Annotated in this window: 49 protein-coding genes, 1 tRNA gene and 1 pseudogene (1 of these 51 running past the window's edge); 22 read left to right on the top strand and 29 right to left on the bottom strand. The window is 68.2% G+C overall.

Going from position 1 to position 56504, the window contains the following annotated elements; all coding sequences use genetic code 11:
* Positions 1–2989, top strand: partial view of a cellulose biosynthesis protein BcsC gene (locus AVS7_RS13000; protein ID WP_020228837.1) — the 3' portion only. It extends 1331 nt beyond the left edge of the window; 2989 of the gene's 4320 nt are visible here — the last part of the coding sequence; its start codon lies beyond the left edge, outside the window; it ends in the stop codon at positions 2987–2989.
* A 324-nt stretch (positions 2990–3313) separates the two neighbouring features.
* On the opposite strand, the gene AVS7_RS12995 is transcribed toward AVS7_RS13000, so the two are convergent.
* The 7 genes from AVS7_RS12995 to AVS7_RS25180 form a co-directional block, all read right to left on the bottom strand.
* Entirely contained in the window at positions 3314–4996 is a 1683-nt protein-coding gene (locus tag AVS7_RS12995; protein WP_020228836.1) for a hypothetical protein, read from the bottom strand.
* Positions 4997–5143: 147 nt separating this feature from the next.
* Positions 5144–5683 (bottom strand): single-stranded DNA-binding protein, encoded by a 540-nt coding sequence (gene ssb, locus AVS7_RS12990; RefSeq protein WP_020228835.1) that lies wholly within the window; start codon positions 5681–5683, stop codon positions 5144–5146.
* Positions 5684–5760: 77 nt separating this feature from the next.
* Positions 5761–6939, bottom strand: a complete 1179-nt coding sequence (locus tag AVS7_RS12985; RefSeq protein WP_020228834.1) for an MFS transporter — start codon at positions 6937–6939, stop codon at positions 5761–5763.
* 139 nt (positions 6940–7078) lie between these two features.
* Complete coding sequence (locus AVS7_RS12980; protein WP_020228833.1) at positions 7079–8170, bottom strand: fibronectin type III domain-containing protein; 1092 nt, start codon at positions 8168–8170, stop codon at positions 7079–7081.
* A gap of 21 nt (positions 8171–8191) precedes the next feature.
* A complete protein-coding gene (locus tag AVS7_RS12975; protein WP_024001523.1) occupies positions 8192–10315 on the bottom strand; it encodes an IPT/TIG domain-containing protein in 2124 nt (707 codons plus the stop codon).
* A gap of 116 nt (positions 10316–10431) precedes the next feature.
* Positions 10432–12021 (bottom strand): EAL domain-containing protein, encoded by a 1590-nt coding sequence (locus AVS7_RS12970; protein WP_024001522.1) that lies wholly within the window; start codon positions 12019–12021, stop codon positions 10432–10434.
* Entirely contained in the window at positions 12018–12527 is a 510-nt protein-coding gene (locus AVS7_RS25180) for a signaling protein (protein WP_024001521.1), read from the bottom strand. Before AVS7_RS25180 ends, AVS7_RS12970 begins: the two co-directional genes overlap by 4 nt.
* 197 nt (positions 12528–12724) lie before the next feature.
* Between AVS7_RS25180 and uvrA the strand changes: the two genes are divergently transcribed.
* Positions 12725–15766 carry an excinuclease ABC subunit UvrA gene (gene uvrA / locus AVS7_RS12965; RefSeq protein WP_020228831.1) on the top strand — a complete coding sequence of 1014 codons (3042 nt, stop codon included), beginning with the start codon at positions 12725–12727 and terminating at the stop codon, positions 15764–15766.
* A 32-nt stretch (positions 15767–15798) separates the two neighbouring features.
* Here uvrA and AVS7_RS12960 read toward each other — a convergent pair whose 3' ends face one another.
* Positions 15799–17733 carry a sensor histidine kinase gene (locus AVS7_RS12960; RefSeq protein ID WP_020228830.1) on the bottom strand — a complete coding sequence of 645 codons (1935 nt, stop codon included), beginning with the start codon at positions 17731–17733 and terminating at the stop codon, positions 15799–15801.
* Positions 17734–17767: 34 nt separating this feature from the next.
* Here AVS7_RS12960 and AVS7_RS12955 point away from each other — a divergent pair, with 34 nt between their 5' ends.
* Together AVS7_RS12955 and AVS7_RS23345 are read left to right on the top strand one after the other, a co-directional pair.
* Entirely contained in the window at positions 17768–18484 is a 717-nt protein-coding gene (locus tag AVS7_RS12955; RefSeq protein WP_024001520.1) for a response regulator transcription factor, read from the top strand.
* A 79-nt stretch (positions 18485–18563) separates the two neighbouring features.
* Complete coding sequence (locus tag AVS7_RS23345) at positions 18564–21404, top strand: IPTL-CTERM sorting domain-containing protein (protein WP_020228828.1); 2841 nt, start codon at positions 18564–18566, stop codon at positions 21402–21404.
* A 78-nt stretch (positions 21405–21482) separates the two neighbouring features.
* Here AVS7_RS23345 and AVS7_RS12945 read toward each other — a convergent pair whose 3' ends face one another.
* The 5 genes from AVS7_RS12945 to pyrF form a co-directional block, all read right to left on the bottom strand.
* Complete coding sequence (locus tag AVS7_RS12945) at positions 21483–23435, bottom strand: methyl-accepting chemotaxis protein (protein ID WP_020228827.1); 1953 nt, start codon at positions 23433–23435, stop codon at positions 21483–21485.
* A 197-nt stretch (positions 23436–23632) separates the two neighbouring features.
* Positions 23633–24607, bottom strand: coding sequence for a succinylglutamate desuccinylase/aspartoacylase family protein (locus tag AVS7_RS12940; protein WP_024001519.1), 975 nt, complete (start codon positions 24605–24607; stop codon positions 23633–23635).
* Positions 24604–25596, bottom strand: coding sequence for a tripartite tricarboxylate transporter substrate binding protein (locus AVS7_RS12935; RefSeq protein WP_034690893.1), 993 nt, complete (start codon positions 25594–25596; stop codon positions 24604–24606). The genes AVS7_RS12940 and AVS7_RS12935 overlap by 4 nt, the downstream gene beginning before the upstream one ends.
* Positions 25597–25720: 124 nt before the next feature.
* Positions 25721–26614 (bottom strand): LysR family transcriptional regulator, encoded by an 894-nt coding sequence (locus AVS7_RS12930; RefSeq protein WP_020228824.1) that lies wholly within the window; start codon positions 26612–26614, stop codon positions 25721–25723.
* A 15-nt stretch (positions 26615–26629) separates the two neighbouring features.
* Entirely contained in the window at positions 26630–27454 is an 825-nt protein-coding gene (pyrF, locus tag AVS7_RS12925; protein WP_020228823.1) for an orotidine-5'-phosphate decarboxylase, read from the bottom strand.
* A 62-nt stretch (positions 27455–27516) separates the two neighbouring features.
* Here pyrF and AVS7_RS12920 point away from each other — a divergent pair, with 62 nt between their 5' ends.
* Positions 27517–28419, top strand: coding sequence for a DMT family transporter (locus AVS7_RS12920; RefSeq protein ID WP_020228822.1), 903 nt, complete (start codon positions 27517–27519; stop codon positions 28417–28419).
* Positions 28420–28501: 82 nt separating this feature from the next.
* Here the strand turns inward: AVS7_RS12920 and AVS7_RS12915 are convergent, their stop codons facing one another.
* The 8 genes from AVS7_RS12915 to def all read right to left on the bottom strand — a co-directional run bounded on the left by AVS7_RS12915 (position 28502) and on the right by def (position 34168).
* Positions 28502–29056: a FlgO family outer membrane protein gene (locus tag AVS7_RS12915; RefSeq protein WP_024001517.1), complete on the bottom strand. Its 555-nt coding sequence runs from the start codon at positions 29054–29056 to the stop codon at positions 28502–28504.
* On the bottom strand, positions 29053–29739 hold the full coding sequence (locus AVS7_RS12910) for a hypothetical protein (RefSeq protein ID WP_020228820.1): 687 nt from the start codon (positions 29737–29739) through the stop codon (positions 29053–29055). The genes AVS7_RS12915 and AVS7_RS12910 overlap by 4 nt, the downstream gene beginning before the upstream one ends.
* Positions 29740–29884: 145 nt before the next feature.
* Complete coding sequence (locus AVS7_RS12905) at positions 29885–31078, bottom strand: phosphoglycerate kinase (protein ID WP_020228819.1); 1194 nt, start codon at positions 31076–31078, stop codon at positions 29885–29887.
* 58 nt (positions 31079–31136) lie between these two features.
* Positions 31137–31472, bottom strand: coding sequence for an AzlD domain-containing protein (locus tag AVS7_RS12900; protein WP_020228818.1), 336 nt, complete (start codon positions 31470–31472; stop codon positions 31137–31139).
* On the bottom strand, positions 31469–32218 hold the full coding sequence (locus AVS7_RS12895) for an AzlC family ABC transporter permease (RefSeq protein ID WP_020228817.1): 750 nt from the start codon (positions 32216–32218) through the stop codon (positions 31469–31471). The genes AVS7_RS12900 and AVS7_RS12895 overlap by 4 nt, the downstream gene beginning before the upstream one ends.
* A complete protein-coding gene (fmt, locus tag AVS7_RS12890) occupies positions 32215–33177 on the bottom strand; it encodes a methionyl-tRNA formyltransferase (RefSeq protein WP_020228816.1) in 963 nt (320 codons plus the stop codon). Before fmt ends, AVS7_RS12895 begins: the two co-directional genes overlap by 4 nt.
* Complete coding sequence (locus tag AVS7_RS12885) at positions 33174–33659, bottom strand: hypothetical protein (RefSeq protein ID WP_020228815.1); 486 nt, start codon at positions 33657–33659, stop codon at positions 33174–33176. Before AVS7_RS12885 ends, fmt begins: the two co-directional genes overlap by 4 nt.
* On the bottom strand, positions 33656–34168 hold the full coding sequence (def, locus tag AVS7_RS12880) for a peptide deformylase (protein ID WP_020228814.1): 513 nt from the start codon (positions 34166–34168) through the stop codon (positions 33656–33658). Before def ends, AVS7_RS12885 begins: the two co-directional genes overlap by 4 nt.
* Positions 34169–34370: 202 nt before the next feature.
* Between def and AVS7_RS12875 the strand changes: the two genes are divergently transcribed.
* Together AVS7_RS12875 and dprA are read left to right on the top strand one after the other, a co-directional pair.
* Positions 34371–35570: a LysM peptidoglycan-binding domain-containing protein gene (locus AVS7_RS12875; RefSeq protein WP_020228813.1), complete on the top strand. Its 1200-nt coding sequence runs from the start codon at positions 34371–34373 to the stop codon at positions 35568–35570.
* 19 nt (positions 35571–35589) lie between these two features.
* Positions 35590–36750, top strand: a complete 1161-nt coding sequence (gene dprA, locus AVS7_RS12870; RefSeq protein WP_020228812.1) for a DNA-processing protein DprA — start codon at positions 35590–35592, stop codon at positions 36748–36750.
* A 95-nt stretch (positions 36751–36845) separates the two neighbouring features.
* On the opposite strand, the gene argC is transcribed toward dprA, so the two are convergent.
* Complete coding sequence (argC, locus tag AVS7_RS12865; RefSeq protein ID WP_020228811.1) at positions 36846–37757, bottom strand: N-acetyl-gamma-glutamyl-phosphate reductase; 912 nt, start codon at positions 37755–37757, stop codon at positions 36846–36848.
* A 151-nt stretch (positions 37758–37908) separates the two neighbouring features.
* Here argC and sucC point away from each other — a divergent pair, with 151 nt between their 5' ends.
* The 11 genes and pseudogenes from sucC (at position 37909) to AVS7_RS12825 (ending at position 47807) form a co-directional block, all read left to right on the top strand.
* A complete protein-coding gene (gene sucC / locus AVS7_RS12860; RefSeq protein ID WP_020228810.1) occupies positions 37909–39069 on the top strand; it encodes an ADP-forming succinate--CoA ligase subunit beta in 1161 nt (386 codons plus the stop codon).
* A 17-nt stretch (positions 39070–39086) separates the two neighbouring features.
* Positions 39087–39980, top strand: a complete 894-nt coding sequence (sucD, locus tag AVS7_RS12855; RefSeq protein WP_020228809.1) for a succinate--CoA ligase subunit alpha — start codon at positions 39087–39089, stop codon at positions 39978–39980.
* A gap of 152 nt (positions 39981–40132) precedes the next feature.
* A complete protein-coding gene (locus AVS7_RS12850; RefSeq protein ID WP_020228808.1) occupies positions 40133–40816 on the top strand; it encodes a TerC family protein in 684 nt (227 codons plus the stop codon).
* Between the two features lie 376 nt (positions 40817–41192).
* Positions 41193–42452 carry a serine/threonine-protein kinase gene (locus tag AVS7_RS12845; RefSeq protein WP_020228807.1) on the top strand — a complete coding sequence of 420 codons (1260 nt, stop codon included), beginning with the start codon at positions 41193–41195 and terminating at the stop codon, positions 42450–42452.
* On the top strand, positions 42449–43255 hold the full coding sequence (locus AVS7_RS12840) for a Stp1/IreP family PP2C-type Ser/Thr phosphatase (RefSeq protein WP_024001514.1): 807 nt from the start codon (positions 42449–42451) through the stop codon (positions 43253–43255). Before AVS7_RS12845 ends, AVS7_RS12840 begins: the two co-directional genes overlap by 4 nt.
* A 52-nt stretch (positions 43256–43307) precedes the next feature.
* Positions 43308–43946: an FHA domain-containing protein gene (locus AVS7_RS12835; protein WP_020228805.1), complete on the top strand. Its 639-nt coding sequence runs from the start codon at positions 43308–43310 to the stop codon at positions 43944–43946.
* Positions 43947–44256: 310 nt separating this feature from the next.
* Positions 44257–44835, top strand: a complete 579-nt coding sequence (locus tag AVS7_RS23835) for a prepilin-type N-terminal cleavage/methylation domain-containing protein (protein WP_034690890.1) — start codon at positions 44257–44259, stop codon at positions 44833–44835.
* An 81-nt stretch (positions 44836–44916) separates the two neighbouring features.
* On the top strand, positions 44917–45687 hold the full coding sequence (tfpZ, locus tag AVS7_RS23830; RefSeq protein WP_024001512.1) for a TfpX/TfpZ family type IV pilin accessory protein: 771 nt from the start codon (positions 44917–44919) through the stop codon (positions 45685–45687).
* Positions 45688–45797: 110 nt separating this feature from the next.
* Positions 45798–47126: a sulfatase-like hydrolase/transferase gene (locus AVS7_RS24440; protein ID WP_144425102.1), complete on the top strand. Its 1329-nt coding sequence runs from the start codon at positions 45798–45800 to the stop codon at positions 47124–47126.
* A 75-nt stretch (positions 47127–47201) separates the two neighbouring features.
* Positions 47202–47342: pseudogene (locus tag AVS7_RS25170) on the top strand (IS5/IS1182 family transposase); the annotation flags it as partial.
* Positions 47343–47730: 388 nt separating this feature from the next.
* Positions 47731–47807: transfer RNA gene (locus tag AVS7_RS12825), tRNA-Arg, on the top strand.
* A 16-nt stretch (positions 47808–47823) separates the two neighbouring features.
* Here AVS7_RS12825 and moaC read toward each other — a convergent pair.
* Positions 47824–48309: a cyclic pyranopterin monophosphate synthase MoaC gene (moaC, locus tag AVS7_RS12820; RefSeq protein ID WP_024001508.1), complete on the bottom strand. Its 486-nt coding sequence runs from the start codon at positions 48307–48309 to the stop codon at positions 47824–47826.
* Between the two features lie 119 nt (positions 48310–48428).
* Here moaC and AVS7_RS12815 point away from each other — a divergent pair, with 119 nt between their 5' ends.
* On the top strand, positions 48429–49931 hold the full coding sequence (locus AVS7_RS12815) for a M48 family metalloprotease (RefSeq protein ID WP_034690883.1): 1503 nt from the start codon (positions 48429–48431) through the stop codon (positions 49929–49931).
* Here the strand turns inward: AVS7_RS12815 and AVS7_RS12810 are convergent.
* From AVS7_RS12810 to AVS7_RS12800, 3 genes are read right to left on the bottom strand one after another with little or no spacing between them, the layout of a single operon-like run.
* A complete protein-coding gene (locus tag AVS7_RS12810; protein WP_034690888.1) occupies positions 49899–50255 on the bottom strand; it encodes a phage holin family protein in 357 nt (118 codons plus the stop codon). The two genes, AVS7_RS12815 and AVS7_RS12810, sit on opposite strands and share 33 nt — an antisense overlap.
* Positions 50256–50292: 37 nt before the next feature.
* Entirely contained in the window at positions 50293–50778 is a 486-nt protein-coding gene (locus AVS7_RS12805; RefSeq protein ID WP_034690886.1) for a hypothetical protein, read from the bottom strand.
* A 29-nt stretch (positions 50779–50807) separates the two neighbouring features.
* Positions 50808–51572 (bottom strand): TerC family protein, encoded by a 765-nt coding sequence (locus AVS7_RS12800; protein WP_020228800.1) that lies wholly within the window; start codon positions 51570–51572, stop codon positions 50808–50810.
* 417 nt (positions 51573–51989) lie between these two features.
* Here AVS7_RS12800 and AVS7_RS12795 point away from each other — a divergent pair, with 417 nt between their 5' ends.
* Positions 51990–52403, top strand: coding sequence for a DUF3717 domain-containing protein (locus AVS7_RS12795; protein WP_020228799.1), 414 nt, complete (start codon positions 51990–51992; stop codon positions 52401–52403).
* A gap of 45 nt (positions 52404–52448) precedes the next feature.
* On the top strand, positions 52449–52754 hold the full coding sequence (locus tag AVS7_RS12790; protein ID WP_034690882.1) for a putative signal transducing protein: 306 nt from the start codon (positions 52449–52451) through the stop codon (positions 52752–52754).
* 12 nt (positions 52755–52766) lie between these two features.
* On the opposite strand, the gene AVS7_RS12785 is transcribed toward AVS7_RS12790, so the two are convergent.
* On the bottom strand, positions 52767–53327 hold the full coding sequence (locus AVS7_RS12785) for a YaeQ family protein (RefSeq protein WP_020228797.1): 561 nt from the start codon (positions 53325–53327) through the stop codon (positions 52767–52769).
* 101 nt (positions 53328–53428) lie between these two features.
* Positions 53429–54808 (bottom strand): adenylosuccinate lyase, encoded by a 1380-nt coding sequence (gene purB / locus AVS7_RS12780; protein WP_020228796.1) that lies wholly within the window; start codon positions 54806–54808, stop codon positions 53429–53431.
* 95 nt (positions 54809–54903) lie between these two features.
* Between purB and AVS7_RS12775 the strand changes: the two genes are divergently transcribed.
* Positions 54904–55521: a glutathione S-transferase N-terminal domain-containing protein gene (locus AVS7_RS12775; RefSeq protein ID WP_024001506.1), complete on the top strand. Its 618-nt coding sequence runs from the start codon at positions 54904–54906 to the stop codon at positions 55519–55521.
* Between the two features lie 279 nt (positions 55522–55800).
* On the opposite strand, the gene AVS7_RS12770 is transcribed toward AVS7_RS12775, so the two are convergent.
* Positions 55801–56367 (bottom strand): glutathione peroxidase, encoded by a 567-nt coding sequence (locus tag AVS7_RS12770; RefSeq protein ID WP_024001505.1) that lies wholly within the window; start codon positions 56365–56367, stop codon positions 55801–55803.
* Positions 56368–56504: the final 137 nt, after the last annotated feature.

Raw genomic sequence — 56504 nt, 5'->3', positions numbered from 1 at the left:
CGAGGCGCTGCAGCTGGTCGAGCAGCTCACGCCCAGCCAGCAGGAAAAGGTGGGCGCCCTGGGCCGACTGCGCGCCGCGCAGGCTTTGGGCCTGGCGCGCGCCGCCGCCGAGCGCGGCGACGACAATGCCGCGCGCGTCGCCCTGGAAGACGCGCTGCTCAACGACCCCGGCAACCCCTGGGTGCGGCTGGACCTGGCGCGCCTGTATCTGAAGATGGGCGCTATCAACGAGGCGCGCGGCGTGATGGACGGGCTGCTGGTGTCCAACCCGCACATGCCCGAGGCGCTGTACGCGAGCGCGCTGCTCGCCTCCGAGGCGCGCGACTGGACCGGCGCGCTGGCCACGCTGGAGCGCATTCCCGAAAAGAACCGCACGCGCGACATCGCCGCGCTGCAAAAGCGCGTCTGGGTGCACGTGCAGGCCGACGCCGCCGCAGCGCTGGGCCGCGAAGGCCGTGTGCAGCAGGCCCAGTCCGTGCTGGCACAGGCAGAGCCCTTCGTGGGCCAGGATCCGGAGCTGCTTGGCACCGTGGCCCTGGCCTATGCCGACGCGGGCGACCCCAACCGCGCGCTGGCCATGGTGCGAGAGATGCTCGCGCGCACGCCCCGCCCCGACACCGGGCTGCGCCTGCAGTACGCCGCGGCGCTGCTCAAGACGCACCAGGACGTGGAACTGGCCGGCATCCTGCGCCAGCTGCAGGACACGCCCATGTCCGCGCAGGAGCGGCGCGGCTACGAGGACATTCGCGTGGGCTACATCCTGCGCCAAGCCGACGCGCTGCGCGAGGCCGGCGACCTCGCCGCCGCCTACGACACCCTGGCCCCGCTGCTGGCCGAGCGCCCGAACGATCCCGACGTGGTCGGCGTGCTGGCCCGCATGTACGCCGACAACGGCGACCACGCCCAGGCCATGCAGCTCTACCACCGCCTGCTGGAGAAGGACCCGCGCAACCTCAAGCTGCTGCTGCCGGCCGCCTCGGCGGCCACGGCCACCAAGGATTTCGCCTATGCGGAATCGGCCATCCAGGTCGCGCTGCAGCTGGCTCCCAATGATCCCGAGGTGCTGACGTCCGCCGGCCGCCTGTACCGCGCCAAGGGCCAGTCCACCAAGGCTGGGCAGTATTTCGCGGCCGCCATCGAGGCCGAGAACCGCCAGCGCGCGGTGCTGCTCGGAGCGGCGGGCCAGGGCGCTTCGGCCTGGAACGCCGCGGCGCCGGGCGGCAACCCCTTCCGCCGCACCGCCCTGTCCAACTGGGGCGGCGGGCGCACGCCCTTCCCCACGGCCGTGCCCGTGGCCGCCGCGCCCCTGGCCTACACCGCCGCGCAGCCCATGCCTGCCGCGGTCGCCGGGCCGCAGCCCTACATTCCCCAGCCCGCGGGGGCGGCGCGCTTCCCCATGGCCGCGCCCGCTGCCGTGCCCCTGGCCACGCCCACCAGCTACTACGGCGCGGTTGCTCCTGCGGCACCGTCCGCAGCTGCCGCAGCGCCGCAGCCGGCCACCGGCCGCGCAGCGTCCAAGGCGGCCCCGCAGGCACGCGCCGCGCTGCCGGCCGCCCGGACCGCCGCCGCAGCGGCGCCTGCATCCGCTGCACCCGCTGCCGCGCCCGCGGGCTACGTGGCCTCCGCTGCCGCACCGGCGCCTCTCTACGTGCCCCAGCCCGCTACGGGCTACGTGACGCCCCAGGCCGCCTATGCCGCATCCGCGCAGGCGGCGCCTGCACCTTCGCTGTGGGCCGCGGCGCCCATGCCGGCCCCGGCCGGGGTGCCGCAGCCCGCGCGCCCGCGCTCGGCGCTCGACGAGCTGTCCGAGCTGCAGGAGGGCCGCACGCCCATGCTGTCCGTGGGCGTGGTCGGCCGTGCGCGCCAGGGCGAGTCCGGCATGAGCCGCCTGACCGACATGCAGGCGCCGGTGGAGCTGAAGTTCGGCGCCGGCGACGGCATGATGACCCTGCGCGCCACGCCCACGGGCGTCAGCTCCGGCACGCCCGACACCACCTACGGCACCCTCAGCCGCTTCGGCGGCGGCCCGGCCACGGCGCTGGACATGCCGCTGCGCTCGCCGGGCTCGCAGAACGACAACGGCGTGGGCCTGGGCATCGGCTACGAGACGGCCAACCTGGCCGTGGACGTGGGCACGCTGCCGCTGGGCTTCCGCCAGAACGACATCATGGGCGGCGTGCGCTACCGCATGGGCCTGAGCGACCAGACCACCCTCACGGGCGAGCTCTCGCGCCGCCCGGTGACGGACAGCGCGCTCTCCTTCGCCGGCGCGCGCGACGCGCGCACGGGCGAGCGCTGGGGCACGGTGTCCGCCAATGGCGGCCGGCTGGACCTGACCTGGGACGACGGCAGCTTCGGCACCTACGCCATCGGCGCGCTGCACAGCCTGCAGGGCCACAACGTCCAGTCCAACTACCGCGCCGAACTGGGCGGCGGCATGTACTGGCGCGTTCATCGCACCGCCGATTCGGCCTTCACCGCGGGCCTGAATTTCACGGGCATGACCTACGACAAGAACCTGCGCTACTTCACCTACGGCCACGGCGGCTACTTCAGCCCGCAGCAGTTCCTGGCCATGAGCGTGCCCTTCGACTGGGCGCAGCGCAGCGGCCGCCTGAGCTACCAGATCAAGGGCGCCCTGGGCGTGCAGTACTTCAAGGAGGACGCGGCGCCGTACTTCCCCACCAGCCGCACGCGCCAGAGCGCCGCCGCACAGGCCGCGAGCGATGCCGAGGCATTCGGCGAGGTGGGCGCCAACACCACCGCCATCTATCCGGGCCAGAGCAAGACCGGCCTGGGCTACAACCTGGGCATGGCCATGGAGTACCAGCTCCATCCGCAGCTGTTCATCGGCAGCCACCTGTCGCTGGACAACGCGCGCAACTACCGCCAGTTCACGGGCGGGCTGTACGTGCGCTATGCGCTGCAGCCCTATACGGGCCGCCAGGCGCTGCCGGTGAATCCGCTGAAGTCGCCGTATTCGTTCTGATCGGCAGGCGGCTTTCCAAAGAACAATCCCTCGCCACGCGAGGGATTTTTTTCGCCCGTGGGCAGGGGGCGGGCGCTGCGAGTGGATTCAATGGGCATGTAGGCGGACGAGCTTCATGGCCCGTCTGATCGAGGGGCTGGCTGATCGACAGAATGTGCCAGCCGGCGCTTCACTGGCGAAACGCTGCTACCGCCCTTCGGGCCCTGGCGGGGGGGGGGACGCTACCCCAGAAAGAGAAATCCCTCGCATAGCGGCGAGGGATCTGTCATGTGTCGTGGACGCGTGGCGCTACCGGCAACGTAGCGCCACGGGCCTATGCGGTACTCAAGGTGCCGGAAGTTTCGTGCCCACGAACACCGTGTGCGCGCGCTGGCCGGACTGGAACAGGCCCGCCGTCAGGATGCGCAGGCCGACCACTTCGCCGTTGGCATCGAAGATGGCAGCTGCCGAACCCGATTGCGACGGCCCGGTCGACAGCTCGCAGCCGATGGAGTTGGCCGGCTTCGCGTCATCCAGGAAGCCAAGGGCTTCCACCCGGTACAGGTTCTGCTTGCCCCCGTCCAGGTTGCCCAGCAGCTTGCCCACGATCTGGCACTCGTTGCTGGTGACGCCTGTGATGGAGCCGTCCACGGCGATGTCGATGTCCACCTGGTGGCCGCCGAAGCTGCTGCCGGCCATGCGGTAGCTGCCGACGATCATGTTGATGTCGGCTTGCCCGGCACGGCGGGTGGGCAGCGTGTAGATGGAGTCGGGCTGCATCGTGAACCGTGTCGGATAGCCGCCTGGCTGCGTGGGGTAGCTGTAGGTGCCCGTCAGGCGATTCGCGATGCCGTTCGCCGCGGCGCTCTCCACCGTGGCATCGACCAGCACGCCGCTGACGTAGCCGCCCAGGTAGCCGCCCGTACCGTCGAGCAGGCGGTCGAAGAACACGCCGTCGTTGGCCGTCACGAACCGGTTGGTCGTCTGGTCGTTGTTGTAGCGGATCAGGCGCCCGTAGAGCACGTTGTGGTTGAAGCTGCTGTTCGTGTAGAAGAACATGCCGCCGTCGGGCAATACCGTGCCGTGGATGTCCAGGTCGCCCGTCACGCCTGCGGGCAGCGTCAGCGTGCCGGCCCAGTTGCCCGCGGCCGACAGCGGCGTGGGGGAGGGCGTGGTCGGCTGGCGCGGATCGGCCAGGCCATTGAGCACGAAGGTGTTGTCCGTGCCGATGGAGTTGCGTGTGAACACCCAGATGCCGTTGGGCACGTTGTTGGCGTCGAAGCGCAGCACCGCTACGCCCGACTGCTGCGAACTGCGGTAGCCGCACGAAGTCTCGTCGCCCGTCAGGTTCATCGTCACCGAATACAGCGCCGAGTCCTGCGAGCGCGGCGTGGCCGTGCCCTGCACGTTGCAGCCGCCCACCCGGCCGGACAGCACGCCGCGCTCCGTCACCGTGAAGACCCATTGGCCACCGAATAGGCCCGATCCCCGGTAGGTGCCAGCGATCAGGTTGGCTCGGGCCGGATAGTCGTTGAGCTTGCTGTAGTTCAGCTTGAACGAGGTGGGCGTGCCGGTGGCCGCTGCCGTGCCCGCCGGGCTGGTGTAGTTGCCGCTGATGAGCACCGTCTTGCCCGTGGCTGCGTTGGGCGAGGCCGTGCCGCGCAGCGTGATGCCCGGGGCGAACTTGCCGTCCTGCACGGAGAAGTAGGTCACTCCCGTGGCCTGCACCGCCGTCACGTTGGTGCGCAGCAGGCCATAGAGCCCGTCGTAGCCCGCAGCGCCCGCAGCGCCGCGCGCGAGGTAGAACTCTCCGCCCTTGCCGTCTTCGCCGCCGTCGATGAAGCCCACCATCGTGCGCTGGCTCACGCCCGTGCCCACCGTGCCTTCCCAGAACCCGGCGGGGTACTGCTGCGTGCCCACCGGCGGGCCGACGTCGTCGCCGCCGGAACCTCCGCCGCAGCCCGCGACCAGCGCGGCCAGGCACAGGGAAAGCAGGGAGCGGGGACGGGCGAGGGAGGGAAAGCGCATGGGGTCGGCCTTGCAAGGGGAAGGGCGGCACCCACGCCGCCCGGTTCGGACAGGCGCGCCTTCGCATGCATCGCGGCGGCGCGCCGATCCGATTATGTTATTTCAATAGCTGGTGCAATCGATTGAAATAAACGATGACGCACCGCCTCAGAACGGAATGTCGTCGTCCATGTCGTCGAAACCCGACGCCGCGCGCGGCGGCTGGGCCATCGGGGCCGGCGCGGGGCGGGCTGCCGGGGGGGCTGCGGGGCGCGGCGCGGGCGCGGCGCGGCGCGGGGCCTCGTAGCCGCCGTCTCCACCGCCGCCGTAGCCGCTGTCGTCATAACTTCCGCCCGCACCGCCGCCCGCACCTCCGCGGCTGCCCAGCATCTGCATGGTGTCGGCGCGGATTTCGGTGGTGTAGCGCTCCTGGCCGCTCTGGTCGGTCCACTTGCGGGTGCGCAGGCTGCCTTCCACATAGACCTGCGAGCCCTTGCGCAAGTACTGGCCCACGATCTCGGCCAGGCGGCCGTTGAAGACCACGCTGTGCCACTCGGTGGCTTCCTTGTTCTCGCCGGTATTCTTGTCGCGCCAGCGGTCGGTGGTGGCGATCCGCACGTTGGCCACCTGGTCGCCGCTCGGGAAGGTGCGCATTTCGGGATCGCGGCCCAGGTTGCCGACGATGATGACTTTGTTGACGGATGCCATGCTGCTAGTGCCTTCGCTTCGGGAAATGGGGTTGGCGCCTACTGTAGCGCGCCAAACGGCCGATTGTGCACGCTCCTTCAGTGGCCGCCGCGCCCCACGGGCCGCAGCGGCCAGGTCAGCAGCAGCCACAGCGCCGCCAGCACGGATGTGGCGGCGAACAGCCCCGGCGCGCCCCCCCATTTGGCCAGCAGCCCGCCCAGGGCCCCGCCCGCGAACAGGCCCAGCGACTGCAGCGTGTTGTAGGCCCCCAGCGCCGCGCCGCGCAGCGGCGCCGGCGCCATGCGCGAGACCAGGCTGGGCTGCGTGGCCTCCAGCGCGTTGAAGCCGCAGAAGAACAGGAACAGCAGCGTGCCCAGCACCGCCAGCGTGGGCGTGGCGCCGCTGGCGGCCAGCAGGCCCAGGCCCGCCTGCACGGCCAGCACGAGGCCGATGGCGATGAGCAGCGCCGCGCGCAGGCGTCCGCGCCGTTCCATGGCGAAGAGGCCGCCCATGGCGGCGAACGACAGCACCACGGCCGGCAGGTAGGCCTGCCAGTGCGCGTCCTTGGGCAGCCCCGCCTGCACCAGCATGGCGGGCACGGCCACCCACATGGCCATCTGCACCGTGTGCAGCGCGAACACGCCCGCATTCAGGCGCAGCAGATCGGCATGGCGCCACACGTCGGCCAGGCGGCCGCGCGGCGCGTCGGCGTGGCGCGCGGGCTCGGGCGGCACCACCCACAGCACCACGGCGATCCCGGCCAGCGCCAGCGCGCAGGTCAGCCCGAACAGGCCGGCCAGGCCCATGTGCGCGGCCAGCGGCGGCGCGGCCACGAGGGCGATGGCGAACATCAGCCCGATGCTCGCGCCCACCAGCGCCATGGCCTTGGTGCGCACCACGTCGCGCGTCTGGTCGGCCAGCAGCGCGGTGACGGCGGCAGACACCGCGCCCGCGCCCTGCACCGCGCGCCCGATCACCAGGCCGGTCACCGAGTCGGCCAGCGCCGCCAGCAGGCTGCCCGCCGCAAATACCACGAGCCCGGCCACGATCACGCGCTTGCGCCCCAGCCGGTCGGACGCCAGGCCCAGCGGCAGCTGCAGCACCGCCTGCGTGAGGCCGTAGATGCCCATGGCCAGCCCGACCAGGGCCGGGTCGTCGCCGCCCGGGTACTTGCGCGCCTCCAGCGCGAACACGGGCAGCACGAGGAACAGGCCCAGCATGCGCAGCGCGAAGATCAGCGCCAGGCTGATGCTGGAGCGGCGCTCCAGCGGGGTCATGGAAGTGGAAGCGGCGGGGGAGGGCACGGGGAGGCAGGGGCGGTGGGGCGTATGGGCGAAAGCGGGGATTTTCGCCCATGGCGCAGGCTATCGAGCCAAATAGGCCTCCAGCGCTTGCCTAGTAAGCGCTGGCAGCTATTTATTTGATAGTTGCGGCCCGCCGCCAGCCCAGCGCTCCCAGCAGGGCCGACAGCAGCGCCAGCGCCCAGGCGCCCAGCGTGGGGATGGCGTGCGCGCCGCCGGGCGCGGCCAGCGGCACCACGGGCAGCAGCGGGTCGGCGATGGTGCCGGGGGTGTTGTCCGCGTCGCCCCGGCCGTTGTCGGTGATCTGGTAGGTCACGGTCTGGCGGTTGTTGGTCAGGGTCAGGCCCAGCGATGTGGCGGGGTCCTGCGGGTCGAACCAGCCGCCCGCGCCGTCGGGCTTGCGAAAGCGCACGTCCGCAGGCAGCGGCTCGGGGTACTGCAGCACGATCTGCACCGCGCCGCTGCAATGCTCTGCCGTGAAGCTGAACTGGCCGTTGGGCGCGTCGAAGCCTGGCGGTTTGGCGCCGGCCGCGCCAAAGCCGCCGCTGGCCTGCAGCGTGCAGGCCGTCCCGCCGCCCGACAGCGTGGCCGTGGCCGCGCCCGCCATGCCGGGTACGGCGCCCGCGGGCGCGCTGATCTGCAGCAGGCGCGGCACCACGGCGCCGGACGCGCCGGAGTCCGGCCCCGTGCCGACCGTGTTCGTGGCCTTGACCGTGAAGGTGTAGCTGGTGCCGTTGGCAAGCCCCGTGAAGGCGATGGGGCACACCGTGCCCGTGGGCGAACCTGTGGGCACGTCGCAATACCCGGTGGCGCCGCCCGGCGCGGCCGTGGCGGTGTAGCGGGTGATGGGGCTGCCCCCGTCGCTGGCGGGCGCGGTGAAGGTCACCGTGGCCTGCCCGTTGCCCGCCGTGGCTTGCGCCCCCGTGGGCGCGCCCGGCGCGGTGAGAACGGCCACCGTGTGCACGCTGCCGCCGGCGTAGCCCGCCGCCGGGTTGCCCACGGCGTCCACGATGCCGGTGCCGCTGCCCTTGAGGTCGAGCCGCAGCGAGCCGTTGCCGCTGATGTTGCCGACGGTGACGGTGTAGCTTGCGCCGCTGCCCGTCACCTGGGGGACCGTGCCCGCCGCCGTGCCCGAGGTCGTCGTCAGCGAGAAATCGGTCCTGTCCACGCCCGTCACCGTCTCGCTGAAGGTGACGAGGAAGGCCACGCTCGCATCTGCGGGGCCGGGCTAGCCCCCCGGCGCGATGACGGTCACCGTGGGCGCAACGGTGTCCACCGTGGCATTGCTCGTGTCCGCCGTGGTGGTGGTGCCGCCCGCGCCCGTGGCCGTGACCGAGACGTTGCGGTTGGCTCCATCGATGCCGTCGGGCAGCGGGTGGCTGGCCGTCCACAGGCCGCTGGTGTTGCTGGCAGCCACCGCCGCGCCGCCGCCGAACGCGCTGAAGTCCACCGTCACGCCGGTGATGCCGCTGTTGTTGTCGCCGCTGGCGGAGTTGTTCCAGGTGGCGCTCACCGTGTCGCCCCGCTTGTAGGCGTCGCCGGTGCCCGTGCCGCCCGAGAGGGTGATGCGCGCGTCGGTCACGGTGGGGGGCGTTCCTACCAGTACGCCGGTAGTGCTGCCAAGGCTGTTCAGCGTGGTGTCGGCGCTGGCCGCGCCGCTGCTCAGCGTGCCGCCATTCAGGCCGAGGCCCATGACGGCGATGCCGTCCATGTCCGCGTCGCCAGCCTGCACGGTGTAGGCAAAGGAGAGCGCCGCAGTGCCCGTGCCGCCGGCATACGTTGCATAACGGATGTTGCTGCCAATGGTCAGCTGAATGCGGGGCGTGCCGCTCACGATGATGGGGGCGTCGTAATTCACCGTGAAGACCAGCACCTGGCCCGCGCCATAGGTGCCGCCGGCGGGCACCGCCACCGATTGCACCGTGGGCGCCTGGGCGATCAGCGTGACATTGCGGTCGATTTGGCACGCGTTCGCATCCATGACGCTGACGGTGTGGGTGCCTGCGGCCAGGCCCGTGGCCGTGAATGTGGTTTGGTTGGACGGTGTCCAGTAGTAGGTATACCCCGGTGTGCCGCCGCTGGGGGAGACGCTGGCGCGGCCGGTGGCGTTGGAGCCCACGGGGTGGGCAACCACGCTCGCGGAGCCCGTCAGGGCAGAGGCGGGCTGCGAGATCGCGATGTTCGCCACGGTGAACGTGCTGCCGGCCCTGTCGGTCACCGTGACGGAGTAGGTGCCTGCGGGCAGGCCGGTTGCTGTTGCTGAGAGTGCTTGGCCAGGCGACCACAAGTAGGTGTAGGGAGGCACGCCCCCGTATGCAAGAGCCGTGGCCGTGCCATTGCTCCCGCCGGTGCAGGAGACTTGCGTGCTGAAAATATTCGCAAAAAGGCCTGACGCCGCCTTCGTCACCGTCACCGTGGCGTTGGCATCGGCCAGCGTGGGGGTGACGGTGATGCTGGCCACCATGTCGTTCACCGCCGCCGTGTAGCTTGTGTTGCCCGTTGTGAAGGCCGGGCTCAACGTGCCCGCCGACAGCGCCAGGCCCGACAGGCTGGCATTGCTGGACGGCACCGCGTAGGTATAGCCGTTGGTCAGCGTGGCGTAGCCGCCGGGGGTGGTGACCCTGACGTTCACCGGGCCCGCGGTGTGCGCCGGGGTGGTGGCGGTGAGCGAGGTGGCGCTGAGGACGGTGATGCCCGTGGCGCTGCTGCCGCCGAACGTCACCGCCGTTGCGCCGGCGGTGAAGTGGGTGCCGGTGAGGGTGACGACGGTGCCGCCCGCCGTGGAGCCGCTGTTCGGCGTTGCGCCGGTGACGGTGGGCGTGGGTGTCGTCATGGAGGTGAACGTGAAAACGATGGTGCCTTGGGCCACGGGCTGGGTATTGGAAGGGACGGTGAACGTCAGCGTCTTGCCGTTGAAGGCGGCCGCGTAGCTGCCCGCGTCGCCCGCGGTGCCGCCGGCGGGTGTGATGCCGGTGAACTGGTAGAGGGTTCCGCCGCTTAAAACGACAGAGAACTGCCGGTCGTTGTTCAGCCCACCCCACACGCGATAGGCGGGATCCGCTTGGTAAACGTCGATCGTGAATGTCCCGGCCGCCGGATCGACGTCGAAACGGAAGGCGCCTGTGTCGAACTCAACGCCGCTGCCGACCGCCAAGGAGGGGTCGGCGTTCCATCGGTAGGGAGTGCCGCTGCTTTCACCCCAGAAATCAACCGTGGTGCCCGCCGTGCTGGCCTGCGCGTTGAGGCTGAACAGGCTGGCAAGGCAGCCCAGGAACAGCGCGGCGGCCCAGCGCTTCAGCAGCGGAAGCCAGGGTGTATCCCGATGCATGCGGAAGGGCGTGGTGGGCGGCATGGCGGTGCTTTCGTTTTCAAAAACCATAGCTGCCAGCGCTTGATGGGTAAGCGCTGGCAGCCGAAAAGCCTTCAACGGCCTGTATCCAGGCTATCGGGAGTGTGAATTTTTGTGAATCACTGAAATTGGTGAATTTCACGCCCCCGCGCGAAGGCCGCCACCTCCCGCGCCGGCAGCGCCCGGCTGAAGTGCCACCCTTGCACGATCAGCCCCGCGGGCGACTGCAGCGCACGGCACTGGGCCTCGGTCTCGACGCCCTCGACCACGGTGGGCAGGCGCAGCGCCTCGCATAGGCGCAGCAGGCCGTCCATCACCTGCGCGCCCTTCGGGTCGTCGCGGGCGACGACGAAGCTGCGGTCGATCTTGATCACGTCCACGTCGAACTGGTGCAGGTAGGCGAGCGACGAGTAGCCGGTGCCGAAGTCGTCGATGGCCACCTTGGAGCCGATGGCGTGGATGCGCGCGATGGCCTGGCGGATGGCGGGCACGTCGCCGGCCAGGGCCTCCTCGGTGATCTCGATGCCCACCTGCCCGCCGGCGCGGGCGAGGATCTTCACCAGCCGCTCGCAGTGGCCGGGCGAGGTGAGGGTGGCGCCGGTCACGTTGATGCTGATGGGCAGCGCGAAGCCCTGCTCGCTCCACTGCCGGTGCTGCTGCACGGCGCTGCCGGCCACCCACAGGTCCACCTCGCGCATCAGCCCGGCCTCGGCCAGCCACGGCAGGAGGGTGCCGGGCGGCTGCGAGGCTCCGCTGCGGTCGCGTGCGCGCAGCAGCGCCTCGCAGCCGGTGCAGCGGCCGCTGGGCAGCGCCACCTGGGGCTGGTATTCGAGGTGGAAGTCGTATTCGCTGATGCGCCGGATGTGCGCCAGCACGGTCTCGCGCCGCGCCTGCTCGCGGTGGGCCTGCTCCACCGGGTCGGGGGTGGCCAGGGCCGCTTCCTCGGGCAGGCGGGTGAAGGTGGTGTCGAACGCGCGCAGGTGGATGGCGTTTTCCTCGCGCCCGGCCTGGTCGAGGGCGCGGATGTAGGGCGCGTACACCAGCGTGCCCAGGCCCACCAGCAGCACCTGCAGCAGCACGGCGGCCGCGTCGCCGCCGGTGCTCACGTAGGCGTTGAGCAGCACGGGCATGGTGAAGGGCAGCTGGACCGTGGCGGCGGCCACCCAGCCCGCCTGCACGGCGGCCAGCGACAGCGCCAGGTTGAGCACCGGCACGGCCACGAAGGGCACGAGCAGCCGCGGGTTGAGGATGACGGGCAGGCCGAACAGCAGAATCTCGTTCACGTTGAGCAGCGACACCGGCAGGCTGGCCAGCGCCACCAGGCGCAGCCCGCGACCCCGGCAGAACAGCAGCGCCGCCAGCGACAGCGACAGCGTGCCGCCCGCGCCGCCGACGAAGACGAACGCGCCCATCAGCCCGCTGGTCAGCGCATGGCGCGGCGCCAGGCCCGCGGCCGCGTCGGCGGCGTTCAGCACCACGGCCTGGTCGAGCACCTGGAAGAACGGCTGCATCGCGTAGTAGCCGTGGATGCCGAAGAACCACAGCACCGAGTTGAGCGCGGCCAGCAGCACGCCGCTGCGGTAGGGCGACCCGGGCGCGGCCAGGGCCAGCGGCAGCTCGGCCTGCGTGAGCGCGGGCACCTGCGCCAGCGCAGCCAGCACGGCTGCCAGCAGCGCGGCGGTGACGATGCCGGGGACGACCAGGTTCATCGCGTCGCGCACGCTCTCGCCCCCAGCCCGCCACGGGCGATGCGCGTCCAGCGCCGGGCATGCAGCCGCGCCATCAGCGGCACGTTGATCAGCGGCGACGCAATGGCGATGAACAGCACCAGCGTGGCCGCCGCGCGCGGATGCCCGCGCAGCACGAAGGCGGCGATCTCCACGTACACCAGGCACAGGAACGCCACGGGCAGGCGCGGCAGCCGGTGGCGGATGGCCAGCATGTAGCCGATCGACGCGGCCACCAGCAGCGGCAGCGCGGCGCTGATCTCGGTGTGCAGCCCCGCCAGCCACTGCACCACCGGCGCGGGCAGCCCGGCCATCTGCGCCAGGGCCGAGGCGAGCAGGAAGGCCGCCGACACCAGCAGGCAGGGCACCAGCCACAGCAGCCCCTCGCGCAGCGCCCGCATGGTGCCCGCGCCCGCCAGGGCGGCCAGCCGCTGGGTGAGCAGCAGGCGCACGGCGGGCAGGCCGGGGTGCGGGGTTTCGTGGCGCATCGAGGAGGGTGGTTTTGCTATTGAAAAAATAGCTGCTTGCGCTTGGCAGTATTGGCCTGAAGGCCAAAAAAGCTTGTATTTGTAAGCATCGTATCGGAATCGCCTCGGGATGGGAATGGGGTGATGTGCACGAGGCACGGCGCGCGGCGGGGGGCTCACCTATCATGGTGGGTTCCGCTTTTTTTTGCGCCCCGCCGATGCCCGACACCGCTTCTTCCTCTGCCGACGGCCCCTACCTCGCCCGCGCCCTGCGCGAGCAGCGCATCAGCATCCGTGGCGCGCGCACGCACAACCTCAAGAACATCGACCTGGACCTGCCGCGCAACCAGCTCGTTGTCATTACGGGGCTGTCGGGCTCGGGCAAGTCCAGCCTCGCGTTCGACACGCTCTACGCCGAGGGGCAGCGGCGCTACGTGGAGAGCCTGTCGGCCTACGCGCGCCAGTTCCTGGGGCGGCTGGACAAGCCCGATGTGGATCTGATCGAGGGCCTGTCGCCAGCCATCAGCATCGAGCAGAAGGCCACCAGCCACAACCCGCGCTCCACCGTGGGCACGGTGACGGAGATTCACGACTACCTGCGCCTGCTGTTCGCGCGCGCGGGTACGCCGCACTGCCCCGACCACGGCCTGCCGCTGGCGTCGCAGACGGTGAGCCAGATGGTGGACGCCGTGCTCGCCCTGCCCGAGGACACGCGCCTGATGCTGCTGGCCCCCGTGGCGCGTACGAGAAAGGGCGAGTTCACCGAGGTGTTCCAGCAGATGCAGGCGCTGGGCTACGTGCGCTTTCGCGTCGATGGGCAGACCTACGAGGTGGAGAACCTGCCCCAGCTCAAGAAAACCGAGAAGCACGACGTGGACGTGGTGATCGACCGCCTGAAGGTGCGCCCCGACGCCCAGCAGCGCCTGGCCGAGAGCATCGAGGCCGTGCTGCGCGTGGGCGGCGCGGAAGGCAACGGCCGCGTGCTGGCGCTGGAGATGGACACGGGCCGCGAGCACCTCTACAGCAGCAAGTTCGCCTGCCCCATCTGCAGCTTCTCGCTGCCCGAGCTGGAGCCGCGCCTGTTCTCGTTCAACTCGCCCACGGGCGCGTGCCCGGCGTGCGACGGCATCGGCCAGCAGGAGGTGTTCGACGCGGCGCGCGTGGTGGCCTTCCCATCCCTCAGCCTCGCCAGCGGCGCGATCAAGGGCTGGGACCGGCGCAACGGCTACTACTTCGCCATGCTGGAGAGCCTGGCGCGGCACTATGGCTTCGACGTGGAAACGCCCTTCGAGCAACTGCCCGATCGCGTGCAGCGCACCGTGCTGCACGGCTCGGGCGACGAGGACATCGCCTTCAGCTACCTGCTCGACAGCGGCGCAAACAAGGGCAAGCCCATCGTCAAGAGCCACCCGTTCGAAGGCATCCTGCCCAACATGGCGCGGTGCTACCGCGAGACGGATTCGGTGGTGGTGCGCGAGGATCTCGCACGCTACCGCAGCACCCAGCCCTGCCCAGACTGCCACGGCGCGCGCCTGCGCCGTGAGGCACGGCACGTGCTGGTGGGCGAAGGCGATGCCGCGCAGTCCATCCAGGCGGTGAGTCACCAGACGCTGGCCGATGCCCTCGGCTGGTTCCGCGCGCTGCGCCTGACCGGCGCCAAGGCCGAGATCGCCGACAAGATCGTGCGCGAGATCGCCGCGCGCCTGACCTTCCTGAACGACGTGGGCCTGAACTACCTGAGCCTGGATCGCAGCGCCGAGACCCTGAGCGGCGGCGAGGCGCAGCGCATCCGCCTCGCGTCGCAGATCGGATCGGGCCTCACGGGCGTGATGTACGTGCTCGACGAGCCCAGCATCGGCCTGCACCAGCGCGACAACGACCGGCTCATCGCCACGCTGCAGCACCTGCGCGACATCGGCAACAGCGTGATCGTGGTGGAGCACGACGAGGACATGATCCGCGCCGCCGACCACGTGGTGGACATGGGCCCCGGCGCGGGCGTGCACGGCGGGCGCGTGATGGCGCAGGGCAGCTACGCCGACCTGTGCGCCGCGCCCGATTCGCTCACTGGCCAGTACCTGCGCGGCGCGCGCAGCATCCCCGTGCCCGCGCGGCGCACGCCGTGGCTGCCCGTGGTCGACGCCGGCGAGCCCGAGAAGAAATCCAAATCGCGCTTCCCCGAAACCGCCGCCAGCCAGCGCCGCAAGGAACGCATGGCCGAGCACCGCGCGCGCCAGGGCGACGTGCAGGCGCTGCGCGTGATCGGCGCGACGGGCCACAACCTCAAGGGCGTGAGCGTGGAATTCCCCGTGGGCCTGTTCACCTGCGTGACGGGCGTTTCCGGCTCGGGCAAGAGCACGCTGGTCAACGACACGCTGCACAAGGCCGTGGCGCGCCAGCTCCACCGCGCGCACGACGAGCCGGCCGAGCACGAGGCCATCGAGGGCATCGACTACTTCGACAAGGTCATCAACGTCGACCAGAGCCCCATCGGCCGCACGCCGCGCAGCAACCCGGCCACGTACACGGGCCTGTTCACGCCCATCCGCGAGCTGATGGCCGAGACCAACACCGCCAAGGAGCGCGGCTACGGCCCGGGGCGCTTCAGCTTCAACGTGGCGGGCGGCCGCTGCGAGGCCTGCCAGGGCGACGGCGTGGTGAAGGTGGAGATGCACTTCCTGCCCGACGTGTACGTGCCCTGCGACGTGTGCCACGGCCAGCGCTACAACCGCGAGACGCTGGAGGTGCAGTGGAAGGGCAGGAACATCGCGCAAATCCTCGACCTGACGGTGGAAGACGCGCACGCCTTCTTCAAGGACGTGCCGACCATCGCGCGCAAGCTGCAGACCCTGCTGGACGTGGGCCTGTCGTACATCCGCCTGGGCCAGAGCGCCACCACGCTCTCGGGCGGCGAGGCGCAGCGCGTGAAGCTGGCGCAGGAGCTGTCCAAGCGCGACACGGGCCGCACGCTCTACATCCTGGATGAGCCCACGACCGGCCTGCACTTCGCCGACATCGACCTGCTGCTCAAGGTGCTGCTGCAGTTGCGCGACGCGGGCAACACCATCGTGGTGATCGAGCACAACCTCGATGTGATCAAGACGGCCGACTGGGTCATCGACATGGGCCCCGAGGGCGGCGCGTGCGGCGGCACGGTGGTGGCGCAGGGCACGCCCGAGGAGGTGGCCGCCCACCCGGCCAGCCACACGGGGCGCTACCTGCGGCGCTACGTTGAAGCCAAATCGGCCTCTAGCGCTTGATGGTAAAGCGCAGGAAGCTATAAAAATATGAGCTATTTCGCCGCGCCAGGCAGGGTGGGCAGGCGCAGTCCGAAGCAGACAGGCCCGGCGCCGCCCGCGCCGCGCAATTCCACGCTGCCCCCCAGCTGGTGCATGGTGCGCCGCACCAGGTACAGGCCCAGGCCCGCGCCGGGGCTGCCCTGGGTGTTGGCGCCCCGGTAGTACTTCTGGAACAGGCGCTCGCGGTCGCCGAGCGGGATCTCGGGGCCGGGGTTGGCCACGGTGATGCAGGTCTGCGCGCCCTCGCGCCAGGCGTGTACCTGGATGCTGGCGTGCGCGGCGGTGTGGCGGTCGGCGTTGGCCAGCAGGTTGCGCAGGGCGATGCGCAGCAGCTCGGCATCGGTGCGCAGGTGGCGGGCGCCGGGGGCAATGTGGCACTGCAGGCGCGGGGCGGGCCAGTCGCGTCCCAGGTCGTGGCGCAGGCCCTCCAGCAGCGCCTGCAGGTCGCAGGCGTGCAGATGCACGGCCACGCGGGGTTGCTGCAGGCGGTCTTCGCTCAGGTAGTCGTCCACCAGCGCCAGCAGGCGCTGCCCGGCCTGGCGGATGTTGCCGCAGCGCTCCTGGTGGATGTCTGGCGGGCCGTTCTGGCTGCGGCCCAGCAGCTGGGCGGTGGTGGTGATGATGGCTAGCGGGGTGCGGAACTCGTGCGACACCATGGCCACGAATTCGCGCTGCTCGGCCAGGGCGCGCCGCTCGGTTTCCAGCTCGGCGGCCAGCGCGGCCTGGCGCAGCTCGCGGGCGCGGCGCTGGCGCTCGTGCCGCCACAGCAGGATGGTGCCTACCATCAGCATGTGCAGCGTGATGCCCAGCGTGGAGGCGTATTGCGTCCAGGCGTTGACGGGCGCCAGCCCCATGTTGCGCAGGTAGGCGACGGCCAGGCCGCCATAGAACACGCCGAAGGCCAGCACGAACAGCCGGGCGGGGCGGTGCCCGCGCAGCAGCAGCACCAGGGCCAGCAGGGTGACGCCGCCGATGCCCAGCAGGCTCAGCACCTGCGAGGCCACCATGCTCGGCACGTACAGACCCAGCAGCGCCAGGGCCGCGAGCACGGCCCCGGCGGCCCTGGACAGCCCGATGAGGGCCCGCGTGGCCCGGGGGGCCAGCGGCCGCAGCTCCAGCAGGTCGGTGACGATGTGCATGCCCACGCCCAGGCACACGGCCACGCCGGCGGCCAGCAGCGGGTCGCTCCAGGCGGCGCCCAGGCCGGTGAGCTGCTGCGTCAGGCCCGAGGCCAGCATCTCGCTGAACATGCTGGAGCCGATGTAGAGCAGGAAGCGCCCGCTGGCGGGCGCGCGCGTGGCGGCCCAGAAGGCGCAGTGCAGCAGGATCAGCAGCAGGTAGAAGCCGTAGTGCAGGCCGAACAGCAGCGCCTCGCGGCGCGAGTAGTTGTCGAACGCCAGGCGCTGCCACACCCGCCATTGCGTGGTGATGGAGTTCTTACTCTGCAGCCGCACCAGCACGTCGTAGGTGCCGGGCAGCGTGGGAGAAAAGGCCACCACCGGGCTGCGGTAGTCCACGGGCCATTGCGCGCGGGGCACGTCTTCGCCGCTGCGGCCCAGGCTGCGCCAGCCGGCGGCGCCGGGGCCGCGCACGTAGAAGCGCACATCGTCCAGCACCGCGTTGTCCAGGTGCAGCATCCAGCCGTCGGGCAGCGCCTGGGGGATGTGCAATTGCACCCGCAGCCAGATGGCGGCGCGGGTGTAGCCCGCGCCCAGGCTGCCGGGCAGGTGCTGCCAGCCGGGGGCGGCGGCGGCGTCCGCGGCCTGCCACTGGCCGCCAGCGTCGGCCAGCCACTGCACATGGCCCGCCGTGTCCCGCATGGGGGTGTCCGCATCCAGTGGCAGGGGCTGGGCCAGCCCCGGCGCGGGGCACAACACGTACAGCGCGGCGATCAGCCACCCGCATGCCAGGGCCCAGGCGCTGCCCAATAATCGAAAGCTTTGTGTTGCTGAGTTGCCTGCCATGCTGGAAGTGATTTTGCTGGAGGATGAGCCCGTGCTGCTCAAGGAGCTGGGCCGGTTCCTGGACAGCCTGGGCTATGCGCCGCTGTGCCTGTCGAGCGTGGCGGCGTTCACGCAGATGTTCGACGCCCGGCGCCACCGGCTGGCGGTGATCGACATCGGCCTGCCCGACGGCAGCGGCCTGGCGCTGATCCGCCGCCTGCGCCAGACGGGCGAGGCCCTGGGCATCGTGGTGTACAGCGCGCGCAGCACGGCCTACGACCGCATCGCCGGGCTGGAGGCCGGGGCCGACCATTACCTGGGCAAGGGTTGCGACCTGGACGAACTGGCCGCCACCCTGGCCGCGCTGGAGCGCCGCCTGGCTCTGCAGCCCCTGCCCGCGCTGGACGCCGCCCCCGCGCAGCCCGCGCCGTGGCAGCTGGAGCTGGGGCCGGCCATGCTGCACGTGGCCGGTGCGCCGCTGGCCGCGCGCGTGGCCCTGTCGCCGCAGGATTCGGCGGTGCTGCACTGCCTGATGCTGCGCAGCGGCGCCACGGTGAGCCGCCGCGACATCGTGCAGGCGCTGGGCGCCGACTACGATGACTACGACCAGCGCCGCCTGGACTCGCAAATGCACCGCCTGCGCCAGCGTGTGGAAGACGCCACCGGCTGCCTGCTGCCCGTGCGCACCGTGCGCGGCAGCGGGTTCGTGTTCTACGAGCCCGCTCAGGTTCGCTGAGGTTCGCTCAGACTTGCTCAGCCCTGGGCGGTGGCTCCGTTCCTAGACTTTCCCCGACATTCATCAGGAGTTCGGGAAAGTGAAAAAAACCATCGAAACCACGGCGCCCATGCGCTGCCGCCCCGGCGTGCTCGCGCCCCTGGGGCTGGGCATCGCGCTGGCCTTGGGCACAGGGACTGCCGGCGCCGCCACGGCCTGGACCAACGGGCAGGACGCCACGCAGGCGCTGGGGGGCAGCTATGACGACCCCTTCGGCCCGGAAAACCCCATCTTCGGCTCGCCGTCCGACGTGTGCGTCGATGGCACGAATGAGAAGGTCTACGTGGTGGACAGGGGCGCCCACAGAGTTCTGCGCTTCACCGCCGCGGAGGCCGCCAGGAAAGAAGGCACGCCCGAGGCGGTTTTCGGCCAGCCCACGCTGACCAACACAACGCCGAACACTGGCGGCCGTTCAGCGAGCACCCTCGACGGTCCCACGGTCTGTGCCATCGACAGCGCCGGGCGCCTCTATGTCGTGGACGCGAACAACCGGCGGGTGCTGCGCTACGACAGCGCCTGGTCGAAAACCACGGGTGCGGCCGCCGCCAACGCCGTGCTGGGCCAGTCGAGCTTCACAGCCTTCGAGACCGGCGCTGCGCCCAACCGCTTCGGCCCCATCTACACCTACGAGTCGGGCGGCTGGTCGCAAATGACGGGCATCGCCCTGGGCCCGGGCGGGGAGCTGTACGTGGCCGACGGCCCCAACCACCGGGTGCTTCGCTTCAACAACGCTGGCACCATGCTGAGCGGCGCCAACGCCAGCGGCGTGCTGGGCGTGTCCAACTTCAGCTCGGCGGGCGCGGGCAGCACCACGCGATCGACCTTCAACGGCATCCTGGGCCTGGCGGTGGATGCCGCAGGCAACCTCTACGTGAGCGAGGGCCGCAACCGCCGCATCCTGCGGTTCAACAACGCCGCTGGCAAGACCGGCTTGGTGGATGCCGACGGCGTCCTGGGCCGCGCCGACTACACCTCGGTGACCCCCAACGGCACGGCGATAGCGGCGGACAACCTGTCCACCGACGTGACCGACATGGAGGTGTTGCCCGACGGCTCCCTGTACATCGTGGACACGGCGTTCAACCGCGTGCTGGTCTACGACGACCCCGCGGGCAAGGCCAACGGTGCCCCTGCCGACCATGTGCTGGGGCGTGTGGACTTCACCGGCGACAGCGATCACGGCTCGACAGCCAAGGGCGAGTTGGCGTGGCCAGTCGGCCTGGGCTACAACCCGCAGACGAACACCCTGCTGGTGGCCGACGCGTACAACGGGCGCGTGGTGGGGCATGTGCTCTTGGTGCCGCCCACGGCCAGCAATGTGGCCATCAGCGGCACGCCCGCCCAAGGCCAGGCGCTCACCGGCACCTACACCTATACGGGCGGCGACGGCGGCAGCACGCCGGGCGCCAGCACCTTCCAGTGGCGGCGCGACGGTAGCGACATCACCGGCGCCACCGCATCGACGTACACGCCCGTGGCGGCGGACGCGGGGCAGACGCTGACCTTCTGCGTCACCCCCGTCTCGCCCGGCGGCGCGGCGGGCGCGCAGGTGTGCTCGCAGCCCACCGCCACAGTGCCCGCCAACGCCGCGCCCACGGCCAGCGGCGTCGCCATCAGCGGCACGGCCACCGTGGGCCAGCAGCTCACGGGCTCCTACACCTATGCCGATGCCGAGGGCGACCCGCAGGGCGCCAGCACCTTCCAGTGGAAGCGCGGCGGCAGCGACATCGCCGGTGCCAACGGATCGACGTACACGCCCGTGGCGGCGGACGTGGGGCACACGCTGGCCTTCTGCGTCACCCCCGTGACCAGCGCTGGCGCGCTGGGCGCGCAGCAGTGCTCGCAGCCCACGGCCGCAGTGCCCGCCAATGCCGCGCCCACGGCCAGCGGCGTCGCCATCAGCGGCACGGCCACCGTGGGCCAGCAGCTCACGGGCTCCTACACCTATGCCGATGCCGAGGGCGACCCGCAGGGCGCCAGCACCTTCCAGTGGAAGCGTGGCGGCAGCGATATCGCCGGTGCCAACGGATCGGCGTACCTGCTCGTGGCGGCGGACGCGGGGCAGGCGCTGACCTTCTGCGTCACCCCCGTGACCAGCGCTGGCGCGCAGGGCGCCGAGGCCTGCTCCAGCCCCACGGCCGCCGTCGCCCTGGCGCCGGTCGCCGGTGTCTGCGGCACGGCAGCCAGCCAGGCTCAGGCCGTGGCCCCCACGGCCAACCTGTGCAGCGCAGGCACGCCCGGCACCCTGGCCAGCAGCGGCGGCCAATACACCTGGGCCTGCCAGGGCGCGAACGGCGGGTCGAACAGCAGTTGCCAGGCCCCCTGGGCCAGCACCGGCGGCGGCGCCGTGCCCACCGGCACGGTGGAACTGCGAGCGGGGAACAACTGGCAGCTGGACAGCGCCAGCTTCAGCCCCGCGCTGCCCCAGGGCGCCAGCGCACCGGCGGCCAATGCCGTCTTCCCTGCCGGTTTGCTGTCGCTGGACCTGAGCGCGGGCGACGTGGGCAGCGAAGCCACTGTCATCGTGCGCTTCACCCAGCCCGTGCCCAGCGGTGCGGTGTACATGAAGTACGGCCCCAGCCCTGTGGGGTACAGCTGCACGGACGCGGCGCAATGCGCGCTTCCCCATTGGTACGAGTTGCCCGCCAGCCGGGCCGAGCTGGCAGTCGACCGCATGAGCGTGACCCTGAAGCTGACCGATGGCGGCCTGGGCGACCACGATGGCCAGGCCAACCGGCTCATCAAGGATCCGGGCGGCTTCATGGTCAGGGGCGCTGCGGCTGGTGCGCAGGCCATTCCCACGCTGAGCGAATGGGGCGTGCTGCTGCTGTCGGCACTGGCGGCGGCCTTCGGGCTGCGGGCGGTGCGGCGGCGGGTTTGAGGGGATTGAAAAGAGCGCCTGGGGCGCTCTTTTTTTGAAGAAAAATGGCGCTGGCGCTTTCCAGGAAAGCGCTGCCAGCTATTGATTCAGGAGTGCCGGCCGCGCCACGCCGCCGCCCTCGCGGAACACCGCCACCGCCTGCACCAGGGCTTGCGCCTGGCTGCTCAGGCTGCCCGCGGCGGCGGCCATCTCCTCGACCAGGGCGGCGTTCTGCTGCGTCACCTGGTCCAGGGCCGTGACGGCCTCGCCCACCTGGGCCACGCCGCTGGCCTGCTCCTGGCTGGCGTTGCTGATCTGGCCCACCATGGCGCTCAGGCGCTGGATGCTCTGCACCACCTCGTCCATGGTGCGGCCCGCGGCGCTGGCCTGGGCGTTGCCGGCGGACACGCGGGCGTTGCTGTCGTCGATCAGCGTGCGGATCTGCTTGGCCGCCTCGCCGCTGCGCCCGGCGAGGTTGCGCACCTCGGCGGCGACCACGGCGAAGCCTCGGCCTTGCTCGCCGGCGCGGGCGGCCTCCACGGCGGCGTTGAGCGCCAGCAGGTTGGTCTGGAAAGCGATGCCGTCGATCACCTGGATGATGTCGGCCATCTGCCGCGCCGCCTGGTGCACGCCCTGCATGGTGTCCACCACCTGCTCCACGGCGGTGCCGCCCTGGGCCGCCATGTCGCGCGCCTGCGCGGCGAGCTGGCTGGCCTCGCGCGCGGTGTCGGCGTTGTGGCGCACGGTGGCGCTGAGCTGCTCCATCGACGCGGCGGTCTGCTCCAGCGCGCTGGCCTGGCTCTCGGTGCGGCCCGACAGGTCCTGGTTGCCCTGCGCGATCTGGCTGCTGGCGGTGGCCACGCTTTCGGCGCCGCGCCGCACCTGGCCGATGACGGGCCGCAGCCGCGCGCGCATCTGCTGCTGCGCGGCGATGAGGCGGCCGACCTCGTTGCTGCCGTGGGGCACGTCCTGGCCGCCCAGGTCGCCTTCGGCCACGGCGTTGGCCAGCGCCACGGCCTGGGCCAGCGGCTGGGTGATGGAGCGCACGAAGGCGACGGCCAGCAGCCCCGCGGCCAGCGCCAGCAGCGCAATGGCGCCGGCCATCAGCAGGAGGTGGCGCTGGGCGCCGGCGGCGCGCTCCTGCGCCTGGGCCAGCAGCAGGTCCACGGCCTGGCCGCCCAGGGCGTTGCCTGCGTCGATGCCGGCGGTGAGGGTGTCGAAGTAGGCGGTGGCGTCCTGCCCCAGCTCGGCGACGTCCAGCAGGGCGGTGGCCACGCGCTGCAGCGCCTCGCCGGAGCGGGCCTTCATCGTGGCCAGCGGCGCGTCCAGCGCGGCGGCGAAGGCGCCGTTGTGCTCCAGGGCGCGCGCCAGGCTGTCCAGCGCGCCGGTGCGCAGCTCGTCGGCGCGCGCGTGCTGGGCACGCAGCTGGCCGCGCACCTCGCGCGGCAGCTCGCCGCGCGTCAGCGCACCGGCGCCGATGGCGCGCATCTGGCCGAGCTGCTCGCCCAGCATGGGCAGCTGCTGCAGCGTGGCCTGGATGAGCGCCTGCGTGTCGCGGTGGGGGCTGGTGCTCAGGCCGCTGGCGTGCAGCAGCGTCTCGCTCAGCTGCAGCAGCCGCGCCACCAGCGCGGTGTGGCGGGCCATGCTCTGGGCGAGCTGGAGGGAGCGGTCGTCCACGGACTGGCGCAGCGCCTGCCAGTCCTGGCGCAGGCGGTCCAGGTCGCCGGCATGGGCGGGCGCTGCCGTGGCCACTTGCGCAGCGGCGGCGTCGAACGCCTGGTTCAGCGCGTCGCGCACGCCGGGCCGGCGCGCGGCCAGCTGCTCGTTGCCGCCCAGCATGGCCGCCGACAGGCCGCGGTGCGTCTGCACCAGCCGCACCGTCTGGCTGAGGCTGCGCAGCGCGGGCATGCCGCGCGCCTGCGCCTGCAGGGCCTGCACGTCCTGGCCCAGCTGGCGCAGGTAGAGGGTGGAGGGCAGCGCGGCCATGACCAGGGCCACGCAGCTCAGGATGAGGAACTTGTGCGACAGGCGCAGGCGGTGGAGCAGGGGCATGGCGTAACGCGGGAATACAACTGGTTACGTCAGTATAGGAAGCACGGCACGGCGGCGCCGCACCGAATGCGGTGGCATTGACTTGTGTCAAGTGCCGGCCGCGCCAGCGGCGGTGCGCCGGGGTGGTTTCAGATCAAATCGGGCTCCAGCGCTTACTGGGAAAGCGCTGGCAGCTATCGATCGAGGAGCGATCGCCGCTACAGCGGGCGCCGCCGCGCGAAGCGCACCACGGTCACGCCGGCGCGCGCCTGGCGCGTGGAGGGCATGACGAGCACGCAGTCGTCGTAGGGTGTGGCGACCGGTTCGCCGTCGTTGTCGCCGATCACGGTGCCGGCCTTCGGGAACACCTCCAGGCCGGTGTAGGGCGCGGCGAAACGGAAGCGCTCGCTCCTGGCGACCACCGGGCCGGTGACTTCCAGCGCCCACTGGCGCAGGGCGTCGGGCAGGCGCCAGCCGGGCAGCAGGCGGTCCAGGCCGGCGGCATCCACCGTGCCCGCGGCCTGCAGGAAGCGCAAGCACTGGTCCTGGGCCATGGCGCGGCTGGCCGGGTCGCCGTGGAAGCCGCATTCGATGAGCAGCGAGCGGCTGCCGCCGGCCTCGGCGTCGGGCAGCCCGAAGCGGCCGTAGTCGCGCATGCGCGTGCCGTCCTGGTGGCCCGCGTCGATCACGATGTGCTCGGGCGCGGCCATGGCGCGCGCCAGTTCCTGGTTGCGCGGGTGCGGGCCGGTGAGCAGCAGCGGCGCGCTGGGCTCGTGCATGGAGTGCAGGTCGAGCAGCCAGTCGGCTTCGCGCACGAAGGGGCGCAGCTGCGCGGCGCGGCGGCGCTCCAGGGTGTCGGCGGCGTCCATGCGCGCGTCGCTCCACTGGCGGTTCATGTCCTGCTCGACGAAGCGCGAAGCGTCGTGGTCGGCCGCATCGAACCGGTCGAACGCGGCGAGGTTGCAGAACGCCAGCGTGAGCGTGCCCTGGGCCGGGCGCAGGCCGGCTTCGAGCAGGCCCTTGAGCGCCCAGGCGCCGCACAGCTCGTTGCCGTGGACCAGCGCGGTGATCATCACGTGGCGGCCGGGCGCACCGGAGCCGAAGCGCCACACGCCCTCGGTGCCGGTGTTGCCGGCGCGCCAGGCGCCGAGGTCGGGCGCGGGCAGCGCGAAAGTCAGGGGAGCGCTCATCATTCCTCGATCTTGGCGAATTCGACGATCTTCTTGTACTTGGCGATCTCGGTGGCGAGGAACCGGTCCACGTCAACGCTGGTGGATGCCACGGTGGAGCCCGAGGCCTCCATCCGCTTGCGGAAGTCGGGCGACTCCAGCGTCTCGTTGAGCGCCTTCTTCAGCCGTTCGGCCACGGGCTTGGGCAGGTTGGCCGGTGCCATGAGAGCGAACCAGGTGCCGATGTCCACGTTCTTGTACTGTGCCGATTCGGCCAGCGCCGGGATGTCGGGCGCGACGGTCGAGCGCTTGGCCTCGGTGGTGCCCAGGGCGACCACCTTGCCGCTCTTGATGTGCGGCAGGCCGCTGGAGAGCACGAACACGCCGAATTCCAGGTTGTTGCCCACCAGGTCGTTGGTGAGCGGCGCCACGCCGCGGTAGGGGATGTGCGTCATGAACAGCTTGCCCTGCTCCTTGATCATCTCGCCGGCCAGGTGCAGCGAGGTGCCCACGCCCGAGCTGCCGTAGCTGAACTTGCCGGGGTTCTTGCGCACGCGCTCGGTGAACTCGGCGAGGTTCTTCACGCCGGTGTTCGTGCCGGCCACCAGCACCAGGGGCTGGGAGGCGACGAGGCCGATGGCGGTGAAGTCCTTGATGTCGTACTTGACCTTTTGGGTCACGAGCTTGTTGATGGCGATCTCGTTGTTGGCGCCCACCAGCAGCGTGTAGCCGTCGGGTGCGCTGCTGGCCACCTTCTGCGCACCGATGGCGCCACCCGCGCCGCCGAGGTTCTCGATCACCACGGGCACACCCAGGCGGGTGGACAGCTCCGCGCCCACGGCACGGCCCGTCAGGTCGGTGCTGCCGCCGGGCGGGTAGCCCACGACGATGGTGATGGGCTTGCTCGGGTAGGCCGGGGCCTGGGCGAAGGCGGCGGGGCCGGCGGCGGCGAGCAGCGCGGCGCCGGCCAGAAGTGCGCGGCGCAGCGGGGCGGGAGTGCGGGAAGGGTGCATGGCGTTCTCCATGGGCAGGTCAAGGTGGGTGCCTGCATTGTGGGAGGGCCCTGCCGTGGCGTGGTGCCGAAGCAGCACGAAGCCGTGCATTGTCGGCACGCAGCCTACGGGTTTGTGCGGGGGCTTACTTGCGCGCCAGCGTGGCCCACAGCGCCTCGGCCCAGGGCGAGAGCCGGCGCTTGGGCCGGTACATGCGCACGTCGAAGCGCACCTCCATGCGCCGGTCGCCCGCGGGAGCCAGCCGGCCGCTCTGGCAGTCGGCGTGCACCATGGACCAGGGCAGCCAGGCCACGCCCAGGCCGCGCAGCACGTATTCGTACTGGGCGTCGGCCGAGTCGCATTCCACCACGCGCACCAGGCGCGGCGCCAGCGGATCGTGCGCCAGGTGGTCCTCCACCAGTCGGCCGAGCGCCAGCGTGTGCGAATAGGCGAGATAGGGCACCGTGTCCGTGCCGCCGAAGTGGTGCAGCGGCGCGCCGCCGGCGCGGGCGCGCGCCACGGGCACCAGGCGGTCGGAGGCGAGCGTGAGGTGGGTGAACTGCCGCGCGTCCAGGCGCACGGCCAGCGAGGTGTGGTGGTAGGCCAGGGTGAAGTCGGCCTCGCCGCGCTCGATCATCGCCACCGACTCGGCCAGCGCGCAGGTGCGCACGCGCAGCTCGCCGCCCTCCAGCACGGGCTGGATGCGGGCCAGCCAGTCGGCCACCACCGTGCGCGCCAGGGTGCGGCCGGTGGCCAGGGTGACGGTGCGCGCCTGCCGCCCGGCGATGGCGTGCATCTCCTCGTGCGAATGGGCCAGGCCCTGCGCCATCTGCTGCGCTGTCTCCAGGAAGGCCTGGCCCGCGGGCGTGAGCCGCACGGGGCCGCCGCCCTGCTCGGTGAGCGGCGTGCCGGCCCAGGCCTCCAGCGCGCGGATGCGCCGGCCGAACGCGGGGTGGGTCACGTGGCGCAGCTCGGCCGCGCGGGTGAAGCTGCGCTCCTGGGCCAGCGCGATGAAGTCCTCCAGCCACTTGAGCTGCATGGCCGGAGGCGGGAGCTAGCCGCGCGCGGCGTTGAGCGCGGCGCGCGTCGCCTGGGCGGCGCTGCGCGCGGCGGCGGCGAAGTCGGGCTCGCCCGAGGCGTAGAGCACGGCGCGGGACGAGTTGACGATGATCGGGCCGTCCTCGCGCAGCCCCGCGCGCACGGTGGCCGCGGCGTCGCCGCCCTGCGCGCCCACGCCGGGGATCAGCAGCGGCAGCGTGGGCGCCAGGGCGCGCACGCGCTCGATCTCGGCCGGGTAGGTGGCGCCCACCACCAGGCCGAGCTGGCCGTTCTTGTTCCACGGGCCCTGGGCCAGGCTCGCCACGTGCTCGTAGAGCAGCGGCTGGCCTTCCACGCTGGCCAGGCGCTGGGCCTGCAGGTCGTCGCCGCCGGGGTTGGAGGTGCGGCACAGCAGGAAGGCGCCCTTGCCGTGGTACTCCAGGTAGGGCGCGATGGAGTCGAAGCCCATGAAGGGCGAGAGCGTCACGGCGTCGGCACCGTAGCGCTCGAAGGCCTCGCGCGCGTACTGCTCGGCGGTGGAACCGATGTCGCCGCGCTTGGCGTCCAGGATCACGGGCACGTGGGGCGCGTTGCAGCGCATGTGCTGCATCAGGCGTTCGAGCTGGTCTTCGGCGCGGTGCGCGGCGAAGTAGGCGATCTGCGGCTTGAAGGCGCAGACCAGGTCGCACGTGGCGTCCACGATGGCGGCGCAGAAGTCGTAGATGCGGTGCGCGTCGCCGCGCAGGCCCTCGGGAAAGCGCGTGGGCTCGGGGTCCAGGCCCACGCACAGCAGGGAGTCGTTGCGCGTGGTGGCGTCGCGCAGCATGTCGAGGAAGGTCATAGGGCGGGGATTTTAGGTGGCCGGCCAGCGCGGGCGGTGGCCGGGCGGCACAATCGCGGCCCATGCCCGTCTTCTCCCGCCGCCAGCTCGTCGTCCTCGTGCTCCTGACCCTGGTGTGGGGCTTCAACTGGCCGGTGATGAAGATGGGCGTGTCGCATTTCCCGCCGCTCACCTTCCGCATGAGTTCGCTGTGGATGGGCCTGCCCATCCTGGCGCTGGTGATGTGGCAGCAGAAGGCGCCCTTCGCCATTGCGCGCGCCCACTGGGGGCGGGTGGTGCTGCTCACGCTCACGAACATGGTGCTGTGGCACGTGCTGATGATCCTGGCGATCCCGCTGCTGTCCAGCGGCCGCGCGGCCATTCTGGGCTACACCATGCCGATCTTCTCGGCCGTGATCGGCGCGCTGTGCTTCGGCGACCGGCTGGCCGGCCGCGCCTGGGGCGGCGTGGCGGCCGCGGCGCTCGGCGTGGTGCTGCTGCTGTGGCACGAGGTGGGCGCGCTGGGCAGCCGGCCCGTGGGCATGGTGCTGATCCTGGTCTCGGCCGCGAGCTGGGCCATGGGCACGCAATTGATGCGCCGGCTGCACGTGCCGGTGCCGCTGCTCACTCTGTCGTTCTGGATGGTGGCGCTGACCTGTGCGGTGCTCACCGTGCTGGCCGTCACGTTCGAGCGGCCCCAGTGGCGCGCCCCCGACGCGCAGGCCTGGACGGCCATCCTCTACAACGGCCTGCTGGTGCTGGGCTTCGCGCAGACGGCGTGGTTCTTCCTGGTACGCACGCTGCCGCCGGTGGCCTCCACGCTCAGCGTGATGATGATCCCGGTGATCGGCGTGTTCAGCGGCGCGCTCTGGCTGGGCGAGGTCCTGCACTGGCAGGACTGGACGGCCGTGGGGCTGATGGTGGTGGCCATCGCGTCGGTGCTGTGGCCATCGCGTTCATCAGTCAAAACGGCCTCTGGCGCTTGATGGGTAAGCGCTAAAAGCTCACTTTTAAATAGCAAAAGAAAGGCCGCCGGTACACGGCGGCCTGAGCAGGAGGAGTCGTGCTTCAGCGAGAGACCAGCAGGCGGCGCACGTCGCGGTCGTTGGGCAGCGCGTAGTCGTGGCCGCGGATGATGCGGCTGTCTTCCGTGCGCACGAGCTTGAGGCTCACGTAGGTGTAGTCCGCCGCAGGCGAGAACGTGCCCACGAGCACCATGGAAGCGTTGTGGTGGCGAGCGATGTCCTTGACCTCGCGCGAGAGCAGTAATTCGCCTGCGCCTTCCTTCACGAAGACATCGCCACGCAGCTTGATCTCTTTCACGTCGAAGCCGGTGGCGGCCATGGCGTTGGCGTATTGCTCCGACAGCGTACGCCCCAGCGGTGCCGAGCGGCTCAGGTCATTCACGTCCACCACGGTGGCTACGAGCACCGGGCCAGGGCCCGTGGCGGCCGTGTCGAGGCTTGCCACGAGGCGGCCTACTGCTTCGCGGCTGCTCTGCAGCAGCGGGGCGTTGATCGCCTCCTTGTAGCTCGGCTCCGCGCGCAATGGGGGAGCTTTTTGAGCACAGCCGGCCAGCAGGAGGGCCGAGGAGGCCAGGGTCAATAGAAATGCGCGCTTCATTGCGACACCACCTTCATGTTGACGGCGCGGTAGTGCGAGGGGCGCAGGAACAGCGGCGTGTCGGCGTTTTCGAGGTAGTACACATCGGTTGTGCGCGACAGGTACTGGCCGCCACGCGAAACGGTGGTGGTCAGGACCAGTTCGGTGTTCGTCGGCCCGCCGGAGTTGATGCTGCTTGCGTAATCGGCCGCTGCCGTGAGGCCCAGTGCGGCCAGCAGCTGCGTGTCGACATGCTCATGGCGCAGGCCGTAGGCGGCCATGATGCCGGCTGCGAGCATGGTGTACTGGCCGGGAATGAAGTGCGGACGGTCGCTGTTGTGGCGGACCACCTGGGCGTGGTAGGTCACATCCAGGCCCGCGCCGGGCTGCTGGTGGACGGTGGCGCCGCTTTGCACGAATTCGGTGATGAGGAAATCACGGAATGCGAGATCGAATGCGGTCGGGTTCGGAGGAGGCGCGACATGCATGGGGGTGCCAGCGCCATAACCCGCCTTTTCCAGGGCCGAGCGGGTCTGGGCCGCGACGTCGCGCGATACCAGCTCCCAGTGGCCGGCCGATCGCACCTTGTACTGAGATGTCAGTTCGAAATTCTTGGCCAATGGAATCGGCGCGTTGCTGCAACCTGCCAGCAGGCACATGGTCCCTGCGGTGACGGTCCACCCGAGAGTCTTGATGAAAGACATGGCTCCCTCCTTCTCACAAAAGACAAATGTGAGATACGAATGTTGCGTATCTCACACGTTTGCGCACGATTCTGAGCGGAGCCCTCGCCAAAAACAAGAGAAATGTCGTTTTTTGGCGCGCCCGACCCTGAGTGCTGTTGTTTTGTCAGGACGCCGCGCGCTTTTCCAGGATCTCGAAGGCCGGCAGCTTTTTGCCCTCCAGCACCTCCAGGAAGGCGCCGCCGCCCGTGGAGATGTAGCCCACGTCTTTCTCGATGCCGTACTTGGCGATGGCCGCCAGCGTGTCGCCGCCGCCCGCGATGCTGAAGGCGCTGGACTCGGCGATGGCCTGGGCGATCGCCTTGGTGCCGCCCGCGAAGGCGTCGAACTCGAACACGCCCACGGGGCCGTTCCAGACGATGGTGCCGGCCTGCTTCAGCTGCGCGGCCAGCCGTGCGGCGGTCTCGGGGCCGATGTCGAGGATCAGGTCGTCCTCGGCCACGTCGGCGGCTTGCTTCACGGTGGCGGGCGCGTCGGCGGCGAAGGTCTTGGCGACCACCACGTCGGTGGGGATCGGCACCTCGGCGCCGCGCGCCTTCATGGCCTCGATCACGGCCTTGGCCTCGCCCACCAAATCGGGCTCGGCCAGCGACTTGCCGATGGGCAGGCCCGCGGCCAGCATGAAGGTGTTGGCGATGCCGCCGCCCACCACCAGCCCGTCCACGTTCTTCGACAGGCTCTGCAGGATGGTGAGCTTGGTCGATACCTTGCTGCCCGCCACGATGGCGACCAGCGGGCGCTTCGGGTTGGCCAGGGCCTGGGTGATCGCATCGATCTCGGCGGCCAGCAGCGGGCCGGCGCAGGCTTGCCTTGCGTATTCGGCGATGCCGTAGGTCGTGCCCTCGGCGCGGTGGGCCGTGCCGAAGGCGTCGTTCACGTAGATGTCGCACAGGGCGGCCATCTTCTGCGCCAGTTCGGGGCTGTTCTTCTTCTCGCCCTTGTTCACGCGGCAGTTCTCCAGCAGCACCACCTGGCCGGGCTGCACCTGCACGCCGTCCACCCAGTCGGCGACCAGGGGCACTTCGCGGCCCAGCAGCTCCGACAGGCGCCGGGCCACAGGAGCGAGCGAATCGGCGGGCTTGAATTCGCCTTCGGTGGGGCGGCCCAGGTGGCTCGTCACCATGACGGCGGCGCCGGCGTCGAGCGCCATGCGGATGCAGGGCACGGAGGCGCGGATGCGCGTGTCCTCGGTGATGCGGCCGGCATCGTCCTGCGGCACGTTGAGGTCGGCGCGGATGAACACGCGCTGGCCCTGGGCCTTGCCCTGGGCGCAGAGGTCGGAGAAGCGAAGAATGTGCATGGCTGTCTGGGCGTAGGAGTGCTGGAAATCGCGCCGCATTGTAGGCGGCGCACCCCGCTCACCAGCCCAGGCCGATGTGCAGAGGAAGGTACACCGCCATGCCCACGACGATGGTCCCCAGGATGCCCCGGCGCCAGAAGTAGTAGCCGGCGGCGCAGGCCACGGCGGGGATGCGCGCGTCGGCCAGCGTCTGGATCAGCGCGCCCTGGCTCATGAGCAGCTCCGGCGCGATCACGGCCGCCAGGGCGGCCAGCGGCGCGTATTTGAGGCCCCGGCGCAGCCAGTCGGGCATGGGCAGGTCGCGCTCGGGAATCATGAAGAACGCCCGCGTGAGCACGGTGAGCACCGCCAGGCCCAGGATGGCGGCGGCGGGGTAGAGCCAGTCCCAACTCACGCGCCGCCTCCCGGCGTGTGCGCGCGGGCGCGGCGCAGCGAGCGCTCGGCGGCCTCGGCCAGCAGGCCCGCCGCCACGGCCGCGGCGATGGCCACCAGGATGTTGAGCTTGAGCGGCAGCGCGAAGGTGGCGATGGCCGCCGTGGCGGCCACCAGGGTGGACAGCCAGGTGGCACGGTCCGACAGCATGGACAGCAGGATGCCCAGCAGCGCCAGCACGCCCGCGAAGCCCAGGCCCCACGACAGCGGGATCACGTTGGCCAGCAGGATGCCGATGATGGAGGGCACCTGCCACGCCAGCCAGTTGGACGACGCCGCGCCCCAGAAATAGGGCAGCTGCTCGGGCTGCGATTCCAGCTTGGGGAAGCGCTTCATGAAGCCCACGAAGATCACGTCGCCGCTGAAGTAGCCCAGCGCCAGCCGCTGCTTGCGCGGCAGGTAGGCGAAGTAGCTGCGCCACATGCTGCTGAAGATCACGAAGCGCAGGTTCACGCAGGCGGCCGTGAGCCAGATCACCCACAGCGGAGCGCCCGCCGCCATGAGCGGCAGCACGGCCAGCTGCGCGCTGCCGGCATATACCACCAGCGACATGAAGATGGCCAGGGGCGCGGACAGGCCGGTCTTGACCATGGCCACGCCCGTGACCAGGCCCCAGGCGGCGATGCCCAGGCTGGTGCCCAGCATGTCGCCCACGCCCGTGCGGAACCACGGGTCGCGCAGCCAGCCGCGCAGCGTGTGCAGGTTCATCCCAGCACCTGGCCGGGCTGCAGGGGAAACCCGCGCAGGAAGTCCGCAGCCGCCAGGCGCTTGCCTCCGGCACGCTGCAGCACGGTCAGGCGCAGCGCCGTGCCTTCGCCGCAGGCCACGGTGATGCCATCGTCGTCTATATGCAAAATCTGGCCTTCGCGCTTGTCCAGCAAGCGCGGGCAGCTATCGATTTCGCAGCGCCATACCTTGATGGCGTCTGTGCCCAGGGCGGTGGATGCGCCAGGGAACGGGTCGAACGCGCGCACGCGCCGGGCGATCCGCGCCGCGTCCTGTCGCCAGTCGATGCTGCTCTCGGCCTTCTCGATCTTGTGCGCGTAGGTCACGCCCTCGGCGGGCTGCGGCGTGGCGGCGAGGCCGCCGTGCGCGGCCTGCTCCAGCGCCTGCACGATGAGCTGCCCGCCCATCTCGGCCAGCCGGTCGTGCAGCGTGGCTGTGGTGTCGGCGGGGGCGATGGCGGTCTTTTCCACGAGCAGCATGTCGCCCGTGTCCAGGCCGGCGTCCATCTGCATGATGGTCACGCCCGTCCCGGCGTCGCCGGCCTCGATGGCGCGGTGGATGGGCGCCGCGCCGCGCCAGCGCGGCAACAGGCTGGCGTGGATGTTGAGGCAGCCCAGGCGCGGGGCGTCGAGCACCCATTGCGGCAGGATCAGCCCGTAGGCGGCGACCACCATCGCGTCGGCCCCGGCGGCAACGATGGCGGCCTGCGCGGCGGCGGCCTCATCGGGGTACTTGCCGTCCAGGCGCAGGCTGCGCGGCTGGGCGACGGCGATGCCGTGCTCCAGCGCGCACTGCTTGACGGGCGAGGCCTGCAGCTTCATGCCGCGGCCGGCGGGCCGGTCGGGCTGGGTCAGCACCAGGGGAACGGTGAAGCCGGCGGCCAGGAGCCGCTCCAGGGCCACGCGCGCGAAATCGGGCGTGCCCGCGAAAATGACGTTCATCGTGCCGGGTCCCGGTCGAAAGTGCGTTCGTCGGTGAACATGACGCGGCGCACCACGCCGGCCGGGTCGATGTGCACGTGGGCCTGGCGCGGGATGCCGTGTTCGAGGATGCGGTAGGTCCAGACGTCGCCCGTGAAGCGGGCCACGTGCTCCACGAGCGCGGGCGGACCGAAGCGCTGCAGCACGCTGGTGCGCGTGTCCTCGCCGTTGCGCAAGGACTGGAACGCCTCCAGCGTGAGCGCCTGCGTGACGCGTGCGAGGCGCTGCTGCGCGTCGAAGTCCAGGTGGTAGACCTGCTGCCCGGCGGGCTGGCGGCTGTAGACCAGGCGCTCGCCGCCGCCTGCGAGCGGCACCGCGAGCGTGGGGCGGCCCATGGCGCGTTCCACCTCGGCGCGGGGCGTGCCGGGCGCCTGCCACTCGGGCACGGCGCAACCCGCCACCAGCACGGTGGCCAGCATCAGGCTGGCCAGGCTCCTGGTCATGCGCGCTCGGCCTGCTTCTGCTGCTTGAGCAGCTTGGTCTTGATGCGGTTGCGCTTGAGCGGCGAGAGGTATTCGACGAACACCTTGCCCATCAGGTGGTCCATCTCATGCTGGATGCACACGGCCAGCAGGCCCTCGGCCTCGATCGTGCGGGGCTGGCCTTCGCGGTCCAGCGCGCGCACGTGCACGGCCGTCGAGCGTTCCACGCCGTCGTAGATGCCTGGCACGGACAGGCACCCTTCGTCGCCCACCTGCTTTTCATCGCTGGCCCAGGTGATCTCGGGGTTGATGAGAACCAATGGCGTATCGCGCTCCTCGGACACGTCGATCACCACGATGCGCTCGTGCACGTCCACCTGCGTGGCGGCCAGGCCGATGCCGTTGGCGTCGTACATGGTGGCGAGCATGTCGTCCAGCACGGCGCGCACGCGGTCGTCCACCGCTTTCACGGGCTGGGCCACCTTGTGCAGGCGCGGATCGGGGTAACAGAGAATGGGGAGAATGGCCATGGCAGAGCGCTGAATATGTCGCTATTTTCGCCACTTTTGCCGGGGCTTGCAGTAGGCGAGAGCAATAATCGTTGCCGAATCAAGGGCTTGAGCACAGAATCTCAAATGGTTTGTAACGTAGTGCGGCAGTTTCTTTTGTAAATCAATTAACTGCGCTGCCAGCGAGAGGGGCGTCTTTCACATGCATGACAAGAGGAACAATATGACGGCAGCCGCCCGCGTGCGCGCCACGGCCTTCAGCACGCTGGCCGTGCTGGCGGGGGCCCTGGCGGCCGGGGCGGTGCAGGCGCAGAACTATCCCATCACGCCCGCGCAGCGCGCCACGGCGCAGCAGGTGGCCTCGCGCGGCGTCCCCTTGTCCGAGCTGGCGCCCAATGCGCCCGACACCTACGTGGTCCAGCGCGGCGACACGCTCTGGGGCATTTCCGGCATGTACCTCAAGCGCCCCTGGCGCTGGCCCGAGCTGTGGGGCATGAACCTGCAGTCCATTCCCAATCCGCACCTGATCTTTCCCGGCCAGACGCTGTATCTGGAGAAGGACGGCGGCTACGCGCGCCTGCGCACCAGCCCCGGCGGTAGCGGCGACGAGACGGTGCGCATTTCGCCCCGCACACGTTCGGACAGTCTGGTGGGTACGGCGCTGCCCACCCTCAAGCCGCACCTGATCGAGCCTTTCCTCGTGCAGCCGCTGGTGGTGGACGAGTTGACGCTGGAGCAGGCGCCTCGCATCGTCGCCACGCGCGACGAGCGCGTGATCATGGGCAATGGCGACCGCGCCTATGTGCGCGGCGCGCAGGGCCATCCGCTGGAACTGGAGCCCGGCGTCCCGCGCCAATACCGCGTGTTCCGCAACGCCGTGGCCTTGAAGGACCCTGTGACGGGCGAAGTCCTGGGCTATGAGGCGCAGTACGTGGGCCGCGCAGAGCTGGTGCGCAGCGAAACAACTGCAGCGGCACCGGACGATGCCTCCCGCGTGGAGGTCGTGCCTGCCACGGTCGACCTGAGCGGTGCCAAGGAAGAAATCCGTTTGGGCGACCGCCTGTTGCCCGCGCCGCGGCGCGGCTTCGTCAACTATGTGCCGCGCGCGCCGCGGGAAGAAGTTGACGCGCGCGTGGTGTCACTCTACGGCAGCAATACCGTGTCCAACGCGGCGCAGAACCAGGTCATTACGATCAACCGCGGCACAGCCGACGGCATGGAGGCGGGCCACGTGCTGACGCTGCTGACCAAGGAGGAGCGCGTGCGCGACAAGACCGACAGCGAGCGCGCCATGATCCGCCTGCCCAGCGAGGCCAACGGCCTGGCGATGGTGTTCCTCACCTTCGACCGCGTGTCCTACGCGCTGATCCTGCAGTCGCAGCGGCCCGTGCAGGTGGGCGACCGGCTGGTCAATCCCGAATAATTTCCGCACGGCCTGGGGCATGCAGCGCGACGAACTCGCGGCCTGGCTGCGGCTGACCTTGGCCCCCGGAGTGGGCAACGGTGCGGCGCGCCGCCTGCTGGCCGCCTTCGGCCTGCCGCAGCGGATCTTCGCCCAGGACGAGCAGGCCTGGCAGGCCTGCGTGAGCGCCGCGCAGGCGCGCGCGCTGGCCACGCCGGCGCCGGAGCTGGACGCCCTGCTGGAGCGCACCTGGCAATGGCTGCAGGAGGGGCGCACGCCCGCCGAGGGTCAGGCCGCGCGCGCCATCGTCACGCTGGGCGACGCCGCCTACCCGCCGGCCCTGCTGGCCACGGAAGATCCGCCGCTGCTGCTCTACCTGCTGGGCGCGCCGCGCTGCGTGCAGGCGCCGCATGCGTTCGCGCCTGCGGGCTGCCTGGCGATGGTGGGCAGCCGCAACCCCACGGCCCAGGGCGTGGAGCATGCGCGGCAGTTCGCGCGGGCGCTGCGCGGTGCGGGCCTGTGCATCGTCTCCGGGCTGGCGCTGGGGGTCGATGCGGCCGCGCACGAGGGCGCGCTGCTGGATGCGGCCGAACCCGATCCGGCCACGCCCGCCACCATCGCCGTCGTCGGCACGGGGCTGGACCGGGTCTATCCGTCCCGCAACCGGGAACTGGCGCACCGCATCGCGCGTCACGGGCTGGTGGTCAGTGAATACCCGTTGGGCACGCCGCCGCTGCCGGCCAACTTTCCCAAGCGCAACCGCATCATCTCGGGCCTGTCGCAAGGCACGTTGGTGGTGGAGGCGGCGCTCGCCTCCGGCTCGCTGATCACCGCGCGCCTGGCGGCGGAGCAGGGGCGCGAGGTGTTCGCCATTCCCGGCTCCGTCCACGCGCCGCAGTCGCGCGGCTGCCATGCGCTGATCCGCCAGGGTGCGAAGCTGGTGGAAACCGCGCAGGACGTGCTGGAAGAGCTGCGCCTGCCGCCCGCGACGCCCGTGCCGGTCCCGCAGGAGCAGGCGCCACAGGCGCACGGCGACGCCGTGCTGCAGGCGCTGGGCTTCGACCCCATGGGGCTGGACGCACTGGGCGCGCGCACCGGCATGGACGCCGCCGCGCTGCAGGTGCGCCTGCTGGAACTGGAGCTGGACGGCCAAGTGGCGCGCCTGCCGGGCGGCTTGTTCCAGCGGATGGGGCGTGCTTGAAAAAGTGAGCGGCTTGCGCTTGCTACACAAGGGTTTCAGGTTATTTTCGCGCTGAAACCCTTTGCTGAAAAGCGCGACCAGCTATGGTTTTTGCGTTACAGCCCCAGCATCAGCTTGAGGTTCTGCACCGCAGCGCCGCTGGCACCCTTGCCCAGGTTGTCCAGGCGCGCCACGGCCACGGCCTGGCCCGCGTCCTCGTTGCCGAACACGCGGATCTCCAGCTGGTTGGTGTTCTTCAGCGCGACCGCGTCCAGCTTGCCCGATGCGGGCGCCTCTTCCACCGTGACCCATTCGCTGCCTGCGTAGTGCTGCGCATAGATGTCCTGCAGCCTGGCGAGCGTGGGACGGCCGGGCAGCAGATCCAGATGCAGCGGCAGCTCGACCAGCATGCCCTGGTCGAAATTGCCCACGGCGGGCATGAAGATGGGCCGGCGTGTGAGCCGGCCGTAGCGCACGATCTCTGGCAGGTGCTTGTGCTGCAGGCCCAGCGCATACAGCTCGTAGGCCGGTGCGCCGCCCGCTTCGTACGCCTCGATCATCTGGCGGCCGCCGCCCGAGTAGCCGCTGACGGCGGGCAGGGTCACGGGGTAGTCCGGCGGCAGCACGCCCGCATCGACCAGCGGACGCAGCAGGGCGATCGCGCCCGTGGAATAGCAGCCGGGGTTGGCCACGCGTTCGGCCTGCTGCACGGCGGCGCGCTGATCGCGCGACAGCTCGGGAAAACCGAAGGTCCAGCCCTCGGCCACGCGGTGGGCGGTGCTGGCGTCGATGATGCGGGGCTTCTTGCCAGGCAGGCTGTCGATGAGCGCCACGGACTCGCGCGCGGCGTCGTCGTGCAGGCACAGGATGACCAGGTCCACGCCGGCCATCAGGGCGCGCTTGGCGTCGGCATCCTTGCGCAGCTCGGGCGCGATGCTGACCAGCTCGACCTGCGGCATGGCCTGCAGGCGCTCGCGAATCTGCAGGCCCGTGGTGCCTGCCTCGCCATCGATAAAGACCTTGGGCATGGGGTGCTCCTCTTCGCTAGTACGTAATGGCCGCCATGGATATGGTGCGCCGCAGCATGATACATTTACCGGCTGCCAGTCCCGAGCCTGCGGTCAGCTTGAGCGTTTCGGCGGCAACGGGTCAACCCATCCTTCCCCTGAGAGAGACCTCATGAAGATTCACGAATACCAAGGCAAGGAAATCTTGCGCAGTTTTGGTGTGCCCGTTCCGCGCGGCATTCCCGCTTTCACGGTGCAGGAAGCCGTGGAAGCCGCTCAGAAGCTCGGCGGCCCCGTGTGGGTCGTGAAGGCCCAGATCCACGCCGGCGGCCGCGGCAAGGGCGGCGGCGTGAAGGTGGCCAAGACCATCGACGACGTCAAGAAGCTGGCCGGCGAGATCCTGGGCATGCAGCTCAAGACCCACCAGACCGGCCCCGAAGGCCAGAAGGTGCGCCGCCTGTACATCGAAGACGGCGCCGACATCAAGAACGAACTCTACATCTCGCTCGTCACCGACCGCGCCACGCAGAAGGTCGCCCTGATCGCGTCGAGCGAAGGCGGCATGGACATCGAGGAAGTGGCCCACTCCACGCCCGAGAAGATCATCACCGAGATGATCGACCCGCTCACCGGCATCACCGCCGACCAGTCCAAGAAGGTCGCTGCGGCCATCGGCCTGACGGGCGCTTCGGTGGACCAGGCCGTGGACCTGTTCGCCAAGCTCTACAAGTGCTACATGGACACGGACGCGTCGCTGGTCGAGATCAACCCGCTGAACTGCGACTCCAAGGGCAACCTGACCGCGCTGGACGCCAAGTTCAACTTCGACTCCAACGCCCTGTTCCGCCATCCCGAGATCGTGGCCCTGCGCGACCTGGACGAGGAAGACCCCGCTGAAATCGAGGCCTCCAAGTTCGACCTGGCCTACATCAGCCTGGACGGCAACATCGGCTGCCTGGTGAACGGCGCCGGCCTGGCCATGGCGACGATGGACACCATCAAGTTGTTCGGCGGCGAGCCGGCCAACTTCCTCGACGTGGGCGGCGGCGCCACCCCCGAGAAGGTGACCGAAGCCTTCAAGATCATGCTCAAGAACCCCAAGGTCAAGGGCATCCTGGTCAACATCTTCGGCGGCATCATGAAGTGCGACACCATCGCCACCGGCGTCATCACCGCCTGCAAGGCCGTGAACCTGCAGGTGCCGCTGGTCGTGCGCATGAAGGGCACGAACGAAGAGCTGGGCAAGAAGATGCTGGCCGAATCCGGCCTGCCCATCATCAGCGCCGACACCATGGCCGAAGCGGCCACGCAGATCGTCGAAGCCGTCCGTTAAGCCCTGGAGAGCAGAACATGTCGATTTACATCAACAAAGACACCAAGGTCATCACCCAGGGCATCACCGGCAAGACCGGCCAGTTCCACACGGAAAAGTGCCAGGAATACGCGAACGGCAAGAACTGCTTCGTCGCCGGCGTGAACCCCAAGAAGGCGGGCGAGTCGATCTTCAACATTCCGATCTACGCATCGGTGAAGGACGCCGCCAAGGAAACCGGTGCCACCGTTTCCGTGATCTACGTGCCGCCCGCGGGCGCCGCCGCCGCGATCTGGGAAGCCGTGGAAGCCGACCTTGACCTGGCCATCTGCATCACCGAAGGCATCCCCGTGCGCGACATGCTCGAAGTGCGCAACAAGATGAAGGCCAAGGAAGCCGCCGGCGGCAAGAAGACCCTGCTGCTGGGCCCCAACTGCCCCGGCCTGATCACGCCCGACGAGATCAAGATCGGCATCATGCCCGGCCACATCCACAAGAAGGGCCGCGTGGGCGTGGTGTCGCGCTCCGGCACGCTGACCTATGAAGCCGTGGCACAGCTCACCGAGCTGGGCATCGGCCAGTCGAGCGCCGTGGGCATCGGCGGCGACCCGATCAACGGCCTCAAGCACATCGACGTGATGAAGGCCTTCAACGACGATCCCGACACCGACGCCGTCATCATGATCGGCGAGATCGGCGGCCCCGACGAGGCCGAAGCCGCCCGCTGGTGCAAGGAGCACATGAAGAAGCCCGTGGTCGGCTTCATCGCCGGTGTCACCGCGCCTCCCGGCAAGCGCATGGGCCACGCCGGCGCGCTGATCTCCGGCGGTGCCGACACGGCCGACGCCAAGCTGGCCATCATGGAAGAGTGCGGTTTCACCATCACCCGCAACCCGTCCGAGATGGGCCGCCTGCTCAAGGGCCTGCTGTAATCCCACCGCCGCCCGGGCGCCAGCGCCCGGGTTACGCAGAATTACGCACGCGCGAGAGGGCCTGCCCTCTCTACACTGTCGGTTCCAACACAAAAGAAACGCCAGCTTGGACATCCAGGCTGGCGTTTTCGATTCATAACACTGGAGCCATCATGGAGTACCTGAGCAATGCCGATTTCTGGATCGGCCTGGTGAAGATCGTCTGGATCAACATCATTCTTTCCGGCGACAACGCCGTCGTCATCGCCCTGGCAGCACGCTCGCTGCCTCCCGAGCAGCAGAAGAAGGCCGTCATGTTCGGCTCCGGCGCGGCCGTGGTGCTGCGCATTGTGCTCACTGTCGTGGCCGCCAAGCTGCTGGAGCTGTCCTTCCTGCAGATCGTGGGCGGCCTGCTGCTGCTGTGGATCGGCTACCAGCTGCTGACCGGCGAGGAAGACGAGGACGGCGAATCCAAGGGCACCGGCACCATGTTCGCTGCCATCCGTACCATCCTGATCGCAGATCTCGTGATGAGCCTGGACAACGTGATCGCCGTTGCCGCCACCGCCCAGGGCGACATGCTGCTGCTGATCCTGGGCCTGGCCATCAGCATTCCGCTGGTCATCTTCGGCTCCACGCTCATGATCAAGCTCATGGACCGCTTCCCCGTCATCGTCACGCTGGGCGCGGCCCTGATCGGCTGGGTGGGCGGTGAAACCATCGTGCACGACAACGTGCTGCACGACTACGCCATCGGCCACCCCTGGCTGCACTATGTGGCGGCTGCGGCCGGTGCGGTCCTGGTTGTGGCGGTGGGCAAATGGATGAATTCCCGCGGCGAAGTCCAGCGGGCGTAATGCACTTCGCGCGTCAGCGGATGGCGTGACAAAAATGGTAGATTGACGCCGATCCCCGGCCGTTTCAGGGGTGCGCGCGCCTCGGCGCGTGAATTGCTAGCCAGGCAGGTTTTCCAACAGCTCGGCGGTCGGTGCAATGGCCAAGACAAGGGCTCTTTCGCAGAAAGTGCGTCCAGGGTGGGGGTGGGCCTTGGCAGCCGCTTGCCTGTTCGTATTGGCGGGAGGGCTGCTGCTGTGGCTGGAATGGCGTTGGGCGTTGCTGGGATGCGTACTGGCGTCGTGCCTGCTGGGCGCATGGGCCTCCAGCCAGCGGAAGGCCGGGCAACGTCCATCGTCCCGTGGTGCTGCGGCGTATGCGAGGCGGTACCAGCGAGGCATGGCCTTGCAGGAACAAGGGCAGTTGGAAGAGGCGTTCGGCCTCTTTCGCCATCTGCCGACATCCCCTGAACTGCTGCAGAGCTTGTGCATGCTGGCAGGAGGCTTCGAGCGCCAGCGGGACCTGGGCAAGGCCCGCAAGGTGTTCAAGCATGTGCTCCAGCGCGATGCGAATCACGAAGCAGCCAGGACAGGCCATCAGCGTGTCAAGGATATCCAGCACGCCCTGCGTGCCCTTCAAGCACCGGCGGTGCAAGCCCTGCCGAGCGGCGGTTCAGCACTGCTTCCGCGCCTGGGCCCTTACCAACCGGAGTGCATCCTGGGTCGAGGCGCGATGGGGGCGGTCTACCTCGCACGCGATCCTGCGACAGGGCAGGAGCTCGCCCTCAAGACTCTGTCGCTGGGCCAGGAGTTCGAAGGCGCCGCGCTGGACGAGGCGCGCCAGCGGTTCTTTCGCGAGGCCGCCGCAGCGGGTCGTTTGCAGCATTCGTGCATCGTGCGCATCCACGACAGTGGCGACGCGCAGGGCGTGGCCTACATCGCCATGGAGCGGCTGCAGGGGCAGGACCTGTCCGCTGCCTGTGCGCCGGGCCGCTTGCTGCCGGTGTGGCAAGTGTTGGGTATCGCTGCTCGCATTGCCCAGGCGCTGCACTATGCCCATGCGCACCAGGTGATCCACCGTGACATCAAGCCCGCCAACATCATGTTCGATGCAGCGACGGACACGGTCAAAGTCATGGATTTCGGTATCGCCCGCATCACCGATGGTCACAAGACCCGCACGGGCCTGGTACTGGGCACACCCAGCTTCATGCCGCCCGAGCAATTGATGGGACAAGCCGTGGATGGGCGTTCCGACCTGTATGCGTTGGGCGTCACCTTGTTCCAATTGCTCACGGGCACTCTGCCACTGCGGGGGCGCACCATGGCAGAGCTGATGCAGCGCATCGTCCACGAGCCCGCTCCCAACCTGCGCGACGTGCGCCCGGAATTGCCGCCGGCTCTGGCGGCCATCGTTGCGCGCTTGCTGGCCAAGGAGTGCGAGGACCGGTATGCGACCGGCGCCGAGCTGGCGCAGGATCTGCGCGCCTGCGAAACGTACTTGCCTGAACAGATAACCCGTGGAGCAGCCGAAAGCCTCGTCTATGATGCGAATTCCGATGCACCGGGCGATGCCATGGCCGATTTCCAGCAGACGATCATGGACCCGTCCTCCCCACCCGGCCCCTCATCGCGCGGCAGGTTTTCGGATGTTCTATGAAAGCTCTGCCCCAGTTGAGTTACGAGTTCCACGCATTGACCGACACCGGGCGCGTGCGCTCGAACAATGAAGATGCGGTAGCCATCGACGCATCGGCCCAACTGGCCATCCTGGCCGATGGCATGGGCGGCTACAACGCCGGCGAGGTGGCCAGCGGCATGGCCACGACCTACATCGGTACGGAGATGGTCCGCTGGCTGCAGGAGCAAGGCACGAATGCCGATGCTGCCGACGTGCGCCGGGCCATGGAGGCCTGCGTGGACAACGCCAATCATGCCATTCTGGGTGCATCGCTGGCCAACCCTCAATACATGGGCATGGGCACCACCTTGGTCGTTGCTGTGTTCCTTGGTGACCGCCTGATCCTGGGCCACGTAGGCGACTCGCGCTGCTACCGGCTGCGCGCAGGCGTACTGAAGCAGATCACGCGGGACCACTCCTGGCTGCAGGAGCAGATCGACGCGGGCCTTCTAACCCCAGAGGAGGCTGCGAGATCAGGCCAGCGCAACCTTGTCACGCGAGCGTTGGGCGTGGAAGGCACGGTGCACATCGAGGTCAACGAATTCGCGGTGGAGCAGCAGGACCTGTTCATCCTGTGTTCGGACGGTCTGACCGATATGGTGAATGACGATGACCTTGCCGCCATTGCCCGCCAAGCCATTCCATTGAAGGACAAGGCACAGCGCATGATCGACTTGGCCAATGCCCTGGGCGGGCGCGACAACATCAGCGTGCTGCTCGTGCGGACATCTGCGCCCGGTGGAAAACGCGGACTGATGTCCCGGCTGCTTCGCGCGCCGTGAGCCTGAAACTTGCTTTTGTTTCCGAATAATTGGCTGCAGAAGGAAAAAGAACATGCCCAGACTGGTCGTCTCTATCGACGGAGTCGTCATCAAGGAAGCCCCGCTCGTCAAGGAGCACACGGCCGTGGGGCGACGCCCTTATAACGATGTGGTGATCGACAATCTGGCCGTCAGCGGCGAGCATGCGGTGTTTCATTTGACGGGTGGTGAAGTCGAGGTCGAGGACCTGAACAGCACCAACGGAACCTACGTCAACGGCAAGGCCGTCAAGCGCCAGACGCTGCGCAGCGGCGACACGGTGGAGGTCGGCAAGTACAAGATCCGGTTCCTGAACGAGGAAGAGGCGCCGGCCTTCGAGAAAACCATGCTCTTCAAGCCCGGCGCGCTCCCGCCGCAGAAGGCCGCACCCCTCCCGCCGCCCCCGGCGGTCTTCAGCGCCGCCGTACGCGTGCTGTCCGGCCCCGCCGCCGGGCGCGAAGTGGCCCTGCTGAAAGTGGTTACCACCATTGGCAAGCCCGGTGTGGCCGTGGCCTCCATCACCAAGCGGCACCATGGCTACGTGCTTGCGCATGTGGAAGGCGAGGAGTTTCCGCAGCTCAATGGCAACCCTATCGGCGCCGAACCCATGCCGTTGGCAGACGGGGATCGTGTTGCGTTGGCCGGGACCGAGATGGAGTTCATTCTGCGGTGAACACACGGCAAGTCACGCATCAAAAAAGATAGCGGCTTGCACTTGCCGTATAAGCGTTTGAGCCAAAAAACACTCAATTTTTTCCCAGGTTCCACCACAGGTTTGTCTTGCACGCGCCCATAGTACGCATTTGGCAAAAGGTAACAACCATGGGTGACAAATGTGTCGCTTTGTTGGGGCGAAAACCACGGACTGAGAGGAAGATCAGGAGGCGTTCAGTTGCAAGCGCCACCTGGCATAGAAGATGCGGTACTTGGATAACCTCCGGATTTTCCTGGAGGTGTTGTCTCAATACTCCGAGGAGAAATTTATGAAGCGCAAGCTCCAACAAGGTTTTACCTTGATCGAACTGATGATCGTCGTGGCGATTATCGGTATTCTGGCCGCCGTGGCACTTCCTGCTTATCAAGACTATACGGTGCGTGCACGTGTTACGGAAGGTTTTGCCTTGGCTAATCCTGCGCGTGCTGGTTTGGCAACGGATGGTACTGCAAGCATCGACGACTATCGTCGGTATACCGCCAACTGGAATGCTCAAGCAGGTGGTACTGGTGCAAACTCCAAGTATGTCAATTCGGTTCTCTTTGCAGAATCCGGTTCATCTGCAGCAGGAGCAGCAAACGGTTATATCGCTATCACCTATAAAGCGGCTGCTGTAGGTTCTCTGGGAACCAGGAATGTTATTCAACTGCACCCGCGGGTGCGTTCGGGGAGTGCTTCGGCCGCTGCAGAGACTTTGGCTGCGGCATGGACTGCTGGTCGTACCGGTGCTATTGACTGGGCCTGTATCGGGAAAGGCGTTGCAACTGCAAACTCCCGTAACATGGGAACGTTTACTACGGTCGCAACAGGCGTCGAAGAAAAATTCTCTCCAGCAGAATGCCGTTAATCAGCCAGCATTAAAGTATTAAAAGAGGAGCGCCAAGCGCTCCTCTTTTGCTTTTGTGATTTGCAGGAGTGCGTAGGTGAAATGCATAGAGAGAAAGATAAACGTTCGGTAATCCGTGCCGTTTCATGGCATTTCTCTTTGAGCTTGGTGATCGCCGTGATCACGGCTGGCGTGACTTTCGGGCTTTGGTTTCCTTATCCCTATCGTGAGCTGGCTGGTGGTGGCCACTTATTTTGGCTGATAGTCGGGGTAGATGTCGTTTGTGGCCCCTTGCTTACCGCCGTCGTGTTCAATTCACGCAAACCCTTGCGTGAGCTGATGCTGGATCTTGGTTGCATTGGTCTGATCCAGCTTGGCGCACTGACTTATGGGCTGTATTCTCTCTGGCACACGAGGCCGATTTATTTGGCGTTTGAAGTGGATCGATTCCAGGTTGTGACGTACGCAGATATTAAAAAGGATGATTTAAAGCCCGAATCAGAGCGGCTCCATCGCCTGCCCTGGGCGGGCGTCCGCCTGATTGGTACCCGGACTCCTGCGAATGGCGCGGAAATGATGGAGAGCCTGGATTTATCCTTGCGTGGGTTCAGTCCAGCTTTCAGGCCGGATTGGTGGCAGGATTATGAATATAGTATCGATCGGGTAAAGGCAAGAGCACATGCTGTCGCGGACTTGAAAAAGAAGAGACCCGATGCTGAAAAAATGATCAATGACAAGATTGCGCAGGCCGGTATACCTGAAGTCGATATGGTGTGGTTGCCTGTCACTAGTTTTCGCTCTTTGGAGTGGGTCGTTGTGTTGAGCAGAAAAACGGGGCAAACTATTGTTTTCTTGCCTGTCGATGGTTTCTGATGCACAGGTAATATAAAATGGTTGGTCATTTTGAATCCGAGAAGGCTCGGGTTATTTCCTCTCTGAAAGCATTTCTTTGCTTTTTTCTGCTTTTCTTGCTTCTGGAGTGCATGTTTGAATGGGTTTCGATCCATTTTGGATATAAGCGCTATCTGATCAGTCTTGAATTGCTTCTTGCCTTTATTGTCGCTGCGTTTGGGTGGTGGTGGCTGGGGGGAGTGATCTTCTTCCTGGCGATTGGATGGGAGGCTATTCTTGGTGCTTCATCGATTTTGTTTTTGTTTGATTATTCCCAATTCAAGACAATAGCAAAATTTATATTCGAGGCGAGGCCTGCATATGTGGGAGGGGTGATAGTTTTTTTAATGTTTGCGGTGGTGTTGTATTGTGGGGGGTGTCACTTTTTAAAAAAGGTGTCGAGGATGCACATTATTTCCGCAGTCATATTTCTTGTATTTCTTCAGATTGCATTTTCTTTTAGAGATGGAAATTTTCTGTTTCCTGCTCTGATGGATAGAGGAAAATTGATTGTTGGAAGTTCTATCTATTTTTCTGAAAGCATTGTTCAACAAAATAGGCAGATATTTAATCTTAGAAGTCACGACAATGTAGAATATGTTCCTATTGGGTGGCCCTCGGCGTTTATGCAGATCTTTGGTAAGGTTGTTGAGAACAAGGCTGCTCCGAGTAAAGTTTTATTTATCATTGCCGAATCGTGGGGTAGGCCAAATAATGAGGTAATACTCGATGCTCAGATTGGAATTATAAAAAATAGCCGTGCTATCCGGGATGTGCGAGTGGGTACTGTTCATGCCATTGGGGCGACTGCATTTGCGGAGTTTCGCGAACTTTGTGGAAAAGTGCCCACCAAACTAAATCTGGAAAAAATATCAGAAGAGCATCTAGGGGAATGCTATCCGAGAATGCTTGGGCGTCAGGGATATAAAACTATATCTGTGCATGGGGCGCATGGGGTGATGTATGATAGACTACTTTGGTATCCTGTTGTTGGATTTGGTGAGATGATTTTTAAAGAGGTACTTCCAATATCTCAGGATAAGCAATGCTATTCGTTTCCGGGATATTGTGATGAAAATTTATTTGGGATGGCCGGCGATAAACTAAACTCTGCTGAGAAGGTATTTTTGTATTGGCTGACGTTGAATTCTCATATGCCATACGATCGAAGGGATATTTCTAAATTCAGAGAGAGTTTGTGTGATGATGTTTTTGATGCCGGATACAAGGATGGATTGTGCAATTACCACAATCTTCATGTCCAATTTTTCGAAGGGTTGGCAAAGCTGGTGCAGCGTAAAGAACTCTCAGGGGTAGAGGTTGTGGTGGTTGGGGATCATCCACCGATATTTGGTGATGATCTTTCAAAGGGTTACTTCAAAATGGATGAAGTGCCTTTTTTGCATTTTCGAATTAAATAGCCTGCCCTGAGTAATGCGCAACTCCTTAATGGGCGTTGCATTTGCTGGGTGTAGGTGCGGTGTGATTTACAGGACAAGGCTGCCCAGGCGCTTGGGCTGAAGCTGCACCAGAACTACAACTGCATCGCCCCCAAGCTGGCCGAGCAGATCTGGCGCGATGTCCGAGCCAAGCAGTTCTTCAAGCACATGCGCCGTGCGCTACGCAGTCGCGTGGGTTGTGGGGTCAAGGCCCTGCTGGACCAGTTCCTGCCAGCGTTGCACTTAAGGTCGGGTGTGCATGTCCACGCTGTTCTGCCAACGGGTGAGTGTGGCGGTTACCTGCCCGAACTCTGGGTGTTTGGATCGCGTGTGGCGGGCAGGGCACGCCCTTTTTCTTTCTTATTTGTTGCTGCAGACCCGGCAGCCGCTCGCCTGGGATGAATGGGCGGCCCTGCAGGATGCGTTCGAGCAAAGCGATCTGCCCTTCAGGGTGGACGTGGTGGAGCGGCGGGGATTGCCGCCTGATTTCCTGCTGGCGGGTGGAGCGCGAGAAGGTTCCTCTCTGAACCCGCCAGGCGCCAGCCTGAGGGTGTTTCCTCGTATGATCCGCCCTTTCTCGCGCATGCTGCCCGTAGCTCAACCGGATAGAGCAATTGCCTTCTAAGCAATAGGTCGGGGGTTCGAGTCCCTCCGGGCAGGCCATCACGCTCCGGCCGTGTCAGGCCACAAAACTCCCCGATTTGCCTCCGTGCTTCTCCAGCACCTGCACGCCGGTCATCACCATGCGCTTGTCGGCCGCCTTGCACATGTCGTAGATGGTGAGCAGCGCCACCTGCACGGCGGTCAGTGCTTCCATTTCCACACCGGTGGGGCCCACGGTTTCCACGGTGGCGGAGCACTGCACGGCATTTTCAGCGTGCAGCAGCTCGAACTCCACCGCCACGCGGGTGAGGGCCAAGGGGTGGCACAGGGGGATCAGCTCACTGGTCTTCTTGGCGGCCATGATGCCGGCGATGCGTGCAACGCCTAGCACGTCGCCCTTCTTCGCGGTGCCGGATGCCACCAGGTCCAGCGTGGCGGGCTGCATGGTGATGCGACCGGTGGCGATGGCGATGCGGCGGGTGGCGGGCTTGGCGCTCACGTCCACCATGTGGGCCTGGCCCTGGGCGTCGAAGTGGGTGAGGGGGGAAGCGGATGTGGGCATGGCGGGTTACAAACGGGCGCGAAACATTCACCGGGCCGGGGCATCATACGGTGATGTGCCGCAGGGTTGGACAAAGGAGTTTCGTGCAAAGTTTCAAGCCAAAAAGACCTTCAGGGCAGATGGGGCGAGCGCTGGCAGCTTCTTTTTTCGTAGCAATGGGGACTGTCCAGATGCCTTGCGCCCTGGCGCAGACCGCGTTGCCCACGCTGGGTGACGGCGCGGAGATCACGACCAGCGCCGAGCGCAAGCTAGGCGACAGCATCATCCGCGAGCTGTACCGCGACCCTGACTACATCGACGATGCGGTTCTCAACGAGTATGTGCAGGGCCTGTTCCGCTCCCTGGTGCAGGCCGCCAAGGCGCGTGGCGAGCTGTCGTCCGAGCTGGAGGAGCGTTTCGCGTGGGACATCCTGCTGGGCCGCGACCGCACGGTGAATGCCTTTGCCTTGCCGGGGGGGTATTTCGGCGTGCACTTGGGCTTGATTGCCGTGGTGGGCACGCGCGATGAGCTGGCCTCGGTGCTGGCGCACGAGTTGAGTCACGTTACGCAGCGGCATATCGCGCGGCTGATTGCGCAGCAGGGACGGCAGACGCCGCTGATGCTGGGCGCGATGATCCTGGGCGCGCTGGCGGCCAGCCGCAGCCCAGACGCGGCGCAGGCGCTGATGGTGGGCGGGCAGGCGCTGGCGGTGCAGAACCAGCTCAATTTCTCGCGCGACATGGAGCGCGAGGCCGACCGCGTGGGCTATGGCTTGATGGCACCCGCGGGCTTCGCGCCGCAGGGCTTCGTGAGCATGTTCGACAAGCTGCAGCAGGCCAACCGCATCAACGACAACGGCAGCTGGCCCTATTTGCGCAGCCATCCGCTGACCACGCAGCGCATTGCCGACATGCACAGCCGCGTCGGGTCCGATGCGGCCAAGCCCGCGCCAGCCACGCTGGAGCACGTGATGATGTCCGCACGCGCCCGCGTGCTGATGCGCCCTGGTGTAGATGCGTGGCGCCAATGGGTGGCCGAGCCGCAGGATGCAGGCTTTGCCGCGCGGCCCGTGGCGCAGCGCGTGGCGGCCCGGTATGCGGCCGCGCTGAGTGCGCTACAGCTCCAGGACATGGACGCGGCACGCAAGGCGCTGCGTGGCCTGCAGGCCGATGTGCAGGGCGATGCGGCGGGCGCGCGCCAGGCGCGGCTGCTGGGGGCCGAGGTGGAACTGGCCGCCGGCCAGCCCCAGGCGGCGCTGGCCTATCTGGACGAAGCGGACGCGCAGGCCGCGGCGCGGCCGGAGATGCTGCTGCGCACCCAGGCCCTGCTGCGCACCGGCCGCGCGGCCGAGATGACGGGCACGCTGCAGACCTGGGTGGCCACGCACCCGCGCGATGCGGGCGCATGGCAGGCACTGTCGCAGGCGTGGCAGCAGCAGAACCAGCCGCTGCGCGCGGTGCGCGCCGATGCCGAGGCGCAGGTGGCGCGCTACGACTATGCGGCGGCGGTGGACCGCTTCAAGGCGGGGCAGGACATGGCGCGGCGCGGGGGGGCGGGGTTCGACTACATCGAGGCGTCGATCATCGACACGCGGCTGCGTGCCGTGCAGTCACTTCTGAAGGAACAGGCCGCCGAGCGCTGATTCGATGAGCAGGCCCAGCGCCGAGTAGATCAGCGAGCCGATCAGCGCCGCCGTGAACCCCTGGACCTGGAAGCCGTCGCCCAGCACCGAGGCGGCACCCCAGAACATGAGGGCGTTGATGACGAAAAGGAACAGCCCGATGGTGACGATGGTGACCGGCAGCGTGAGGATCACGAGCACCGGGCGCAGCACCGCGTTGAACAGGCCAATGACGAATGCGGCCAGCAGGGCGGAGCCGAAGCTCCGCACTTCCACGCCGCTGTAGATGTAGGCCACGCAGAGCAGGGCGGCTGCGCTCAGCAGCCATTTGAGCAGTAGTCGCATGGGGCCCAGCATAGCACCGGACCCGCGGGCGACGCTGTCAGTCCGTGGCCAGCATGAACAGCAGGCCCAGGCTGGTGAGTGAGCCCGGCACCGACCAGCGGCGCGGCGGCTTGCGGGTGACGACGGTGGTGCTGGCCGGCTGAGGTGTGGCCACCGGAGCGGGCGCCTGCGCCTCTTGCTCCACCTTGGGCCGGCGGGCATCCACCACCGGGATGCCGGCGCCATGCTCGGCCTGCAACTGGACGAGCAGTTCAGGCAGCGGGCCTTTGGCCAGCACGGTGCTCACGGGGCCGCCAGCGGCTTCCACCCAGGGCTGTACCTGCGCGAAGAGCTTGTCGGCCCACTTGGCGCGCCAGTTTTCCCGCGCGCTGTGGCTCACCCACTTGCTGATGCGGTGCGTCATGCGCGGGGCGCAGGCCACCAGCACCCAGTGGGTCGTGGCGGCTTGCGCACCGGTGACCAGCGGCGCGAGGACCTGCCGCGCGTGGGCGGCGTCGTCGATGTACACGATGGCTTTGTGCATGGCGGCCCCTTGCTCTGCCGTGCCGCTCTTCAACCGTGCTGCGCCGGCTCGGCCGGCGCGCGGCGCGCCATGATGGCCTTGCCGATTGCCAGCACCAGCAGGGCGCCGGCGATGTGTGCGGACCAATACAGGGTGCGCGAGATCACGGCCAAGCCCTGCTCGTCCACGCTGCCCAGCTTGGGCATCCACTGCCACTTGTCGGGGTTCACGAACACGGGGTCGGTCACCAGCATGCCGCCCGCGATCCAGCCCAGCAGCATGCCGCCGGCCACGATGATGAAGGGGAAGCGTTCCATGAGCTTGATGACCAGCTGCGAGCCCCAGACGATGATGGGAATGGAGATCAGCAGGCCCAGCACCACCAGCAGGGTGGAGTGCTCGCCCGAGCTCTGCGCGGCACCGGCGATGGCGATCACGTTGTCCACCGACATGACCAGGTCGGCCACGATGATGGTCTTGATGGCGGCCAGCAGCTTGTCGCTCTCGGCCACGTTGCCGTGCCCGTCTTCGTCGGGCGCCAGCAGCTTCACGCCGATCCATACCAGCAGGATGGCGCCCACCACCTTCAGGAAGGGCAGGTTCAGCAGCGTCATCGCGAAGATGATGAGGACGACGCGCAGGATGATGGCGCCGGCCGTGCCCCAGATGATGCCCTTGGTGCGCTGGGCCGCCGGCAGCTTGCGGCAGGCCAGTGCGATCACGACCGCGTTGTCGCCGCCCAGCAGGATGTCGATGATGATGATCTGCCCCAGGGCGATCCAGAACGGCGCGTGGGTGAGGAAGTCCAAATCCATGTTGTGAATACCTTGTTGGTCGAATGCCGGTTCGGGGGAACCGGTTGTGTTCAATTACCGGGCACTCTGGAAGGGGGGCGCGCCTGCCTGCTTGCAGGGGAAGGGGGACGCCTTGAGCCGACCATGGGTTGCCAGTGGCTCAAAGGTCTTGCTCGGCGGCGGCGGTGACCGCGCCTGGCAGGCCGGAAGCGCATGGCTTCGTCTTGACGACCTGACATCCGTCGGCATGCGGCCCTGCTTGCGAAGGCGCCTGCCCACGGGGAGCTACTCCCCCTTGAAGGCCGCGATTTGAACACAGTTCCTGATCCATGGCAAAGCGTGTTTTCCGCGATGCGGATTCGCAAAAACACGCATAACCGTGGCTGCGCAAGGGGCGGCGGAGGGCGGACTATCATGCCGCCTCCTTTTGTCCCGCACATGACCGCCGCCATCCACATCACCGACATCGAGGCCGCCATCAACCACTGGCGCGCCCGTGCGCCGTCGCCCGACGGCGTGGCGCTGGCGCCCGGGCTGGCGGCGCTGGCCGAGGTGTATGGGCGCATGGTGTTCGCGCGCGTGCACGAGATCGCGCCGCAGGATGTGCCGGCCCCGGCCATGGCGGCCTGGCTGGACTGGTACGCCACCACGCCCGACACGCCCTGCATCGCCATCTGCTCCACGAGCCAGGGCGACGAATGGTGCAAGGGCTGCGGGCGCAGCTTCGCCGAGGTGCAGCACTGGCTGTCCATGGGCCCGGCGGACAAGCGCGCCGTGTGGCGGCGCATCACGCGCGAGGGCACGGCGCTGCGCTTCACGCGCTATGCCGAGCGCGCGGCCGAAGGGATCTGACGGGCCGGCTTTACGCCCCCGCGCTTCGCGGCTATCGTGGGCCGCATGCTGCGCTTGACCCAGGCACCCAACATCGCCATCGCCACGCTGTGGAGCGACCTGCTGTGCGAGGCCGGCATGCCCGCGTCGGTGCAGCGCCAGCACCTGGGCGCGGCGGCCGGGCATTTGCCGCCGGGCGAGTGCCTGCCCGAGATCTGGCTGACCCATGCGGAGCATGCCGAGCGCGCCCGCGAACTGCTGCGCGACCTGGAGCGCCTGCCCCAGCGCCAGTGGCTGTGCCCCGGCTGCGGCGAGCGCGTCGAGGGCGGTTTCGAGCAGTGCTGGAACTGCGGCGCGCTGATGCCGCGCTGAAAAAGCCCGGCGCTATTTCCAGCGCAGCGGTTCCACGTGCACGCTGCCGCGCTCGCTGCCGAGCGTGAGCGCGCCTTCCTGCACCGTGGCCTGCAGCTGCATGCTGCGCTCGGCCAGCTGGACGAGCTGCTGCGCCGATTCGCTCGGCAGGCGCCAGACCTGCAGGCGGTCCTGGCGCGTCAGCTTGTTCTCGATGCCCTTCCACCAGACCTCGGCCGCGTGGTGGAAGGCGTAGACCAGCACCGCGTCCGCCTTGCTGGCGGCCTTGGCCAGGGGCTTGTCCTCGGGCTGGCCGACCTCGATCCACAGGCGCTTGCGGCCGGTGAAGTCGGTCAGCGAGATGTCAGGGTCGTCCGGGTCGGACAGGCCCGCGCCGAAGGCAAGCGTGCCGTCGCCCTGGCACAGCGCCTGCAGCTGCCAGGCGTTGAGCGCCAGCGCCGCCAGGCGCACCATCATGCGTTCGTCCGTCTCGCTGGGATGGCGCGCCAGGGTGAGCTGGTGGTCAGCGTAGTAGCCATGGTCGATGTCGGCGATCTGCAGGTTCGCCTTGAAGATGGTGGATTTGAGGGCCATGGATGCTTCAAAAACAAGAGCTGCCTGCGCTTGTTATCGCTCGCTTTGGCAGCTCTTCGTATTGCAAATGCCCGGCTGGAAAGCGCAGGCAGCTATGGTTTTTACACCCGGCGGGCCAGCTCGGCGGCCTTGCCGGTATAGCTGCCAGGGGTCATGGCCAGCAGGCGGTCCTTGTCGGCCTGCGGGATCTCCAGGCCTTTGACGAGCGCGTGCAGCGCCTCGGCCGTCACCGTCTGGCCGCGCGTGACTTCCTTGAGCTTCTCGTAGGCGCCGGCCACGCCGTAGCGGCGCATGACGGTCTGGATGGGCTCGGCCAGCACTTCCCAGCTCGTGTCCAGGTCGCTGGCCAGCGCCTGCTGGTTGAGTTCGAGCTTGTTCAGGCCCGTCATCAGCGAGGTGTAGGCCAGCGTCGCGTAGCCCAGCGCCACGCCGATGTTGCGCAGCACGGTGCTGTCCGTCAGGTCGCGCTGCCAGCGGCTCACGGGCAGCTTGTCCGACAGGTGGCGCAGCAGCGCGTTGGCCAAGCCCAGGTTGCCTTCGGCATTCTCGAAGTCGATGGGGTTGACCTTGTGCGGCATGGTGGACGAGCCGATCTCGCCCGCCTTGAGCTTTTGCTTGAAGTAGCCCAGGCTCACATAGCCCCACACGTCGCGCGACAGGTCCACCAGGATGGTGTTGGCGCGGGCCACGGCGTCGAACAGCTCGGCCATGTAGTCGTGCGGCTCGATCTGGATGCTGTAGGGCTGGAAGGTGAGGCCCAGGCCCTGCGGCTCGGGCGTCTCGACCACCTTGCGGCTGAAGGCCTCCCAGTCGAACTCGGGCCAGGCCGACAGGTGGGCGTTGTAGTTGCCCACCGCGCCATTCATCTTGCCGAGGATCTTCACCGCGGCGATGCGCTCCACGGCGCCCTGCAGGCGCACCACCACGTTGGCCAGCTCCTTGCCCACGGTGGTGGGGCTGGCCGTCTGGCCGTGGGTGCGGCTGAGCATGGGCACGTCGGCGAACTGGTGGGCCATTTCGCGCAGCTTGAGCACGATGCGGTCCAGCCCCGGCAGGATCACCTGGTCGCGGCCCGAGCGCAGCTGCAGCGCGTGGCTGGTGTTGTTGATGTCTTCGCTGGTGCAGGCGAAGTGCACGAACTCGGCGGCCTTTTCCAGCTCGGGGCGGGCCTCGAACTTGGACTTGATCCAGTATTCCACCGCCTTCACGTCGTGGTTGGTGGTCTTCTCGATCTCCTTGATGGCGGCCGAATCGGCCTCGGAGAAGTGCCGCACCAGGCCCAGCAGGTAGGCGCGCGCGCCCGTGGACAGCGGCGGAAACTCCGCGAAGCCCGCATCCGACAGCGCGATGAACCACGCCACCTCCACCTGCACGCGGCGGTGCATGTAGCCGTGCTCGCTCATGATGGGGCGCAGGGCGGACAGTTTGGCCGCGTAGCGGCCGTCGAGGGGAGACAGGGCGGTGATGGTGGACAGGCTCATGGGCGCCGATTGTAGGTGCGCGCCCCCGGCGCGAGGTCTGGCTAGAATCGGCCGCCCCCCACCACACAAGCCGCCCGCGCGGCGCGACCCCAGCCATGAAACTCATCGGATCTCCCACGAGCCCCTATGTGCGCAAGGTGCGCGTGGTGCTGGCCGAAAAGAAACTGGACTACCGCTTCCAGACGGAAGACGTATGGTCCGAGGAGACGGCCATCAACGCCTCCAACCCCCTGGGCAAGGTGCCCTGCCTGGTGATGGAAGGCGGCGAGGCGGTGTTCGACTCGCGCGTGATCGTCGAATACCTCGACACCCTCTCGCCCGTGGGCCGGCTCATCCCCGCCCAGGGCCGCGAGCGCGCCGAGGTCAAGACCTGGGAAGCGCTGGCCGACGGCGTGCTGGACGCCGCCATCCTTGCACGGCTGGAGGCCACTTGGCCCCATCGCCAGGACGGCGAGCGCAGCCAGGCCTGGATCGACCGGCAGATGGGCAAGGTGCGCGCGGGCCTGCAGGCCATGGCCCAGGGGCTGGGCGACAAGCCGTACTGCAGCGGCGTTCACCTGAGCCTGTCTGACATCGCCGTGGGCTGCACGCTGGCGTGGCTGGAATTCCGTTTCCCGCAGCTGGCGTGGCGCACCGACCACCCCCACCTGGGCCGCCTGCTCGACAAGCTCATGCAGCGCCCCAGCTTCGCGGACACCCAGCCGCCGCGCTGATCGGCCCCATGAAAAAAGCGCGCCTTCCGCCGGGGGAAGGCGCGCTTTTTTTGCGCATATAAAAAAGTTGCGAAGCGCCCTGAAACGAAGTAAGAGAGGGAGGGAGGAGAAGCGCCTCAGGATTGCATCCGGAAACAGGTCCGGAAGGCTTCGCAACATGAAAAACAGTGTCTTGCAGTGCCGCGCGAACATTCTCGCCGACGGGTACCTCCTAGAGTGGGGCTGCTTGGCGAAAGTTCCAGCCCTTTCTTTTAAAAAATGTGAAAAACCGGACGGCGCTCAATGCGGCGCCGCCAGCTGCCGCTCGATGGCCTGCACCAGCGCCCCGTTGTCCGGCGCGACGGAGCTGCCGTAGCTGCCCACCACCCGGCCGGAGCGGCTCACCAGGTACTTGTGGAAGTTCCAGCGCGGCGTCTGCCCGTCGGCCGCCGCGGCCAGCGCGCGGTACAGCGGCGCCGCCTGCGCGCCGCGCACATGGCCCTTGGTGAACATGGGAAAGCGCACGCCGAAGGTGTTTGCGCAGAACTCGGCGATCTCGGCGTTGCTGCCCGTTTCCTGCGCGAAGTCGTTCGACGGAAAGCCCAGCACCACCAGCCCCCGGTCGCGGTAGCGCGCGTGCAGCGCCTCCAGGCCCTCGTACTGCCCGGTGAAACCGCAGTAGCTCGCGGTGTTGACCACCAGCAGCACCTTGCCGGCGTACTGGCACAGCGACTGCGGCGCCTCGTCCTGCAGCCGCAGGACGGTGTGGTCCAGCAGCGCGGGGCAGGCGGCGTCCGGCGCGGCCCGCGCGAGCGGCGAGACCCCCAGCAGCGCGCAGCAGATCAAGGGCAGGCAAAGGCGGCGCATGGCAGTGTGTGAAGCTACGGTGGATGGGCATTGGAGCGCAGCGAGCGCCCGGCTGCATGGTATGGGAACCTCTCAAAACCCCACTGATCCCTCGTTGATCGACAAGACCTGAGCCATCCCCCTGCCATGATCACGCC

The organism is Acidovorax sp. MR-S7 (assembly GCF_000400995.2).
Lineage (GTDB): Bacteria > Pseudomonadota > Gammaproteobacteria > Burkholderiales > Burkholderiaceae_C > MR-S7.
Note: the sequence above shows the minus strand (reverse complement) of the source record. Positions and strands in the feature narration are given on the sequence as shown.

Coding starts and splice junctions, on each gene's coding strand:
- argC (WP_020228811.1), bottom strand. CDS start 37,757: ATGCCCAAGGTCTTTATCGATGGCGAGGCAGGCACCACGGGCCTGCAG.
- purB (WP_020228796.1), bottom strand. CDS start 54,808: ATGAGCCTGTCCACCATCACCGCCCTGTCTCCCCTCGACGGCCGCTAC.
- ssb (WP_020228835.1), bottom strand. CDS start 5,683: ATGGCATCCGTCAACAAAGTCATCATCGTCGGCAACCTGGGCCGCGAT.
- moaC (WP_024001508.1), bottom strand. CDS start 48,309: ATGCCCACATCCGCTTCCCCCCTCACCCACTTCGACGCCCAGGGCCAG.
- AVS7_RS12955 (WP_024001520.1), top strand. CDS start 17,768: ATGCTGGAAGTGATTTTGCTGGAGGATGAGCCCGTGCTGCTCAAGGAG.
- AVS7_RS24440 (WP_144425102.1), top strand. CDS start 45,798: ATGTTTGAATGGGTTTCGATCCATTTTGGATATAAGCGCTATCTGATC.
- AVS7_RS12885 (WP_020228815.1), bottom strand. CDS start 33,659: ATGACCAGGAGCCTGGCCAGCCTGATGCTGGCCACCGTGCTGGTGGCG.
- AVS7_RS12875 (WP_020228813.1), top strand. CDS start 34,371: ATGACGGCAGCCGCCCGCGTGCGCGCCACGGCCTTCAGCACGCTGGCC.
- AVS7_RS12945 (WP_020228827.1), bottom strand. CDS start 23,435: ATGCCCCTGCTCCACCGCCTGCGCCTGTCGCACAAGTTCCTCATCCTG.
- AVS7_RS12905 (WP_020228819.1), bottom strand. CDS start 31,078: ATGCACATTCTTCGCTTCTCCGACCTCTGCGCCCAGGGCAAGGCCCAG.
- AVS7_RS23835 (WP_034690890.1), top strand. CDS start 44,257: ATGAAGCGCAAGCTCCAACAAGGTTTTACCTTGATCGAACTGATGATC.
- AVS7_RS12895 (WP_020228817.1), bottom strand. CDS start 32,218: ATGAACCTGCACACGCTGCGCGGCTGGCTGCGCGACCCGTGGTTCCGC.
- AVS7_RS12910 (WP_020228820.1), bottom strand. CDS start 29,739: ATGTCTTTCATCAAGACTCTCGGGTGGACCGTCACCGCAGGGACCATG.
- AVS7_RS12805 (WP_034690886.1), bottom strand. CDS start 50,778: ATGCACAAAGCCATCGTGTACATCGACGACGCCGCCCACGCGCGGCAG.
- AVS7_RS12810 (WP_034690888.1), bottom strand. CDS start 50,255: ATGCGACTACTGCTCAAATGGCTGCTGAGCGCAGCCGCCCTGCTCTGC.
- AVS7_RS12995 (WP_020228836.1), bottom strand. CDS start 4,996: ATGCGCTTTCCCTCCCTCGCCCGTCCCCGCTCCCTGCTTTCCCTGTGC.
- AVS7_RS12975 (WP_024001523.1), bottom strand. CDS start 10,315: ATGCCGCCCACCACGCCCTTCCGCATGCATCGGGATACACCCTGGCTT.
- dprA (WP_020228812.1), top strand. CDS start 35,590: ATGCAGCGCGACGAACTCGCGGCCTGGCTGCGGCTGACCTTGGCCCCC.
- AVS7_RS12920 (WP_020228822.1), top strand. CDS start 27,517: ATGCCCGTCTTCTCCCGCCGCCAGCTCGTCGTCCTCGTGCTCCTGACC.
- AVS7_RS12785 (WP_020228797.1), bottom strand. CDS start 53,327: ATGGCCCTCAAATCCACCATCTTCAAGGCGAACCTGCAGATCGCCGAC.
- AVS7_RS12985 (WP_020228834.1), bottom strand. CDS start 6,939: ATGACCCCGCTGGAGCGCCGCTCCAGCATCAGCCTGGCGCTGATCTTC.
- def (WP_020228814.1), bottom strand. CDS start 34,168: ATGGCCATTCTCCCCATTCTCTGTTACCCCGATCCGCGCCTGCACAAG.
- sucC (WP_020228810.1), top strand. CDS start 37,909: ATGAAGATTCACGAATACCAAGGCAAGGAAATCTTGCGCAGTTTTGGT.
- fmt (WP_020228816.1), bottom strand. CDS start 33,177: ATGAACGTCATTTTCGCGGGCACGCCCGATTTCGCGCGCGTGGCCCTG.
- AVS7_RS12840 (WP_024001514.1), top strand. CDS start 42,449: ATGAAAGCTCTGCCCCAGTTGAGTTACGAGTTCCACGCATTGACCGAC.
- AVS7_RS12775 (WP_024001506.1), top strand. CDS start 54,904: ATGAAACTCATCGGATCTCCCACGAGCCCCTATGTGCGCAAGGTGCGC.
- pyrF (WP_020228823.1), bottom strand. CDS start 27,454: ATGACCTTCCTCGACATGCTGCGCGACGCCACCACGCGCAACGACTCC.
- AVS7_RS12845 (WP_020228807.1), top strand. CDS start 41,193: ATGGCCTTGCAGGAACAAGGGCAGTTGGAAGAGGCGTTCGGCCTCTTT.
- tfpZ (WP_024001512.1), top strand. CDS start 44,917: ATGCATAGAGAGAAAGATAAACGTTCGGTAATCCGTGCCGTTTCATGG.
- AVS7_RS12790 (WP_034690882.1), top strand. CDS start 52,449: ATGCTGCGCTTGACCCAGGCACCCAACATCGCCATCGCCACGCTGTGG.
- AVS7_RS12850 (WP_020228808.1), top strand. CDS start 40,133: ATGGAGTACCTGAGCAATGCCGATTTCTGGATCGGCCTGGTGAAGATC.
- AVS7_RS12935 (WP_034690893.1), bottom strand. CDS start 25,596: ATGCACCCTTCCCGCACTCCCGCCCCGCTGCGCCGCGCACTTCTGGCC.
- AVS7_RS12930 (WP_020228824.1), bottom strand. CDS start 26,614: ATGCAGCTCAAGTGGCTGGAGGACTTCATCGCGCTGGCCCAGGAGCGC.
- AVS7_RS12835 (WP_020228805.1), top strand. CDS start 43,308: ATGCCCAGACTGGTCGTCTCTATCGACGGAGTCGTCATCAAGGAAGCC.
- AVS7_RS12795 (WP_020228799.1), top strand. CDS start 51,990: ATGACCGCCGCCATCCACATCACCGACATCGAGGCCGCCATCAACCAC.
- AVS7_RS12800 (WP_020228800.1), bottom strand. CDS start 51,572: ATGGATTTGGACTTCCTCACCCACGCGCCGTTCTGGATCGCCCTGGGG.
- sucD (WP_020228809.1), top strand. CDS start 39,087: ATGTCGATTTACATCAACAAAGACACCAAGGTCATCACCCAGGGCATC.
- AVS7_RS12915 (WP_024001517.1), bottom strand. CDS start 29,056: ATGAAGCGCGCATTTCTATTGACCCTGGCCTCCTCGGCCCTCCTGCTG.
- AVS7_RS25180 (WP_024001521.1), bottom strand. CDS start 12,527: ATGCGCCACGAAACCCCGCACCCCGGCCTGCCCGCCGTGCGCCTGCTG.
- AVS7_RS12770 (WP_024001505.1), bottom strand. CDS start 56,367: ATGCGCCGCCTTTGCCTGCCCTTGATCTGCTGCGCGCTGCTGGGGGTC.
- AVS7_RS12970 (WP_024001522.1), bottom strand. CDS start 12,021: ATGAACCTGGTCGTCCCCGGCATCGTCACCGCCGCGCTGCTGGCAGCC.
- AVS7_RS12815 (WP_034690883.1), top strand. CDS start 48,429: ATGGGGCGAGCGCTGGCAGCTTCTTTTTTCGTAGCAATGGGGACTGTC.
- uvrA (WP_020228831.1), top strand. CDS start 12,725: ATGCCCGACACCGCTTCTTCCTCTGCCGACGGCCCCTACCTCGCCCGC.
- AVS7_RS12940 (WP_024001519.1), bottom strand. CDS start 24,607: ATGATGAGCGCTCCCCTGACTTTCGCGCTGCCCGCGCCCGACCTCGGC.